The organism is Streptomonospora nanhaiensis (assembly GCF_026642255.1).
GTDB lineage: Bacteria > Actinomycetota > Actinomycetes > Streptosporangiales > Streptosporangiaceae > Nocardiopsis > Nocardiopsis tropica.
This window is the reverse complement of sequence record NZ_CP113264.1, coordinates 4,105,226-4,162,518: the sequence shown is the minus strand read 5'-3', so window position 1 is coordinate 4,162,518 and position 57,293 is coordinate 4,105,226. Positions and strand designations below refer to the sequence as shown.

The 57,293-nt window shown below is 73.0% G+C and carries 46 protein-coding genes and 1 pseudogene (1 of these 47 cut by a window edge); 27 read left to right on the top strand and 20 right to left on the bottom strand.

Annotated features, from left to right (window positions below):
• From OUQ99_RS18155 to OUQ99_RS18145, 3 genes are all read right to left on the bottom strand, one after another.
• Positions 1 to 1,021, bottom strand: the 5' portion of a protein-coding gene (locus OUQ99_RS18155; protein ID WP_267944957.1) for a salicylate synthase. 302 nt of this gene lie to the left of the window's left edge; the window shows 1,021 of its 1,323 coding nt (coding positions 1-1,021); its start codon is at positions 1,019 to 1,021; its stop codon lies off the left edge, out of view.
• Between the two features lie 225 nt (positions 1,022 to 1,246).
• Positions 1,247 to 1,444 carry a ferredoxin gene (locus OUQ99_RS18150; RefSeq protein ID WP_267944956.1) on the bottom strand — a complete coding sequence of 66 codons (198 nt, stop codon included), beginning with the start codon at positions 1,442 to 1,444 and terminating at the stop codon, positions 1,247 to 1,249.
• A gap of 170 nt (positions 1,445 to 1,614) precedes the next feature.
• Positions 1,615 to 3,270: a (2,3-dihydroxybenzoyl)adenylate synthase gene (locus tag OUQ99_RS18145; protein ID WP_267944955.1), complete on the bottom strand. Its 1,656-nt coding sequence runs from the start codon at positions 3,268 to 3,270 to the stop codon at positions 1,615 to 1,617.
• Positions 3,271 to 3,441: 171 nt separating this feature from the next.
• Between OUQ99_RS18145 and OUQ99_RS18140 the strand changes: the two genes are divergently transcribed.
• The 4 genes from OUQ99_RS18140 to OUQ99_RS18125 are packed head-to-tail and all read left to right on the top strand — an operon-like array spanning position 3,442 to position 18,564.
• A complete protein-coding gene (locus OUQ99_RS18140; RefSeq protein WP_267944954.1) occupies positions 3,442 to 9,999 on the top strand; it encodes a non-ribosomal peptide synthetase in 6,558 nt (2,185 codons plus the stop codon).
• Positions 9,996 to 15,458, top strand: a complete 5,463-nt coding sequence (locus OUQ99_RS18135; protein ID WP_267944953.1) for a non-ribosomal peptide synthetase — start codon at positions 9,996 to 9,998, stop codon at positions 15,456 to 15,458. The genes OUQ99_RS18140 and OUQ99_RS18135 overlap by 4 nt, the downstream gene beginning before the upstream one ends.
• Entirely contained in the window at positions 15,455 to 16,600 is a 1,146-nt protein-coding gene (locus OUQ99_RS18130) for an NAD(P)H-binding protein (RefSeq protein WP_267944952.1), read from the top strand. The genes OUQ99_RS18135 and OUQ99_RS18130 overlap by 4 nt, the downstream gene beginning before the upstream one ends.
• A complete protein-coding gene (locus OUQ99_RS18125) occupies positions 16,597 to 18,564 on the top strand; it encodes a Gfo/Idh/MocA family oxidoreductase (RefSeq protein WP_267944951.1) in 1,968 nt (655 codons plus the stop codon). Before OUQ99_RS18130 ends, OUQ99_RS18125 begins: the two co-directional genes overlap by 4 nt.
• On the opposite strand, the gene OUQ99_RS18120 is transcribed toward OUQ99_RS18125, so the two are convergent.
• Positions 18,554 to 19,735, bottom strand: a complete 1,182-nt coding sequence (locus OUQ99_RS18120; RefSeq protein ID WP_267944950.1) for a cytochrome P450 — start codon at positions 19,733 to 19,735, stop codon at positions 18,554 to 18,556. The genes OUQ99_RS18125 and OUQ99_RS18120 overlap by 11 nt on opposite strands.
• A 254-nt stretch (positions 19,736 to 19,989) precedes the next feature.
• Between OUQ99_RS18120 and OUQ99_RS18115 the strand changes: the two genes are divergently transcribed.
• The 3 genes from OUQ99_RS18115 (at position 19,990) to OUQ99_RS18105 (ending at position 22,030) form a co-directional block, all read left to right on the top strand.
• Positions 19,990 to 20,787 carry a thioesterase II family protein gene (locus OUQ99_RS18115; RefSeq protein WP_267944949.1) on the top strand — a complete coding sequence of 266 codons (798 nt, stop codon included), beginning with the start codon at positions 19,990 to 19,992 and terminating at the stop codon, positions 20,785 to 20,787.
• A 25-nt stretch (positions 20,788 to 20,812) separates the two neighbouring features.
• A complete protein-coding gene (locus OUQ99_RS18110; RefSeq protein WP_267944948.1) occupies positions 20,813 to 21,553 on the top strand; it encodes a class I SAM-dependent methyltransferase in 741 nt (246 codons plus the stop codon).
• A 249-nt stretch (positions 21,554 to 21,802) separates the two neighbouring features.
• Complete coding sequence (locus tag OUQ99_RS18105) at positions 21,803 to 22,030, top strand: hypothetical protein (RefSeq protein ID WP_267944947.1); 228 nt, start codon at positions 21,803 to 21,805, stop codon at positions 22,028 to 22,030.
• A gap of 95 nt (positions 22,031 to 22,125) precedes the next feature.
• On the opposite strand, the gene OUQ99_RS18100 is transcribed toward OUQ99_RS18105, so the two are convergent.
• From OUQ99_RS18100 to OUQ99_RS18085, 4 genes are all read right to left on the bottom strand, one after another.
• Positions 22,126 to 25,980: a tetratricopeptide repeat protein gene (locus OUQ99_RS18100; RefSeq protein WP_267944946.1), complete on the bottom strand. Its 3,855-nt coding sequence runs from the start codon at positions 25,978 to 25,980 to the stop codon at positions 22,126 to 22,128.
• Positions 25,981 to 26,029: 49 nt separating this feature from the next.
• On the bottom strand, positions 26,030 to 26,368 hold the full coding sequence (locus OUQ99_RS18095; protein ID WP_267944945.1) for a trypco2 family protein: 339 nt from the start codon (positions 26,366 to 26,368) through the stop codon (positions 26,030 to 26,032).
• Between the two features lie 278 nt (positions 26,369 to 26,646).
• The gene (locus tag OUQ99_RS18090; protein ID WP_267944944.1) at positions 26,647 to 27,066 is read right to left on the bottom strand and encodes a nuclear transport factor 2 family protein; all 420 of its coding nucleotides are present in this window, start codon (positions 27,064 to 27,066) and stop codon (positions 26,647 to 26,649) included.
• Between the two features lie 234 nt (positions 27,067 to 27,300).
• Positions 27,301 to 28,104, bottom strand: a complete 804-nt coding sequence (locus tag OUQ99_RS18085) for an SDR family oxidoreductase (RefSeq protein WP_267944943.1) — start codon at positions 28,102 to 28,104, stop codon at positions 27,301 to 27,303.
• Between the two features lie 97 nt (positions 28,105 to 28,201).
• Between OUQ99_RS18085 and OUQ99_RS18080 the strand changes: the two genes are divergently transcribed.
• A complete protein-coding gene (locus OUQ99_RS18080) occupies positions 28,202 to 28,993 on the top strand; it encodes a helix-turn-helix transcriptional regulator (RefSeq protein WP_267944942.1) in 792 nt (263 codons plus the stop codon).
• 417 nt (positions 28,994 to 29,410) lie between these two features.
• Positions 29,411 to 30,199, top strand: coding sequence for a S1 family peptidase (locus tag OUQ99_RS18075; RefSeq protein WP_267944941.1), 789 nt, complete (start codon positions 29,411 to 29,413; stop codon positions 30,197 to 30,199).
• Between the two features lie 613 nt (positions 30,200 to 30,812).
• Here OUQ99_RS18075 and OUQ99_RS18070 read toward each other — a convergent pair.
• From OUQ99_RS18070 to OUQ99_RS18055, 4 genes and pseudogenes are all read right to left on the bottom strand, one after another.
• Positions 30,813 to 31,139 (bottom strand): hypothetical protein, encoded by a 327-nt coding sequence (locus OUQ99_RS18070; RefSeq protein WP_267944940.1) that lies wholly within the window; start codon positions 31,137 to 31,139, stop codon positions 30,813 to 30,815.
• A gap of 140 nt (positions 31,140 to 31,279) precedes the next feature.
• A pseudogene (locus OUQ99_RS18065) lies at positions 31,280 to 31,480 on the bottom strand (BldC family transcriptional regulator); the annotation flags it as partial.
• Between the two features lie 175 nt (positions 31,481 to 31,655).
• Positions 31,656 to 31,883: a hypothetical protein gene (locus tag OUQ99_RS18060; RefSeq protein ID WP_267944939.1), complete on the bottom strand. Its 228-nt coding sequence runs from the start codon at positions 31,881 to 31,883 to the stop codon at positions 31,656 to 31,658.
• The gene (locus OUQ99_RS18055; protein WP_267944938.1) at positions 31,880 to 32,311 is read right to left on the bottom strand and encodes an ATP-binding protein; all 432 of its coding nucleotides are present in this window, start codon (positions 32,309 to 32,311) and stop codon (positions 31,880 to 31,882) included. The genes OUQ99_RS18060 and OUQ99_RS18055 overlap by 4 nt, the downstream gene beginning before the upstream one ends.
• A 328-nt stretch (positions 32,312 to 32,639) precedes the next feature.
• Here OUQ99_RS18055 and OUQ99_RS18050 point away from each other — a divergent pair, with 328 nt between their 5' ends.
• The 3 genes from OUQ99_RS18050 to OUQ99_RS18040 all read left to right on the top strand — a co-directional run bounded on the left by OUQ99_RS18050 (position 32,640) and on the right by OUQ99_RS18040 (position 34,187).
• Positions 32,640 to 33,461 carry a helix-turn-helix domain-containing protein gene (locus OUQ99_RS18050; RefSeq protein ID WP_267944937.1) on the top strand — a complete coding sequence of 274 codons (822 nt, stop codon included), beginning with the start codon at positions 32,640 to 32,642 and terminating at the stop codon, positions 33,459 to 33,461.
• A complete protein-coding gene (locus tag OUQ99_RS18045) occupies positions 33,445 to 33,627 on the top strand; it encodes a DUF397 domain-containing protein (RefSeq protein WP_267944936.1) in 183 nt (60 codons plus the stop codon). The genes OUQ99_RS18050 and OUQ99_RS18045 overlap by 17 nt, the downstream gene beginning before the upstream one ends.
• A 344-nt stretch (positions 33,628 to 33,971) precedes the next feature.
• The gene (locus OUQ99_RS18040; protein ID WP_267944935.1) at positions 33,972 to 34,187 is read left to right on the top strand and encodes a DUF397 domain-containing protein; all 216 of its coding nucleotides are present in this window, start codon (positions 33,972 to 33,974) and stop codon (positions 34,185 to 34,187) included.
• Between the two features lie 194 nt (positions 34,188 to 34,381).
• Here the strand turns inward: OUQ99_RS18040 and OUQ99_RS18035 are convergent, their stop codons facing one another.
• A complete protein-coding gene (locus tag OUQ99_RS18035) occupies positions 34,382 to 35,356 on the bottom strand; it encodes a helix-turn-helix transcriptional regulator (protein WP_267944934.1) in 975 nt (324 codons plus the stop codon).
• An 84-nt stretch (positions 35,357 to 35,440) separates the two neighbouring features.
• On the opposite strand from OUQ99_RS18035, the gene OUQ99_RS18030 reads away from it, so the two are divergent.
• Positions 35,441 to 35,842 (top strand): RidA family protein, encoded by a 402-nt coding sequence (locus OUQ99_RS18030; RefSeq protein WP_267944933.1) that lies wholly within the window; start codon positions 35,441 to 35,443, stop codon positions 35,840 to 35,842.
• Positions 35,843 to 36,041: 199 nt separating this feature from the next.
• On the opposite strand, the gene OUQ99_RS18025 is transcribed toward OUQ99_RS18030, so the two are convergent.
• Both OUQ99_RS18025 and OUQ99_RS18020 read right to left on the bottom strand, forming a co-directional pair.
• Positions 36,042 to 36,374 (bottom strand): hypothetical protein, encoded by a 333-nt coding sequence (locus OUQ99_RS18025; RefSeq protein ID WP_346660214.1) that lies wholly within the window; start codon positions 36,372 to 36,374, stop codon positions 36,042 to 36,044.
• A gap of 1,171 nt (positions 36,375 to 37,545) precedes the next feature.
• On the bottom strand, positions 37,546 to 37,908 hold the full coding sequence (locus tag OUQ99_RS18020; RefSeq protein ID WP_267944932.1) for a hypothetical protein: 363 nt from the start codon (positions 37,906 to 37,908) through the stop codon (positions 37,546 to 37,548).
• Positions 37,909 to 38,594: 686 nt separating this feature from the next.
• Between OUQ99_RS18020 and OUQ99_RS18015 the strand changes: the two genes are divergently transcribed.
• The gene (locus OUQ99_RS18015) at positions 38,595 to 39,713 is read left to right on the top strand and encodes a sensor histidine kinase (protein ID WP_267944931.1); all 1,119 of its coding nucleotides are present in this window, start codon (positions 38,595 to 38,597) and stop codon (positions 39,711 to 39,713) included.
• Between the two features lie 87 nt (positions 39,714 to 39,800).
• Here the strand turns inward: OUQ99_RS18015 and OUQ99_RS18010 are convergent, their stop codons facing one another.
• Positions 39,801 to 40,136: a hypothetical protein gene (locus tag OUQ99_RS18010; protein ID WP_267944930.1), complete on the bottom strand. Its 336-nt coding sequence runs from the start codon at positions 40,134 to 40,136 to the stop codon at positions 39,801 to 39,803.
• A 209-nt stretch (positions 40,137 to 40,345) separates the two neighbouring features.
• Here OUQ99_RS18010 and OUQ99_RS18005 point away from each other — a divergent pair, with 209 nt between their 5' ends.
• The 8 genes from OUQ99_RS18005 to OUQ99_RS17970 all read left to right on the top strand — a co-directional run bounded on the left by OUQ99_RS18005 (position 40,346) and on the right by OUQ99_RS17970 (position 49,008).
• Positions 40,346 to 40,948, top strand: coding sequence for a TetR/AcrR family transcriptional regulator (locus tag OUQ99_RS18005; protein ID WP_267944929.1), 603 nt, complete (start codon positions 40,346 to 40,348; stop codon positions 40,946 to 40,948).
• On the top strand, positions 40,945 to 41,805 hold the full coding sequence (locus tag OUQ99_RS18000; protein WP_267944928.1) for an ABC transporter ATP-binding protein: 861 nt from the start codon (positions 40,945 to 40,947) through the stop codon (positions 41,803 to 41,805). Before OUQ99_RS18005 ends, OUQ99_RS18000 begins: the two co-directional genes overlap by 4 nt.
• Entirely contained in the window at positions 41,802 to 43,391 is a 1,590-nt protein-coding gene (locus OUQ99_RS17995; protein ID WP_267944927.1) for a hypothetical protein, read from the top strand. The genes OUQ99_RS18000 and OUQ99_RS17995 overlap by 4 nt, the downstream gene beginning before the upstream one ends.
• A 238-nt stretch (positions 43,392 to 43,629) precedes the next feature.
• Complete coding sequence (locus OUQ99_RS17990; protein WP_267944926.1) at positions 43,630 to 44,352, top strand: FadR/GntR family transcriptional regulator; 723 nt, start codon at positions 43,630 to 43,632, stop codon at positions 44,350 to 44,352.
• Between the two features lie 131 nt (positions 44,353 to 44,483).
• Complete coding sequence (locus OUQ99_RS17985) at positions 44,484 to 45,380, top strand: NAD(P)-dependent oxidoreductase (protein ID WP_267944925.1); 897 nt, start codon at positions 44,484 to 44,486, stop codon at positions 45,378 to 45,380.
• Positions 45,381 to 45,561: 181 nt separating this feature from the next.
• A complete protein-coding gene (locus OUQ99_RS17980; protein ID WP_267944924.1) occupies positions 45,562 to 47,040 on the top strand; it encodes an SLC13 family permease in 1,479 nt (492 codons plus the stop codon).
• 115 nt (positions 47,041 to 47,155) lie between these two features.
• Entirely contained in the window at positions 47,156 to 48,022 is an 867-nt protein-coding gene (locus OUQ99_RS17975) for a transketolase (protein WP_267944923.1), read from the top strand.
• The gene (locus tag OUQ99_RS17970; RefSeq protein WP_267944922.1) at positions 48,019 to 49,008 is read left to right on the top strand and encodes a transketolase family protein; all 990 of its coding nucleotides are present in this window, start codon (positions 48,019 to 48,021) and stop codon (positions 49,006 to 49,008) included. The genes OUQ99_RS17975 and OUQ99_RS17970 overlap by 4 nt, the downstream gene beginning before the upstream one ends.
• 191 nt (positions 49,009 to 49,199) lie before the next feature.
• On the opposite strand, the gene OUQ99_RS17965 is transcribed toward OUQ99_RS17970, so the two are convergent.
• Positions 49,200 to 50,798 (bottom strand): alpha/beta hydrolase, encoded by a 1,599-nt coding sequence (locus tag OUQ99_RS17965; protein WP_267944921.1) that lies wholly within the window; start codon positions 50,796 to 50,798, stop codon positions 49,200 to 49,202.
• A gap of 305 nt (positions 50,799 to 51,103) precedes the next feature.
• Between OUQ99_RS17965 and OUQ99_RS17960 the strand changes: the two genes are divergently transcribed.
• The 4 genes from OUQ99_RS17960 (at position 51,104) to OUQ99_RS17945 (ending at position 54,340) form a co-directional block, all read left to right on the top strand.
• Entirely contained in the window at positions 51,104 to 51,637 is a 534-nt protein-coding gene (locus OUQ99_RS17960) for a dihydrofolate reductase family protein (protein WP_267944920.1), read from the top strand.
• 472 nt (positions 51,638 to 52,109) lie between these two features.
• Positions 52,110 to 53,309 carry a PP2C family protein-serine/threonine phosphatase gene (locus OUQ99_RS17955; protein WP_267944919.1) on the top strand — a complete coding sequence of 400 codons (1,200 nt, stop codon included), beginning with the start codon at positions 52,110 to 52,112 and terminating at the stop codon, positions 53,307 to 53,309.
• Between the two features lie 285 nt (positions 53,310 to 53,594).
• Entirely contained in the window at positions 53,595 to 54,092 is a 498-nt protein-coding gene (locus OUQ99_RS17950; RefSeq protein WP_267944918.1) for a DUF2975 domain-containing protein, read from the top strand.
• Entirely contained in the window at positions 54,092 to 54,340 is a 249-nt protein-coding gene (locus OUQ99_RS17945; protein WP_267944917.1) for a helix-turn-helix domain-containing protein, read from the top strand. Before OUQ99_RS17950 ends, OUQ99_RS17945 begins: the two co-directional genes overlap by 1 nt.
• An 89-nt stretch (positions 54,341 to 54,429) precedes the next feature.
• Here OUQ99_RS17945 and OUQ99_RS17940 read toward each other — a convergent pair whose 3' ends face one another.
• Both OUQ99_RS17940 and OUQ99_RS17935 read right to left on the bottom strand, forming a co-directional pair.
• Positions 54,430 to 55,071 (bottom strand): GOLPH3/VPS74 family protein, encoded by a 642-nt coding sequence (locus tag OUQ99_RS17940; RefSeq protein ID WP_267944916.1) that lies wholly within the window; start codon positions 55,069 to 55,071, stop codon positions 54,430 to 54,432.
• 271 nt (positions 55,072 to 55,342) lie between these two features.
• Complete coding sequence (locus tag OUQ99_RS17935; RefSeq protein WP_267944915.1) at positions 55,343 to 56,005, bottom strand: LysE family translocator; 663 nt, start codon at positions 56,003 to 56,005, stop codon at positions 55,343 to 55,345.
• 233 nt (positions 56,006 to 56,238) lie between these two features.
• Here OUQ99_RS17935 and OUQ99_RS17930 point away from each other — a divergent pair, with 233 nt between their 5' ends.
• Positions 56,239 to 56,646: an MmcQ/YjbR family DNA-binding protein gene (locus tag OUQ99_RS17930; protein ID WP_267944914.1), complete on the top strand. Its 408-nt coding sequence runs from the start codon at positions 56,239 to 56,241 to the stop codon at positions 56,644 to 56,646.
• 136 nt (positions 56,647 to 56,782) lie between these two features.
• Here OUQ99_RS17930 and OUQ99_RS17925 read toward each other — a convergent pair whose 3' ends face one another.
• Positions 56,783 to 57,238 (bottom strand): VOC family protein, encoded by a 456-nt coding sequence (locus OUQ99_RS17925; RefSeq protein WP_267944913.1) that lies wholly within the window; start codon positions 57,236 to 57,238, stop codon positions 56,783 to 56,785.
• Positions 57,239 to 57,293: the final 55 nt, after the last annotated feature.

The window sequence follows — 57,293 nt, the reverse complement described above, 5'->3', positions numbered from 1 at the left end:
CGTGCCACGGGGTGGCCCCCTCCTCCAGGCGCCCCCTCACGGTGGAGGCCAGGTGCTGGACGCTGCCGCGGACCGAGACGCTCATGAAGTCGGACACCGCGACGGAGTCCGGGGCGCACACCGACCGCATCTCCGTGACGGCTTCGCGGACCGAGATGGCGTGCTCGTGGATCTCCTTGGGGTCGGCCTCCAGCTCGGCGCGTGCGGCGGTGTCCGCCGCCGTGCCGCGCCCCGCCGCCCGGGTGCCCGCGAGCGGGTTGGTCGAGACCTCGCGGTCGGGTCCGACCGTGACGACCAGTTCGGGGCTGAAGCCCGCGCTGCGGAGCCCGTCGAGGTCCAGCAGGAAGGACCGGGCCGGGGTGTTGGCCCTGCGGCCGACCGCGTAGGTGGCGGGGATGTCGACGGGGAAGGGCAGGTCGACCTTCCGGGAGAGGATCACCTTGTGGTAGTCGCCGCGGTCGATCTCGGCGAGGGCCTCGCCCACGAGCGCGCGGTAGCCGTGGGGGTCGGCCTGCGGGTCGAGGGTGGCGCGGGGCCGTGCGGGGGAGGCGACCGGTTCGAGGAGCAGGGAGCGCACCTTCTGGCGCAGCTGCGCCTCGCCCCCGCTGATCCGGGCCCCGTCGGCGGTGATGCGGACCTCGGTCCGGGGCACGATGAGGCGGGCCAGCCGCGCGGCTCCGCCGCCGGCGGCCGGGGCCGCCCCGCGGGAGCGGAGCGCGAAGTCGAACCCCACCCAGCCGTAGGCCCGCCAGGACGGGTCGGGCAGTCCGGCCAGGGCCTCCGCCAGAGCGTCGGCGGGGCTGCCGGTGTAGGCGCGGGAGTCCGAGGTCCCGTCGGCGGCGCGGACCGTGACCCGGTCGCTGTCGAGGTCGACGCCCCACCGCTCGCCGCCGCCGAAGCGCCAGACCCCCTCGCGTTCGTAGAGGACGTATTCGGGGAAGAGCCCCGAGCCCGCGAGCCGGGCGGCGGCCTCGACGGGGTCGAGCGGCCCTTCGACCTGTTCGGTTTCGCTACGGCTCACGGTCGGCTCCTTGCCCCGGACGGCCCGCAGGCCGCCTCCGGTGTACCCGTGGTCAACATGTTTCTCCGGTCTTGTTTCGAGGGCGGCGAGGACGGCCGCCCCTGCGGCGGACGTGCGCGCCGGACGCGGCCCGCTCCACGGCCGCGGCCCGCCGCGAGAGGGTGTCGGCCCGGGGCGGACGCGGGCCCAGGGAGGGCGGGGGACGGGGAGCGGGGGAGTGCGACGTCAGCCCGAGGTGAGCTCGATCGCGCCGGAGGGGCAGCGGTCGACCGCGTTGCGCACGTGCGCGGCGTCGGCGGGGCCGGGGCGGTCGGTGCGCAGGCGCACGAGCCCGTCCTCCTCGCCCTGGTCGAACACGCGGTCGGCGGCGACGACGCACTGGCCGGCGCCGATGCAGACCTCGGGGTGGACGGTGATGCGCACGCGGGGACGTCCTCTTCACTGTGGAGCGGCCCGGTCAGGGCCGCCGGGCGCCCGGGGGCGCCACCGAACCGATCGTAAATGATTATCGTTTTCAAGCGAAGCGCGCGCCCGTGTGGCCGGGGTCGCAGCGCTGTGCGTGCCGCTCCGGTCGCACAGGGTGGTGCCGCCACTCAGCGGCTCCGCTCGCGCAGCGCGTTCTTGTCGACCTTGCCGACCGCGGTCAGGGGGAACGCGTCGACGGCCTCGATCCGGTCGGGGGACTTGTAGCCGGCCAGGCCCCTGCCGCGCAGGAAGGCGGCGAGTTCGCGGACGGTGGGCGGGGCGCCCGCGCAGACCAGGAAGGCGACCGAGCGCTCGCCGAGGTCGGGGTCGGGGGCGGCCACCAGTGCGGCCGCGGACACGCCCGGGTAGGCGAGCAGCTGGCCCTCGACCTCGGTGGCGTCGATCTTCTCCCCGCCGCGGTTGATCTGGTCCTTCACCCGGCCGACGACGTCGATGTGGCCGCTCGGGCGGAGCCGGACGAGATCGCCGGTCCGGTAGAACCCGTCGGGCGTGAAGTGCGTGGTGGCGAGTTCGGGGGAGCGGTAGTAGCCGCGCAGCGTGTAGGGGCCCCGGGTCAGCAGCTCGCCCACGGCGCCGACGGGCACCGGGGCGCCGGCCCCGTCGACCACCCGCACCTCGTCGCCGGGCGAGATGGGCCGCCCCTGGGTGGTGCACACCAGCTCCTCGGGGTCGTCGAGCCGGGTGACGTTGATCAGGCCCTCGGCCATGCCGAACACCTGCTGGAGGCCGCACCCCAGGGTGGGGCGGACGCGGCGCGCCAGGTCGTCGGCCAACCGCGCTCCCCCCACCTGCAGGACCGAGAGGCTCTCGAGCTCGGCCGTGCCCGGAGCCCGGTCGGCGTAGGCCTCCAACCACACGGGCACCATCGGGGGGCTGAGCGCCGTCACGGTCACGCCCTCGCGGGCGATCAGGGGGAACGCCGTCTCGGGGGCGGGGCTGGGCGCCATGACCACCGTGCCGCCCGCGGTCAGCGTGCCGAGGATCCCCGGACAGCACATCGTGAAGTTGAAGGCGGCGGGCAGCGCGGCGAGGTAGACGCTGTCCGCGGTGAGGCCGCAGGCGGCCGCGGCGGCGCGGGCGTTGTAGCCGTAGTCCTGGTGCGTGCGCGCAATGAGCTTGGGCGTCCCCGTCGTCCCCCCGGAGAGCAGCAGGAGCGCGATGTCCCCGGGGTCGGGCCGGTCCGGGGCGGGGGCGCTGTTCGCGGGGGCGTCGGCGCGCAGTTCCCCGAAGCCGACGGCGCCTTCCAGGCCGCCGGTGTCACCGACGACGATCACGTGGCGCAGCTCTTCGTGCTCCTCGAGCACGGACGCGGCCAGGGTCCGGTAGTCGAAGCGCGCGTGGCGGTCGGCCACGGCGTAGCCGACCGCCCCGGTGGTCCGCAGCAGGTGGGAGATCTCGTGGCCGCGGTGGCCGGGCATGGCGTGGACCGGAACGGCGCCGAGGTACTGCAGTCCGAACCAGAGCAGCAGGAACTCCGCCCGGTTGGGCAGCTGCACCACCACCCGGTCGCCCCGGCGCACCCCCCGGCGGTGGAGCCCCGCCGCCACCGCTCCCGCCTCCGAGGCCAGTTCGGCGTAGGTCCACCGGCGGTCGCCGTCGACGAGCGCGACGGCGTCGGGGCGTCGCTGCGCCTGCCGCGCCAGCACGTCGGCCAGGACCTCCTCGCGCCAGAAGCCGGCCGCCCGGTAGCGCTCGCGCGCCTCCTCCGGCCACCCCGGCCAGTCCGGTGCCGACGCCTCGGGCGGGTTCGCACTCTTCGTCATCTCTGCTCCTTTTGCGTTCTTCGCCACACAAGTGGGGGATCGCGCTCGATGCCGCGCTTAGGATAAAAAAGATAACGGTTTTCGTTTTCATCTGTACCATCGGCCCCCCGACCCCCGCCGGAACCGGGCCGGAACCCCCGAGCCCGCCGCCAGCCAAGGAGACGATCACGCGTGTCGCTGCCAGCCGGTCCGCCAACGGTGCCCACGACGGAGGGGGAGCTGCGCGACGCCGTCGCCGCGCTGTTGAGCATCCCCCCGGAGGAGATCGGCCCTGATGACGACCTGTTCGAGCTCGGTCTGGACTCCATCGCCCTGATGCGCCTGGCCGCGAGGTGGCGGCGCTCCGGCGTCGGGGCCGGCTTCGACGAACTCGCGGAAGCGGCGACCCTGCGCGGTTGGCAGCGGCTCCTGGCGCCGGCCGCCCCCGCCCAGGAAGCCCGCACCGACGCGGAGGGCCCCGGCACACCCTTCCCGCTCGCCGCCATGCAGCACGCCTACTGGATCGGCCGCCAGGAGGGCCAGCCCCTCGGCGGGGTCGGAGCGCACTTCTACGCCGAGCTCGACGGCTCGGCCGTCGACCCGGTGCGCCTGGAGACCGCCGTGACGGCACTGCGCCGCCGCCACGGCATGCTGCGGGTCACCGTGCTCGACGACGGCCGCCAGCGCGTCCTGGACCACCCGCCCGGCCCCGCGCTGACCGTGCGGGACCTGAGCGCGGAGACGGCCGAGCGGGTCGAGCGGCAGCTGGCCGAACTGCGCGAGCACTACACCCACCGGCGGATGGACGTCGAGCGCGGCGAGGTGTTCGACCTCGCGCTGACGCTCCTGCCCGGCGGGGCCACCCGGTTGCACATCGACCTCGACATGCTGGCGGCCGACGCCGCGAGCATGCGGGTCCTGCTGCGCGACCTCCAGCTGCTCTACACCGACCCCGGCGCCGGCCTTCCGGAGCTCCCCCTGGACTACCGCGCCTACCTGGACGCCGTCGGGACCGCGCGGGAGCGGGAACGCGAGGAGGACCGCGCCTGGTGGAGCGGGCGCCTGGAGTCGCTGAGCGCCCCGCCGGCCCTGCCCACCGTCGTGGACCCCCTCGACCCGGACTCGGCCGCACCGCGCTTCCACCCGACCACCCGGCTGCACCACTGGCTCGCCCCCGAGCGCAAGCAGCGGCTGCTGGCCGCCGCGCGCGGCCACGGGGTCACCCCCGCCGCCGCGCTGGCGGGCGCCTTCGCCGAGACCCTCGGGGCCTGGAGCGACTCCCCGAGGTTCCTGCTCAACCTCCCGCTCTTCCACCGCGACCTGGACGTGGAAGGGGCCGAGTCGCTGGTCGGGGACTTCAGCAGCTCGATCCTGCTCGACGTCGACCTCACCGAGGAGCGCACCTTCGCCGAGTCCGCGCGCCACGTGCAGACCCGCCTGCGCACGGCGGCCGCCCACGGCTCCTACTCCGGCGTCGAGGTGCTCCGCGACCTCTCCCGAGCCTCCGACGGCGTTCCGGCCCTGGCCCCCGTCGTCTACACCAGCGCACTGGGGCTGGGCGAGGTCTACGACTCCGAGGTCAGGGCCGCGTTCGGCGAGCCCGTGTGGATCATCTCCCAGGGCCCGCAGGTCTGGCTGGACGCACAGGTGACCGAACTCGACGGCGGGCTCCTCCTGAACTGGGACGTGCGGTACCGCGCGTTCGAGCCCGGCGTCCCCGAGGCGGCGTTCGCGGCCTACCGCGACCTCGTCGACTCCCTCGTCGACGACCCCTCGGCCTGGACCGGGCCCGTGCGCCTGCCGCTCCCCGAGGACCAGGCGCGCGTGCGCGCCGCGGCCAACGCCACCGACGCGCCCGCCGTGACCGAGCGGCTGCACGAGGGCTTCTTCCGCGCCGCCCGCGAACACCCCGACGCCCTCGCCCTGATCCCCGACGCCGGCGAACCGGTGACCTACGGCGCGCTCGCAGACCGCGCGGGCCGTGTCAGCGCGCTGCTGGCCGGGGCCGGGGTGGCGCCGGGCGACGCCGTGGCGGTCAGCCTGCCCCGGGGCGCGGCACAGGTCGCCGCGGTGCTCGGGGTCCTGGGCGCCGGCGCCGCCTACGTCCCCGTCGGGGTGGAACAGCCCGCCGAGCGCACGGCGCGCATCCTGGCCGCGGCCGACGCCGCGGCCCTGCTCACCGACGCCGCGCACGCCGACCGGCCCACCGGCCCGGCGCGGGGCCGCACCGGACCGCCGGTCGTGCTGGTCGAGGACGCGGACGGGTGCGCACCCGCGCCGCCGGACCTCGCACAGCCCCTCGACGCGACCGCCTACGTCATCTTCACCTCGGGATCCACCGGGGTCCCGAAGGGCGTGGAGGTCTCCCACGGGGCGGCCGTCAACACGATCGCCGCGCTGAACGACCGCTTCGACGTGGGACCGCGGGACCGCGGGCTGGCCCTCGCGGACCTGGACTTCGACATGTCCGTCTACGACCTCTTCGCCCCCCTGTCCGCGGGAGGGTCGGTGGTCCTCGTCTCGGACGAGGCCCGCCGCGACGCCCACCACTGGGTCGCGCTGATGCGCGAGCACGGCGTCACGCTCCTGAACTGCGTGCCCGCCCTGCTCGACATGGTGCTGACCGCCGCCGAGTCGCGCCCCGGCGGCTTCGGCGACCGGCTGCGGTTCGTCCTGCTCGGCGGCGACTGGGTCGGCCTCGACCAGCCCGGGCGCCTGCGCGCCCTGGCCCCGAAGGCGCGGTTCACCGCCCTGGGCGGGATGACCGAGGCCGCCGTGCACTCCACGGTGTTCGAGGTCGACCGGGTCGACCCCTCGTGGACGTCGATCCCGTGGGGCCTCCCGCTGCCCAACATGCGCACCCGGGTCGTGGACCACCACGGCCGCGACCGCCCCGACTGGGTCCCGGGCGAGCTCTGGGTCAGCGGCGCGGGACTGGCGACCGCCTACCGCGGCGACCCCGGGCGCACCGCCGAGAAGTTCGTCACCGACCAGGGCCGCAGGTGGTACCGCACCGGCGACCGGGCACGCTACCGCTCCGACGGCGTCCTGGAGTTCCTCGGCCGCGCCGACCACCAGGTGAAACTGCGCGGACACCGCATCGAGCTCGGCGAGGTCGAAGCCGCCGCCGCCTCGTGTCCGGGCGTCCCGGCCGCGGTGGCGCTCGTCACCGGCACACCGCGCAGGCTCGCCCTGGTGGCCGCCGCGGCGGCGGGGCCGGCGGCCGAGGCGGAGCTCCGCGCCACCCTGGAGCGCAACCTCCCCTCCTACATGGTCCCCACCCAGATCGTGCTGGTGGACGCCCTCCCCCTGACCGCCAACGGCAAGCCCGACCGCCGGCGCGCCGAGGTCCTGGCCGCGGCCGCGACCGGCCGCGCCCCCGAGGACGACGGCGACGGGGACGGGTCCCCGCGCGGGTGGGCCGAGACCGTGGTGGCCGAGGTCTGGGGCGAGCTCCTGGACGTCAAGGGCATCCGGCGCGACGACGGGTTCTTCGCCCTGGGCGGCGACTCGCTCCTGGCCACCCGGATGATCGGCGCCCTGCGCGAGCGCGGCGCGGGTGGCGCACGGGTCGCTGGCCTGTTCGCCTCCCCCGCGCTGGCCGACTTCGCCGCCACCCTCACCCGGCAGGAACCGCCGACCGGCACCGTCCTGGGCGAGGGCGACACCGCCAACCGCCACCTGCCCTTCCCGATGACCGACGTCCAGCGGGCGTTCTGGATCGGACGCGACAGCAGGCTCTCCCTCGGCGGCGTGGGCACCTACCACTACAGCGAGTTCGACGGCGCCGACGTCGACCTCGACCGGTTCACACGCGCCTGGACGGCCCTGGTGGACCGGCACGAGATGCTGCGCGCCGTCTTCGACGAGGACGGACGCCAGCGCATCCTGCCGCAGACGCCGCCGGTCACGGTGGCCGTCACGGAGGCGGCCACCGAGGAGGAGGCCGCGCAGGCCCTGGCCGCGCTGCGCGAGGAGGCCTCCCACCTGAGCATCGACCTGACCCGGTGGCCCCTGTTCGAGCTGCGGGCCGTGCGCTATCCCAGCGGAGGCGCCACGCGCACGCGCCTGGCGATCGGGCTCGACTACATCGTCCTCGACGCCGCCTCGATCATCGCCCTGTACGGAGAGCTCGACCGGCTCTACAGCGACCCCGGGGCGGAGCTGGAGCCGATCGACGTCTCCTTCCGCGACTACGTCCTGCAGTCCGAACCCGACCCCGACGCGGTCGAGCACGCGCGCCGGCACTGGACGCGCCGGCTCCGGACACTGCCGCCCGCACCCGCGCTCCCGCTGGTCGCCGACCCCTCCACCGTGGAGCACCCCCGTTTCACCCGCCGCCGGCGCCCCCTCCGCGCGCAGGCCTGGGAGGCGATCACCGACAAGGCCCGCGCCCACGGCCTGACACCGTCGGTCGTCCTGCTGACCTGCTACGCGGAGGTCCTGTCGGCCTGGAGCGACCACCCGGAGGTGGCGGTCAACCTCACCCTGTTCAACCGGCAGCCGGTCCACCCCCACATCGACCTGATCATGGGCGACTTCACCTCGGTGTCCCTGCTCGGCTACGAGCCGCGCCCCGGGGAGCCGTGGCCGGCCGCCGCGCACCGCCTGCAGCGCGTCATGAGCGAGGACCTCGACCACCGCGAGGCCTCCGTGACCTGGCTGCTGCAGGAGCTCGCCAAGCGCACCGGGGCGGTCGACGCGGCCATGCCCGTGGTCTTCAGCAGCTCCGTCGGGGTGGGCGACCGCACCGTCAAGGACCTCTCCGACGGTTTCCCCGAAAATGTGTGGGGCATCTCCCAGACCCCGCAGGTGCTCCTGGACAACCAGGTCACCGAGTCCCAGGGCGGCGTCATGGTCACCTGGGACGCCATCGAGGAACTGTTCCGTCCCGGCGTGCTCGACTCCATGTTCGACGCCTACAACACGATGCTGGCCTGGCTGGCCGGGAACGACTGGGACACGGCCGCCCCGCCGGTGCTCCCGCACGCCCAGGCGGACACGCGCCGTCCCGCCCAGGGAACCCTCCCCGCCGCCGCGGAGGGCACCCTCCACGGCGAGGTCCTGCGCCGGGCCCAGGAGGACCCGGACCGCCCCGCCGTCCTCGGCGCCCTCGGCCGCGAACCCCTCACCTACGGCGGACTCGCCGCGCGGGCCGCCCGGGTCGCGGGCGGCCTGGCCGAGCGGGGCACGGGCCCCGGCGACGTCGTCGCGATCACCCTGCCCCCCGGAGCCGACCGGGTCGTCGCGATCCTGGGGGTGCTCTCCACCGGCGCGGCCTACCTGCTGGGCGACCCGGGGGCGCCCCCCTCGCGACGCGAACACGACCGGCGGGCGGCCGGAGCCCGCGTCTCGATCGTCGGCCCCGGCCGCGCGGACGGACCCGACCAGGCCGAACTCGCCGACCTCGCCGCCGCCGAACCCCTGCGGACCGCGGTCGCCGCCGACCCCGGGGCGAGGGCCTACGTCACCGTCCAGGCGGGCCCGGACGGGGAGGACGCCGCGGTCGAGTCCGTCGACCACCGCTCGGCGGTGGCGACGATCGCCGCGGTGCGCCAGCGGTTCGGGATCGACGCGCGGGACCGGGTGCTCGCGGGCGACCCCCCGGCGGCGGCCGTGGGCGCGTTCAGCGTGTTCGGGCCGCTCGGCGCCGGCGGCGCACTGGTGTGCCCCGCGACCGACGTCGTGACCGACCCCCGCGCCGCGGCCGCGCTGGCCGCCGAGCACGGCGCGACGGTGTGGAACGGCCCGCCGATGCTGCTCGACGAGCTGATCGCGGCGGCCCCTGCCGGCGAGGGGACGCCGCTGCGCGACCTGCGCCTGGCGCTCGTCTCGGGCGACCGGGTGGGCACCGGACTGGCCGGGCGCCTGCGCCGGGCCACCGGCGGCGGCCGGCTCGTCGCGCTGCACGGCGGCCGTGGCAGCGCCGGCTGGGCGAGCGCCGTCGAGCTCGACGCCGACGCGGACCGCTCGACGCCCTCCGGGCGGCCCCTGGCGGGCCACCGGTTGCGCGTGGTGGACTCCGCGGGCCGCGAATGCCCCGACCAGGTGATCGGCGACCTCTGGATCGCAGGCCCCGACGCCGTGCCCGACCCGGCCGGGCGGCTCCGCCCGACCGGGACCCGTGCCCGGTACCTGCCCGGCGGCGCCGTCGAGTTCCTCGGTCCCGACCCGCAGGTCTGGCTCAACGGCCGCCGCGTCGACATCGGCGCGGTCGAGGGCGCCGTCGAGTCGCACCCGGGCGTCGTCCACGCGGCGGTGGTCACCGTGGGGGAGGGACGCGAACGCCGCCTCCACGCCTACACGGTGACCGCCGACGGGGAGGAGCCCGACGGCCTCTCCCGCCACCTGTCCGGCCTGCTGCCCCCCTTCGCGGTCCCGGCCCGGATCACCCGCCTGCCCCGCCTGCCCCTGACCGCCGCGGGCGCCGTGGACCGCGGCGCGCTGGCCGAGGAGGCCGCCGTCCGGGAGCGCGCCGCGTCGGGACCGCCCACGGGCGAGACCGAGATCCGCGTCGCCGCCCTGTGGACCGAGCTCCTGGGCGCCGGGGCCGAGCACCGCCACGCCGACTTCTTCGCCGCCGGCGGCGACAGCCTGAGCGCCCTGCGCCTGGTCACAGCCACGGGCGAGGCGTTCGGCGTCGAGATCTCGGTCCGTTCCTTCCTCACCGCATCCACCCTCGCCGACCTGGCACGACAGGTCGACCACGCGCTCGCCTCCCGCGACGACGAAGAAAGCGGAATCCTATGAACGCCCATCAGCTCGTTTCCGAGATGGAGAAGGACGGCATCCGGCTCTGGGAGGACGACGGCGCCCTGCGGTTCCGCGCCCCCAAGGGCGTGCTGACCGAGGAGCGCAAGGCGCTGCTGCGCGAGAACCGCGCCGAGGTCCTCGCCCACCTGACCGCCCGCCGCCTCGCCACCCGCATCACCCCCGACCCCGAGTCGGCCGGAACCCCCTTCCCGCTGACCGACATCCAGGCGGCCTACCTGATCGGCCGCGGCAGCGCCTACGGGTACGGCGGGGTGGCCTGCCACGTCTACGTCGAACTCTCCTTCCCGGCCGACACCGACCCGGAGCGGCTCCAGGAGAGCTGGTGGTCCGTGGTGCGCCGCCACGGCATGCTGCGCGCGGTGGTCCACCCCGACGGCTTCCAGGAGGTCCTGCCCGAGATCCCGGAGACGCCGGTGCCGACCGCCGACCTGCGCGGCGCCACCCCCGCCGAGGTCGAGGAGCGCGTGGACCTGGTGCGCCGGGAACTCGCCTCCAGGGTTCCGCCCACCGACGTTCCGCCGCTGTTCGAGCTGCGGATGACGCGCTGCGCCGACGAACTCGTCCTGCACCTGTCGATCGACCAGCTCATCGTCGACTACGCCAGCCTGCTGCTGGTCCTGTCCGAACTGGAGGACACCTACCACGGCCGGGAGACCGGGACCCCGGAGATCGGTTTCCGCGACTACGTCCTGGCGCGCCGCAACCAGACGCTCACCGGCGAGTACGACCGCGCCCGCGACTACTGGACCCGGCGGCTGCCCACCCTGCCCCCCGCCCCCGACCTGCCGCTGCCCGCCGACGGCGGCCGGGTCGGCGCCTTCCGGCGCTTCGAGGAGATCCTGGGCGCCGAGCAGCGCGCGTCCTTCGAGGCCAACGCCGCCCGCGCCGGGGTCACCGCCTCGGCCGCCGCGATGGCCGCCTACGCCGAGGTGCTGGGCCGCTGGAGCCGCAGCCCGCAGTTCACGCTCAACGTCCCCACCTTCACCCGCCTGCCCCTGCACGCCGACGTCGACCGCCTCGTGGGGGACTTCACCGCGGTCGAACTCCTCGCCGTCGACCTGCGGCCCGCGCAGACGTTCGCCGAACGCGCGGCCACCCTGCGCGACACCCTGCTGGAGGACCTGGCGCACTCCCTGTACACCGGGAGCCAGGTCCTGGCCGACCTCACCCGGCGCAGCGACAGCGACACCGTGCTCATGCCGGTCGTGTTCACCAGCACGCTCGGCTCGGCGGCGGCCCGCCGGCCCGCCGCGGCCATCCGCCACGCCCAGACCCAGACCCCGCAGGTCTGGCTGGACTGCCAGGTGATGGAGCGCGCCGACGAACTGGCCCTGAGCTGGGACGTGCGCGAAGGGGTCCTGGGCGGTGACACCGCCGCCGACCTCTTCGCCGCCTTCACCGCCCTCATGACCCGTCTCGCCGAGGACCCGGACGCCTGGAACGAGGCGGCCCGCATCGAACTGCCGGAGGGCACCCGCGCCGTCCGCGAGCGGGTCAACGACACCGCCGCCCCGGTGCCGCGCGCCCTGCTGCACGAGGGGGTGCTGGCCGCAGCCGAGCGCGACCCCGGGCGCGTCGCCGTGATCGACCGGGACCGCTCGCTGACCTACGGCGAGCTGGTCGGGCGCGCGACGGCGGTCGCACGGGCGCTGGGCGCCGCCGGCGTCGGCGCGGGCGACCTGGTCGCCGTCACGATGGAGAAGGGGTGGGAGCAGGTCGCCGGCGTCCTGGGCGCCCTGATGGCGGGCGCCGCCTACCTCCCCCTGGACACCACGCAGCCGGCGCGCCGCCGTACGGCGATCCTCACCGACGCCGGGGCCTCGGTCGTGCTGACCCAGTCCTGGCTGGTGGAGGAGGGGGAGTGGCCCCCGGGATGCACCACCGTCGCCGTCGACAGCCTTCCCCTCGCCTCCGGCCCGCCGCCGCGGCCCGACACCGGCCCCGACGACCTGGCCTACGTCATCTACACCTCGGGGTCGACCGGCGCCCCCAAGGGCGTCATGATCAGCCACGCCGCGGCGCTGAACACGGTCACCGACGTCAACCGCAGGTTCGGGGTGACCGCCGACGACCGCGTCCTCGCACTGGCCCAGCTCGGTTTCGACCTCTCCGTCTACGACGTCTTCGGCCCGCTGGCGGTGGGGGCCGCCGTGGTGCTGCCCGACCCCGCGCGCCGCGGAGACCCCTCCGAGTGGATCGAGACCGTCCGGTCCGCGAAGGTCACCTTCTGGAACTCGGTGCCCGGACAGCTGCAGATGGTGCACGACTACTTGCGCGCCGACGACCCGCCCCTGCCCTCCCTGCGCGTCGCGCTGCTGTCGGGCGACTGGATCCCCACCGCGCTGCCCGAGGCCGTGCGGACCTGGGCCCCGAACATGGCGGTGCACAGCCTGGGCGGCGCCACCGAGGCGTCGATCTGGTCCATCCACCACCCGATCGACCGGGTCGCCCCCTCCTGGCGCAGCATCCCCTACGGCAGGCCGATGGACAACCAGACGTTCCACGTCCTCGACACGGCGCTGCGGCCCTGTCCCGACCTGGTCGTGGGCGAGCTGTACATCGGGGGCATCGGGCTGGCCCAGGGCTACTTCGGCGACGAGGAGCGGACGGCGGCCCGGTTCATCCGGCACCCGGAGACCGGTGAGCGCCTCTACCGCACCGGCGACATGGGCCGCTACTGGCCCGACGGGGTGATCGAGTTCCTCGGGCGCGAGGACCAGCAGGTCAAGATCCGCGGCTACCGGATCGAGCTCGGCGAGGTCCAGGCGGCGGTGGAGTCGCTGCCGGAGGTGGGCGCCGCGGCGGTCGTGCTCACCGGCGGGCGCGGATCCGGGCCCACGGGCGCGGGCCAGAGCCTGACGGCCTTCGTCGAACCCGCCCACCGCGACACCCCCCTCCCGCTCCCGCAGACACTGCTCCCCGCCGTCCGCGACGCCGCTCGGCAGGCCGGGCAGCGGGTGGACCTCGACGGACTCGCCGCGTTCCGCGCCGCGCTCGCCGAGGCGGCCGCGGCCTCCATCGCCGACACGCTCGCCCCGGCCTTCGCCGGGGGCGGCGAGCTCTCACCGGAACAGGTGTGCGACGCGCTCGGAGCGGCCCCCGCACACCACCGCCTGGTGCGGCGCTGGATCCAGGGGCTCGTCACGGACGGCCTCCTGGAGCGCACCCCCGGCGGGAAGCTCACCGGCCTGCGCGCCCCCGGCCCGCAGGCCACCGCCCGCGCCTGGGACGAGGCCGCCCGCCTGGAGAAGCAGGCGCGGTGGAGTCCCGAACTGTTCGCCACGGTGCGTGCGGGAGCCGAGCACCTGGGCGACCTGGTCGCCGGACGGGAGGAGGCGGCCCACCCGTTCTCCGGCGCCGACCCGCGGGCGCTGACCGCCGCCTACGCCGCGAACGCCGGATCCTCCGCGCTGCGCTCGGTCCTGGCCGCCGCAGCCGCCGAGATCGCAGGCACCCGTGACACCGCCGAACCGCTGCGGATCATGGAGGTCGGGCTGCGCGGCGGCGGCGTGGCCGGCGACCTGCTGCCCGCCCTGGCCGACCACCGGGTCGACTACCTGGGGACCGACGCGTCGGCGCAGAACCGGTCCGTGTTCGAGCAGGACTTCGCCGACGACCCGCGCGTGCGCTGCGCGGCCTTCGACCCCGCGCAGGACCCCGCCGGGCAGGGGCTGGCCCGCAACTCCGTGGACCTGCTGGTCTGCGTCGGCGTCCTGGACAACCTCCCCGACGTGGAAGAGGCCCTGGAGCGCCTCTCCACCCTGGTGGCGCCGGGCGGGTGGATGCTCCTGCTGGCCAACACCGACGACGACGACCACGCGCTCCGGATCTCCGCGGAGTTCACGGCCGAGCACGCGGGACCGTTCACCGACGTCCGCCAGGAGCAGGAGCAGACGTTCCTGCGCCACGAGCAGTGGCAGGAGCTGTTCCGCGGCCGCGGCCACCAGGTCGCCGCCGCGTTCCCCGAGGACACCGGAACGGCCCGGGCCTTCGGCCAGCACCTCTACCTGGTCCGGGCCAAGCCCCTGCAGGAGCCGGTCGAGGTGGCGTCGCTGACGCGCCGCGGCCACGAACTGCTCCCCGAGTACTCGGTGCCCTCCCAGTGGGAGGTCGTCGACGCCCTGCCGAGGACGGAGAACGGCAAGCTGGACCGCGGCGCGCTGGAGAAGCGTTCGCTCGAACTGGGCGCCGGCCCCGCCGAGGAGGCCGGAGACCAGAACCCCCGCGACGACCTCGAGCGCGCACTGGCGGCCCTGTGGGCAGAGCTCCTCGAGACGGAGCGCATCGGACGCGACGACGACCTCTTCGCGCTGGGCGGCGACTCGCTGCTGGTGGCCCGGATCGTCGGACGGCTGCGCGACGGGCTGGCCGGCCACGAATGGGACCTCGAGTGGGAGGTCGTCCTGCGCCACCTGCTGCGCCGGCCGACCATCGCCGGCCTCGCCGCCTACCTGCGGGAGCTCTCCGCCCCCGAGGCGGAGGCGGACGCCGAGAACTCGCCTCTGGTGGAGCTGATCCGGCCCGAGCCCGGCGCCCCGGTGACCGTGCTCGTGCACGCCGGAACGGGAACCCTGCTGCCGTACCGGCCCCTGGTCACCCGGCTCCGCGCCCGTTCCGGTGAAGGACACGGGCTGGTGGGCCTGGAGCTGCCGGCGCCCGAGAACTTCCGCAACGCCGACCCGAACGGGCTCATCGACCGCACGGCGGCCGAATACGTGCGCGCCCTGCTCGACGCCGGACACACGCGGGTCGACGTCGTCGGCTACTGCGTGGGCGGGGTCATCGCCACCGAGGTGGCCCGGGGGATCGCCGAAGCCGGCGCCACCGTCCGCAGCCTCACGGTCATCAGCAGCCACAGCCCGACCTTCCGCATCGACGACGAGCTGCTCTCGGAGTACTCCTTCTCGCTCATGATGGGCATGGACCCGGCCCACATCGGGTTCCCCGCCGACTCCGAGCGCGTGGGCGAGGCGGTCTCCGCCGTGCTCGACCGCTCTCCCGAGGCCGTCCTGGACGGCGCGATCGCCGACCTGGACGGGGAGTTCGCCGACGTCGCGGCCGCCTTCGAGGCACTGGAGGCGGTGCCGCGCATGGCCCGGGTGACCCGCATGTGCGAGGCGCTGCCGCCCGAGCTCGCCGACACCTACCAGCCCGAGGGCCTGCTGCGGGCCCTGCGCACCTACCAGCAGAGCACCTTCGCGCTGAGCCGGCACCGGGCCGAGCCCTACGCGGGCGACATCACCTTCCTGCGGCACAACGGCGCCTACCCCTTCCCCGGCAGCGCCGACACCATCGCCGACCACTGGGCGAGGATCTGCCTCGGCGAACTGCGCACCCGCGACATCCCGGGCGAGCACTTCACCTGCATGACGGGTGAGAACGTCCCCACGGTCGACGACCACCTGCACGAGATCATCGAAGGGAAGACGTCTTGATCGGCATCATCGGCGCCTCCGGCGCGGTCGGGCGCCACACCGCCGCGGCCCTGGCCGAGGCCGGCGCGGGCCCGCTGCGCCTGGGGGCCCGGCGGCCCTCCGCCGTCCCCCCGGGCCCCTGGCCCGAGGGCAGCGAGACCGTCGGGGTCGACGCCTCCGACCCCGCCTCGCTCGCCCGGTTCAGCGACGGCTGCACCCTGCTGGTCAACTGCGCCGGTCCCAGCTACCTCCTCAAGGACACCGTCGCGCTGGCCGGACTGGCCGCGGGCGCCGACGTCGTCGACGTCATGGGCGACGACCCCGTCCACGAGTCCCTGGCGGAGTCGGGCGCGGTCGGGCCGGACCGCTGCGTCGTCCTGTCGGCCGGGACCGTCCCCGGCCTGGCGGGCCTGGTCCCCCTCTGGCTCGCCGGGGCCGGCCCCGCGAACGGGCCGGCGCTCAGGATGACCGGCTACGCGGGCGGGCTGGAGCACGCGACCGAGAGCGTGGCGGCCGACATCGTGCTCTCCCTGGACACCGGGGGAGCGGGCGGCGAGCGCTTCGGCCACCCCCTCGCGGCCTGGCGGCACGGCCGCCGCGCCCCGGGGGTCCTGCGGGTGGCCGACAGCGCCCAGGCCCCCTACTTCCCCCACCCGGTCGCCCTGCAACCGCTCCTGACCACCGAGGTGGAGCGCCTGGCCGCGCGCATGGACCTGGCCGAGGCCGACTGGTACAACGTCCTCCCCGGAACACAGGTGCGCGAGCTGCTCACCGCGCTGCCGACCCTGCCGATGGACACCGCCGAGCAGCGCGACGCGGTGACCGGGCGCATCCGGCGCGCCGCCGAGGTCGACGCCGCGGGCGGCGTGCCCTACTACCGGCTGGTGTTCAGCCTCTCGGGCCGGGACTGGGCGCGCACCTGCGTGGTCCACTGCGACAGCAGCTACCGGCTCACCGGAGCTGTCGCGGCGCTCGCGGCCCTGGACGTCCTGGCCGGCCGCATCGGCAAGGGGCTGCACTACGCGGCCCAGGCGATGGACCCGCAGGCCACGGTGGAGGCGCTGAGGGCCAACGGGGACGCGGAGTTCGCGGTCCACCACCACGCCGCCGCACCGCCGGTCCCCGGCGACGCGGCCGAGGCCGTCGAGGACGGTGAGCTGTGAACGCGCCGGCACCGCTGCGCACCGTCGTCTGCGGCACGAACTTCGGCCGCCTCTACATCGACGCCGTCCGGCGCCACCCCGGGTTCACCCTCGCGGGGCTCCTCTCCACGGGCAGCAGCCACTCCCGGGAACTGGCCGAACGGCACGGCGTGCCCTGCTACACCTCCCCGGACGGGCTCCCCGCCGACGTCGACGCGGCCGTCGTGGCGGTGCCCGCGGCGGTCATGGGGGGCCAGGGGTCCGAACTCGCGCGCACCCTGCTCGCCAGGGGCGTGCACGTGCTCCAGGAGCACCCGCTGCACCCCGACGAGCTGTCGGAGTCCCTGCGCACTGCGAGGAAGGCCGGCCGGCAGTTCCAGGTCAACACCCACTACCCCCACGTGGCCCCGGTGCGCGAGTTCATCGAGGCGGCGCGCCGACTGCGCCGGCTGCAGCGTGTCCTGTTCGTCGACGCGGCGGCCCCGGTCCACGTCCTGGCCCCCCTGATCGACATCCTGGCGCGCGCCCTGGGCGGCACCCGCCCCTGGAGGCTGGGCGATCCCGTTCCACCGACCGAGGACGTCGTGGCGGCGGCGAAGGGGGAGGCGCCGCTGAGCCTGCTGCACGGGGCCATCGCCGGGGCCCCGCTGACACTGCGGGTGCACAACCAGATCCACCCCGGGGACCGGGACAACCACTCCCTCTTCTGGCACCGCGTGGCGGTGGGGACCGAAGGGGGGGTCCTGACCCTGGCCGACACCCACGGGCCCGTGCTGTGGCACCCGCGGATCCACTCCCCCCGCGACTCCGGGCACCGGTTGGTGTTCACGCCCGGAACCGGGGCCGAGTCGCTGCGGCTGCCCGCGTCGGCGGTCCTGGGCCAGGCGGGACCGCCGCCCCGGATCTCCGACATCTTCTCCGAGCTGTGGCCCGAGGCGATCGGCGAGGCCCTCGACGGGTTCGCCGCGGCCGTCGCCGAGGGCGGGGACCCGCTCCGGTCGGCCCAGCAGGACCTGGCGGTCTTCGCCCTCTGGCGGGAGCTGATGGAACGCCTGGGGCCGCCGGAGCTGATCCGTCCCCCCACCCCCGAGCCCCTGGCGCCGGATGTGCTCGCGGCGCCGGGCGCCGACGCCCTGGCGGAGCCCGCCGCGTCCGGGCCGGGGGCGACCGCGAGGCCGGCCCCGGCCCCTCCCGGTGATCCGGCCCGCCCGCACGCGGCGGACCTGTCGGACTACAACGAGGCGGCGGAGTTCTTCGACCTCGGCGCCCGCGAGCACACCGCGCGCACGGGTCCCGCGGTCGTGGCGTGCCTGAGCGGGATCGACCCCCGGAACGGCCCGCTGGTGGACGTCGGGGCGGGCAGCGGACTGGTCACCCGGCAGGTCGCGGCGGCCTACCCCGACTGCCGGGTGATCGCCGCCGAACCCGCGGCGGGGATGCGCGCCCTGCTCACGGGCAGGGTCGGCGACGACCCCGGGCTCGCGCAGCGGGTGACCGTCCTCCCGCACGCCGCGGAACGCCTGCTGGAACCGGGGGTGCTGCCCGACCGGCTGTGCGGGGTCGTCATCTGCGGGGTGCTGGGCCACCTCGACCCGGACCTGCGGAGGGACCTCCTGCGGGGACTGGCGGAGCGCCTGGCGCCCGGCGCCCCGATCGTCGTCGAGCTGACGGGGATGCGCGAGCCCATGAGGATGGCCCCCACCCTGCTGCGCCACGCCGAACTCGGCGAGCAGCGGTACGAGTGGTGGATGTCCGGCCGACCGGACGGCCCGGACCGGATGCGGCTCGACACCGAGTGGCGCGTCCTCCGCGGGGGCGAGCCCGTCCGTACGGTCCGGGAGCAGTACCGCTGGTACACGCTGGAGCTCGAACAGCTCGCCCGGGAGAGCGGTCTGCGCCTCACGCCGCCGCCCGCGCCCCACGCCGCGGGCGTGCCCTACCTGGGCACGCTCACGGCGCCGGGGGACGGGGCGGTCACCACGTGACGAGTACCCGTTCGGGCCCGAAGGCGATCCCGTCGTGACGGAAGCGGACCGACTCGAACGGCTCCGCCGCCCGGAGCCCCGGCATCCGGTCGACCAGGGTGCCGATGGCGACGCCGAGTTCGAGGCGGGCGACGTTCTGGCCGACGCACTGGTGGATCCCGTAGCTGAACGCCACGTGGGTCCTGCCGGTGCGGTCGAAGTCGATCCGCTCCGGGTCGGGGAAGACGGCGGGGTCGTGGTCGGCGGCCGCCAGCAGCGGGATGATCCCGTCGCCGGCGGGGATCACGGTCCCGCCGACCTCGATGTCCTCGGTGGCGGTGCGCAGGGCGATGGAGTCGCCCACGGACAGGGTCCGCAGGAGCTCCTCGACCGCCTGCGGGAGTACCGCGGGGTCGCGCCGCAGCCGTTCGAGCAGGTCCGGCCGCTGCAGCAGGGCGAGCACGCTCAGGGCGATCTGGTTGGTGGTGGTCTCCCACCCCGCGACGATCAGGATGCTGATGGTGGTCACCAGTTCCTGCCGGGTCAGCTCGCCGGACCGCAACCGCTCGTGGACCAGCCGGCTCAGCAGGTCCTCGCCGGGGTCCTCCTCCTTCGCGCGAACGGCGTCCTCCACCACCGCGCCCAGGGCGCCGATGCCCTCGCTGGCCCCCTCGGCGGTGCTGCCGCCCCCGCCGAAGACCTGCGAGCCCAGGGTCTCCGTGACGCGGCGGAACAGCTTGTCGCCGCGGCGCAGGCCGACCAGCTCGCACATGACGGTGCTGGAGACCACGTGGGCGAAATGGGTCACCAGGTCGGCGGGCGGGCCGTAGTTCAGCAATTCGTCGATCCGGTCGTCGACGATCCGCTGGATGTCGCGGCGCATCCGGCGGGCCTTGCGTACCGTCATCTCGGCGAGCAGCATCCGCCGGAACCGGGAGTGCTCGGGCGGGTCCATGCGGATGAACGGCGTCGTCTTCGTGCCGGCCTCCTGTTCTCCTTCCACCAGCGCCGGAAATCCCGGTCGGCGGATGTCCGCGCTCACGCGGGTGTCGGCGAGCACCGCGCGGACCTCCTCGTAGCCGGTGACCACCCAGGCCGTGCGGCCGGTCGGCAGGGCCACCCGGGCCACGGGCCCCCGCCGGCGCAGGTCGGCGTAGGCGCGCGGAGCCGAGAACGGGCACTCGCGCGGCATGGGGAAAGCCGGAGGGTTCACTCGGTCGGCGTCGGACACGGGGACACCAGCCCTTCTGTTCGGATTGCGGATACCACGAGAAAGCTCGGAGAAATGGAGGGATCAACCGTTCTTCATTCATAACTTTACAGTCCGCGGGTTCGATCTCCAATATGATGGATCGTCCGCAATTCGAGACCAATGTCACCGGGGTCGCCAATGGCGACGCCATTAAAAGCCATTCTTTTTTCACAGGAAAGAATGCGAGGAGAAGAATGACCATGGACCCGCGGCAAGCGCCCCTCAGCCCGTGGCTGCGCCGGCCCCGGCACCGCCCCCGGGCGGACGTGCGCCTCATCTGCCTGCCCCACGCCGGGGGATCGGCGTCCTCGCTGCGACCGTGGCAGTACCTGCTGCCCCCCGGCATCGAGGCGCTGACCGTGCAGTACCCCGGCCGCGAGGACCGCTTCGGCGACCCCATGGTCGACACGATGCCCGAGGTCGTCGACGCGGTCGTGGACGCGCTCGACCCCCTCCTGGACCGCCCCTACGCACTCCTGGGGCACAGCATGGGCAGCGCCGTCGCCTACGAGGTGGCCGTGGAGGCGCGCCGCAGGTCGCTGCCGCCGCCGGTCCGGCTGTTCGCCTCGGGGCGGCCCGCACCCCATGACGTCGAGCCCGGCGACGTCCACCTGCGCGACGACGACCACCTGGCGGCCGACCTCACCCGGCTGGGCGGCACCCCGCCGGAGGTCCTGGCCGACGAGGAGCTGCGGACCGCGGTCCTGGGCTACGTGCGCAACGACTACCGGCTGATCGAGACCTACCGGCCGACGCAGGCGGAACCGCTCGACACGCCCGTGCACGTGTTCGTCGGCGCACAGGACCCGGAGTGCTCCGAGGAGGCCGCCGCGACCTGGAAGAACACGACGACCGGCGACGTCACGACCGAGGTGTTCCCGGGCGGGCACTTCTTCCTCGCGCAACAGCGCCGCGCGGTCGCGGCGACCATCGCCCGGGCCCTGGGCCACGAGCCCACCGAGACCGCCCCCACCTGGCCCAGCACACCCTGAGACCGTCACGACAAGGAAGATCACCATGGTCGCGGACTACTACACAGCCTCCGCCGAGTTCTACGAGATGGTCGCCGCACGCCACGTGCTCACCAGCGCCGGACCGCTGCGCACGGCGCTGGCCGGCGTCGACCCCGCCCACGGCCCCGTCGTCGAGATCGGGGCGGGCACGGGCCGCATCACGGAAGTGATCGCCGCGGCCCTGCCGCATTCCCCGATCCTCGCCGCGGAGCCGTCCACGCCCATGCGGGCGATGCTCACCAGCCGCGTCGTCGGCAAGGAGGACCTCCGCCGCCGCGTGACCATCAGCGCCGAGCCCGCCCAACACCTGCGGCTGCCCGACAGCGTCGGCGCGGTGGTCGTCTTCGGCGTGCTGGGCCACCTGACCCAGGACGAGCGGATCGCGCTCTGGCGCAAGCTGGGCGAACACGTCCCACCCGGCGCCCCGATCGTCGTGGAACTCATGGGCACGGGCACCGCCAAGGCCATCCCCCCCTTCCGCATGCTGCGCGAACGCATCGGCGAGCAGACCTACGAATGGTGGACGCAGGCCGAACCCGTCGAGGGCGACCTGCTGCGATGGGAGACGACCTGGAAGGTCCTCCGCGACGGCGAGGTGGTGCGCAGCACCCGCGACACCTACATGTGGGAGAACCTCAGCGTCGCCCGCCTCGCAGAGGAGGCGGGCATGGACGGACGCCTGGTCGGCGATCCCGGCCTCCCCGGAGCGCCGGAGATCGGCGTCCTCACCGTCCGGGGCGCCTAGGAGCCGTCCTCCTCATCCCCGTGGCCTTCGAGCGGGGTGCCGGGTACGGTCGTCGGGTGATGCCGACGACGCGACGCGAGTGCCCGCTGCACGGAGCGGGGGTGGACCCGGCGCGTCTGGTCGGGCGCCGCGTGCGGCAGGTCACGGCCACGTGGCACGTGCGCGCCGACCAGGCCGGTCGAGGTCTGGCTCGTCGACGACCTCGGCGACGCCGTTCACCTGACGACCGGCTCCGACTGGTGCCTGGTCGTGGACGACGCCGCGCCCCGCTCCGGTGACGACATGGGCGAGCACGGCACTGTGGAGGTCGCACCGTGGACGCACGGGTCGCCGTTCGTCCGTCATGCGGGGGAGCCTGTCGTCGCGGTGCACGAGAGGTTCGACTCCTACACCGGCCGTGTCGGCCTGGAGATCGTCTTCCCGACCGGCAGCGTCGAGTACGAGAGCTGGTGCGGGGACTTGCGCCCAGTGGGCTGACCGCCAAGGGGACGCCCTCGGTCATGGCCGGTGCGGGTCACGGGACGGAGCTCATTCACAGGACGGTCCTCGGTCCCGGGGGCGGCCGGTCGTGCCTACCTCCGGCCGGTTCCGGAACCCCTGAGGTCCTCGAGCAGCCGGAGGGAGTGCTCCAACGCGCGTTGGTACAGGGCAGGACGCTTCTCTGCGAGAGCTGTCCTGATCCGGACGTCCTCGGTAATGCTCGCGAGTGCCTGTTCGGTCTGTCCCAGCTTGCTCAGGAGGCGGGCCTGGGTGTTCAGGGACGCGGCGAGGTCCGGCAGGTAGGCGTCGGGCAGTTGTCGGGCCAGGGTGCGGCGGACGCCGACGGCTTCGGTGACCGCTCGGAGCGCTTGCTCGGATTGTCCCAACGCGCTCAGACTGCGGGCTTGGTTGTTGAGGGCTCTGGCGAGGTCGGGCAGGTGTACGTCGGGGCGTTGCCGGGCCAGGCGGCGGCTGATGTCCACGGCTTCGGTGATCGCCTTCAGGGCTTCTTCGGTCCTGCCCAGGTCGGCTAGGCGAAGCGCTTGGTTGTTCAGGGATGCGGCGAGGTCGGGCAGGTAGGCGTCAGGGAGCTGTCGGGCCAGGTTACGGCGGATGTCCACGGCTTCGTCGATCGCTTCGAGTGCTTCCTTGGTTCGCTTCAGAGCACCCAGGCGGACGGATTGGTTGTTGAGGACCATGGCGAGCTCGGGCAGGTGGGTGTCCGGTAGTTGCCGGGCCAGGGTGCGGCGGATGTCGACGGCTTCGGTGATGCTTGCGAGTGCCTGTTCGGTCTGGCCCAGCGTGCTCAGTCGGAGTGCTTGGTTGTTCAGGGACGAGGCGAGGTCGGGCAGGTAGGCGTCGGGGAGCTGTCGGGCCAGGGTGCGGCGGATGTCGACGGCTTCGTCGATCGCCTGGAGTGCTTGTTCGGGTCGTCCCAGTTCTGCCAGGCGGGTGGACTGGTTGTTCAGAGCCATGGCAAGGGCGGGCAGGTGTGCTTCGGTACGCTGCTGGACCAGGAGCCGGTAGTGCTGGACGGCTTCGGTGATGGCTTCGAGCGCTTGCTCGGCCTGTCCCATGTCGGACATGTGGAGGGCCTGGTTGTTCAGGGATCCTGCGAGGTCGGGCAGGTGGGTGTCCGGTAGTTGCCGGGCCAGGGTGCGGCGGATGTCGACGGCTTCGTCGATCGCCTGGAGTGCTTGTTCGGGTCGTCCCAGTTGAGCCAGGCGGGTGGCCCGGTTGTTGAGGGCCATGGCGAGGTCGGGTAGGTGGGCGTCGGGCAGTTGCCGGGCGAGGGTCCGGTAGTGCTGGAGGGCTTCGTCGATCGCCTGGAGTGCTTGTTCGGGTCGTCCCAGTTGAGCCAGGCGGGTGGCCCGGTTGTTGAGGGCCATGGCGAGGTCGGGTAGGTGGGCGTCGGGGAGCTGCCGGGCGAGGGTCCGGTAGTGCTGGAGGGCTTCGTCGATCGCCTGGAGTGCCTGCTCGGCCTGTCCCATGTCGGACATGCGGAGGGCCTGGTTGTTGAGGGCCATGGCGAGGTCGGGCAGGTGGGCGTCGGGGAGCTGCCGGGCGAGGGTCCGGTAGTGCTGGACGGCTTCGGTGATGGCTTCGAGCGCCTGCTCGATCCGGCCCATGCCGGACAGGTAGATGGATTGGTTGTTCAGGGCGAGGGCAAGGTGGGGCAGGTGGGTATCGGGGTGTTGTCGGGCGAGGGTTCGGTAGTGCTGGAGGGCTTCGTCGTTCGCTTCGAGTGCTTGCTCAGGGCGTCCCAGCTCACCCAGGCGGAGGGCCCGGTTCTGCAGAGCCATGGCGAGGCCGTCCAGGTGGGCGTCGGGGTCCTGTTCGGCTTGTTCTCGACGCGCTTGGACCAGGCGCGCGGTCAGACGCTCGGCCCAGACCGCCAGCCGCTGGCTGGACAGGGGCAGGGCATTGAGGAGATCGCGGAGGACCTCGGGCGAGGTGTCGGGATCGTCTGTCGCCTCTTCCAGCGCTCGGAGGAGCGGGCCGGGGTGTTCCACCTGGGTGGCCACGTCGATGACCGCCGGGCCCAGCGTGCGGATGTGGCGGGTGCAGAACCCGGTCAGTAGCCCTCCGACGGAGGGTAGGGCGGGGTGGGCGGCCGCGCGGGCGTACAGGGTCACCAGGCGTTCGGCGTCCGCGGTGGCGACGGTGTCCAGGTGGGGGTCGAACAGGGCGGGGGTGCGCTGCAAGCGCTGTCCTAGGAAGTACTCCAGCAGCCGGTCCGGTTGCAGGTGTCCCCACATCCGCTCCCCGTCCGGGGGGTACAGGCCGCCGGCCCACAGGCGAATCTGGTGCCTGCGGGCGGTGGTCTGCCCCTTCAGTACCGCCGCGCTTCCCAGGAGTTCGTCCGCCTCCTCGACGCCGGCGGGGGCCAGGGCGAAGACCAGGGCCAGCACGTCGCGCAGCGGTTGCGCCAGGTCGGCGTCGCCCAGGCCGTAGGCGGCGGCGCTGTGGTCCCAGTACCGGAACTCGTGGGCCAGCACCCGTCCCTCCACCGCGGTGTCGGCGGTGACGGCCGTGGGGTCCTGGGTGGCGTCCAGCAGGTCGGCCAGGGCGCGCATGTGCACGCTCAGCACGGTCTCCCACTCGGGGCCCGACAGGTCCGGATCGGCCAGGTGCGCCGCGACCCGGGCCCAGTCGGCCGGGCGCGGCGTGCGGGCCGTCGGCAGGGCCTCGGCGAGGTGGCCCAGGGCGGTGCGGTACTCCCGGGCGCGCTCGGTGGCGCGGGGCGCCAGCGGCGGTAGCGGGAGCTGCACGGCCAGGTCGGCCAGCAGGTGGCCGGTGGCGGTGTTGACCTGGTCCCACCACTCGCCCAGCGTGCGCACCAGCAACAGCAGCCGGACGGGGGCGTGCCCCGGCGGGCGGTCGCACAGCTGGAGCAGGCGCACGAGCTGCGCGGTGCGGGTCTCGGCGTAGTCCACCACCACCAGCAGCGGGGCCGTGGCCTCCTTGACCGGGCCCAGCTCCTCGACGGTGGCGTCCTGCCTGAGCCACACGGTGGCCCACCGCCTCCCCTTCGGGTCGGGCGCGGCCAGGCGTGCGGTGAGCTCGTGGGCCAGGCGGGTCTTGCCCTGCCCGCCGGGCCCGTGCACCACCGCCGCCGTGAGCGGTTCCTCGCCCTGGCACCACTCCAGCAGGGTCCGCATGGTCTCCTCACGGCCGTGGAAGCCCACCACCTGCCGGTGGGCCTCCAACAGCGCGGCGGGCGAGGGACGGTGGTGGGCGCGCGGGGTGTGGGCCAGGTGGGCGAACTCGACCGGCTCCAGCGCCAGGGGGACGCCGTGCTCGGCCAGGACCGCCCGGAAGGCGGGGTCGTGGTGGAGCACGTAGGCGGGCACGACCTCCAGGGCGGCGTGGTCGCGGTGTTCGGGGTCGGCGGCCACCACGCCCACCACCAGCTCGCCGTCGCCGCAGCGCATCGCGGCCCCCGACAGGCCCGCCCACAGCGAGCGCCGCTGCCCGGATCGTTCCTGTTCCCGGATCTCGTGGGGGAGCCAGCGGGGCGGGTGGGCGCTCAGGTCCATCACGTGCCGGTGGTTGACGTAGTGGCTGCCCGGGGCGACTGTTCCGGTCAGCTGGGCGGTCTCCGCGGCCCGGCCGGTGCGCTGCACCAGGTCCGGGAAGCCCCACACCTGGCAGGGGGTGCCGGGGGTGGTGGTGACCAGCCTTCCCCACCTGGTGGTCACCGGGTGCTCGCTCCAGTCGGGGTCGGTGACCTCCACCAGGGCGGCGTCGTCGTGGCTGTGCGCGGTGCCGCGCCAGACCACCTGCCCGGCGCGGGGCCGGTGGTCGGTGGCGGTGTGCACCTGGACCCGGCCGCCGACATCGGGGACCGTGTGGGCGCTGGTGAGCACCAGGCGCGGGGCGATGAGGTAGCCGGACCCGGTGCTGGTGGGGGTGGTGATGCGGGTGATGCGCTGGGCGGTGTCCAACAGGTACTCCGGTCGCTTCTACGGACCCCGCGCACGGGGGAGTGGGGGCTCAGCGGCTGAAGGCAGGGGGAGGGGTGTGCTCACCGGAGTCGCGGCGGGTGCTGCTGATGGACACGTCGCCGCCGGGGGTCTTCCTGGGGTGGGGGGTCAGGGTGAAGGACACGCGGTGGGTGCGGGTCCGGCTCGCCCCGGCCTCGACCTCGCCGGAGGCGATCCACGCGGAGAGCTTGCCCTTGGCCTTGCCGTCGACGCGGAACTGGACCTCGAAGTCCATCTGGATGGGGCCGACCTTGAAGGCGATGTCGGGGCTCTGGGCCTCGGCCTCCTCGACCGCCTCGGTCAGGTCCTCGCGCAGGGTGCGGACGGCGTCGGTCAGGCGGATTTCCACGTGGGCTCCTCGAAGAGCGGGGGAGAAAGGACGATCCCACGATCGCAGAACCCGCTCCGTGGCGCGGGCGCCGGAGGGGCGTTTGACCGTATGCGGCCAGTCCTCCTTCTGGAAGGCCGGTGGCTTCGGCACGTTCCGCGCCCGCGACCGTCGGGCGACCGCTGGTGGAGGCGTCGGCCCAGCTGACACGGGCGAAAGCATCCACAAGCCATTCCGCGGCCGGGGGATGCGGTTGTCCTCGAAGGGTTCCGGAGGCGGGGCCGGTGCGCGCGGTGGTGTCAGCCCTGCGCGCCGGCCTTCTGCTCCTCTTCTTCCCGCGCCTCTCGGGCGATCTGGTCGAACTCGGCGCCCATGGCCTCGGCGAGGGCGGTGGCCGCGGACAGCGGGCGGACCATGACGACGAAGTCGTCGATCCTGCCGTCCTCGTCCGTGTGGAGGAAGTCGCAGCCGTGGATCCGCCGCTCACCGACCCTGGCCTCGAAAATCAGGGCGTGGTCGCGGCGGTCGGCTCCGGTGATCTCGCGAACGTAGCGGAAGTCGGTGAAGACCCTGCTGACGCCCCTGATGATCGCGGCGGTCACGGCCCGGCCGGTGTAGGGCTTGAAGGCGACCGGGCTGGTGAACACCACGTCCTCGGCGAGCAGGGCGTGGATCGCATCGTGGTCGTCCGCCTCGACGGCCTCGCGGAAGGCGTGCACGATTCTCCTCTTATGCAACTTGTTGAATAGGTGCTTTGGAGGGTATCAACGGGGTCCGCGGCCGTCCAGGGGCTGCACACCTGTCTGCGGCGCCACGTCGGCGACCCGGAGGCGCTCGCCTAGCAGTGGGGCGAGCGCGTCCGGGTGCACGTCGGGAAAGGTCTGCGCCGGGGAGGCCGTCCTCCGGTCACCGTGGGATGCTCCTCGGCCCGGTGAGCCCTTCCCGCCACGGCGTCAGATGATCTGCTCGGTCGGGAGGATGGTGATCTCGGTCAGGTTGACGTGCTTGGGGACCGCGCTCATGAAGGCGACCGTCTCCGCGACGTCCGCGGACGACAGGACGTCGATCTGGTCGATCAGGTCGGCCATGAGCTTGCTCGCCGCCGGGTCGGTGACGTGGTCGGGCAGTTCGGTGTCGACCATGCCCGGCTCGATCGTCGCCACGCGGATCTTCTTGCGGCCCAGCTCGGTGCGGAGCAGTTTGGAGAGCTGGGTGACGTAGGCCTTGGTCGCCGAGTAGACATGGAAGCCCTCCAGGATCCGGACGGCGGCGATCGACGAGGTCATGATGAGGTCGGCGCTGCGGCCGTCGGACGCGGCCGACTCCAGGGACGGCACGAAGGCCTGGACGGTGTTCATGACGCCCTTGATGTTGAGGTCGATCTGGGCGTCCCAGTCTTCTGTGGCCAGGTCGGTGATGCCGGAGATGAGCTGCACGCCGGCGTTGGCGAAGACGAGGTCGACCCGGCCGAGTTCGTCGGCGATCCGGTCGGCCGCCGCGAGGACGGCGGAGCGGTCGGTGACGTCGGTCGGCAGGGCCAGGGCGGTTCCGCCGCCGGCGCGGATGCGGTCCTCGACCTGGTCGAGCCGGTCGCCGCGGCGGGCCACCAGCGCCACCTTCGCGCCGAGTTCTGCGAAGCGCAGGGCGGTCGCCTCGCCGATGCCGCTGGAGGCGCCGGTCACGACGGCGACACGTCCGGCGAGCGGGGTTCCGGAGACGAGCTGGGCGGAGGGCTGGGTGTTCTGCGCTGTGTTCATGTCGGCCAGCATGCGACCGGTTCCGCCGGATCGGGGGGTAGCGATACGGCCCCCCAGCGGTCCGGGGGCGTCCCGTGCCCGTCGGTAGGCTCGGGGCATGCCACGCAGCGAGTTGGGCGAGTTCCTCATGACACGCCGGGCCAAGGTGACGCCCGAGGCCGTCGGAATGCCCGCGGCGGGCGAGCGCCGCGTCCCGGGCCTGCGCCGCGACGAGGTCGCCGCTCTCGCCGAGGTGAGCGTCGACTACTACCGCCGCCTGGAACAGGGCAAGGAGACCCGCCCCTCGGAGGTGGTCCTGGCCGGCCTCTCCAGGGCGCTGCGGTTGACCGGGGCCGAGGAACGGCACCTGTACGCACTGGCCGGTACGGCGCGCAGGCTCGACGAAGAGGCCACGGTCCAGCCGGTGCCGACCGAGCTGCTGGGCCTGATGGACTCCTGGAGCGACTCCGGGGCCATCGTGCTGGACCCGGTGCTCGATGTCCTGGCGCTGAACGCCCGGGCGCAGGAGCTGTTCTCCGGTTTCGAGGAGACCGCGAACCTGTTGGAGATGGTCCTGCTGGACCCCGAGGGCCGCCGGTTCTTCGTCGACTGGGAGGCCTCCGCCGAGGCGACGGTGGCCAACCTGCGTGCCAGCGCCGACTTCGCCGTCGCCCCCGCCCGGCTCCGTGAACTGCTCGACCGGCTGGAGGCCGAGAGCCCGGAGTTCCCCGGCCTGTGGGCGCGCCACGACGTGCGGCCCAAGACCCACGAGACGAAGGTGTTGCGCCACCCCGCCCGGGGTCTGCTGAGCATCGACTTCCACGCCTTCGACGTCGCCAGCGTGCCCGGGTACCAGCTCCTGGTCTACCGGGAGAAAGAGGCCGAGGCGGGGGCCGGTACCACCCCCTGAGAGCACGCCCGGATCCTGGCGCCCCCGCGCGACCAGGGGTGAATGCCAGGGATCGCCGCGATACGTGAGGTCGGTTCGTTGCGGCGGGCAGCTCGACGAGGCGGCCGTCAGGGGTCTTTCATCCGGGGGCCTCGCGGGGCCGGGAGTCCGACTCGGCGTCACCGCTCCCAGGTCCTCACGGGAGTCGGCCGACAGGTCGGCGCCCGTGGGGAAGCCCTTCCTTCGTCGGTCCTCCCGGGCTCTTCGGGGGCGACTTTCGTCGGGGCGGGTTGGCTCTCGCGGTCGATGTCCCGACGGGATCGGCCTTCTAGGTTCGTGTGTGACGGCAGGCAACGGCGTGGTCACACGCGCAACCGGAGGGACGGGGCGAACATGGGCGGCATCCGCAGGGACCGGAACGGGCGAAGCCGGGGACGAGTGGTAGCGGTCGCGGGGGCGGTGGGAGCCGCGTCGCTGCTCGGCCCGATGGCGCTGGCCGCTCCCGCGTCCGCTGTCATCGGCGGGGTGGACGCCACGGAGGAGTACCCGTTCGTGACCGCCCTGTTCGACGACAAGGGCGTGCACTACTGCGGGGGTTCGCTGATCGATGAGCAGTGGGTGCTCACCGCCGCCCACTGCTCCGACTTCGACCTTCTCCCGACGGAGAGCATCTCCGTGCGGGTGGGCAGCAATAACCGGGAGGAGGGCGGCAGTGAACGCCGGGTCACCGAGGTGGTCCAGCACCCGGACTACGAGGCGGAGGACGTCAGCGACGACCCCGACTACCCCCACTCGTTTCTGCTGGTGCGCAAGGACATCTCCCTGTTGAAGCTCGATTCCCCGGTCGAGCAGACCCCCGTTCGCATCGCCGAGGACAGGCCGGAACCGGGCACGGCGGTGCGCGCCCTCGGCTGGGGCGTGGTCGACGAGCTCGGCCAGGAGCCCAAGCCGGAGATCCTGCAGCAGATCGACACCGGGATCGTGCCCGACGACCGCTGCGCGGAGCTCGACGGCGACCTGTGCTCCGAACACCCCACCGATGAGGCGCAGGTCTGCTCGACCGACTCCGGCAGCCCCCTGATCCGCGGCAGGGAGGGCGACTGGGAGCTGGTCGGCCTGACCAGCCGCGACGGCGACTACGACGAGAGCGTGGCCTGCGTGGGCCCGTGGGTCTTCACCGAAGCCGCGAAGTACGGCGACTGGGCCGTCGACACGGTGGGGAACTAGCCCGCCCTTCGGCCCCGGCAGCGCCCCGGTGCGCGGGTGCCGGTAGGGGCCCTCGTCGCGCAGCACGAAGAGTTCTGCCTGGGGCCTTCTCGGTCAGCCACTTCGGCAGGACGCTCGCCGACCGTCACCATGGGCGCGGTGAACCGCGGTCGGCGCGCGTGGGCCTGCCGGTGCCTGCCGATGGGGGTGCGCCCTCGGGTCCTCTGAACGAAGGGCCGGGGGCAGTTCTCCACGCAGTTCCCCCGGCCCTTGACGTAGAGGGCCTGGTGACTCGTCTCGGCCTACGCTCTGCGTGCGCTCACGGTGTCCTCGCGGAAGCAGCCGCACTGCGCACACCGATGAGTGCCTGATAGCTGCGCAGCACCGTGGCCAGGGCTTCGGTCGCGTGCGCGCCTCGGCCAGTCGCCGCCGTGCGGCGGCGTACTCCAGGTCGGCGGCTCTGTGGCGCTGTTCGGCCGCGAGGAGTTCGAGGCGGGCGATCCCCGCCGCGGCGTCGGCGGCGCGCTGTCTGTGCCCGGCCATGATCCGGGGTGCGACGGCTTCGGCGCGGTCCAGGTAGCGGGGGACGGTGGGAGTTCCGTCGCTCGCCCTCGTGCTCATCGGGGTCCGTCCTTCACAGGCCGTGTCGGGCGCGGGCGTCGGTGATGCGCCGGATCAGGTCGGGCGGGGTCTCGGCGTGGACCACGGTCACGCTGGGGTACTGCGCCCAGAGCCCGTCCAGGTGTGACACCGGGGTGGTGCGGATGAGGAAGCCCACGTACCAGCCGGGGTGGGTGCGGTCGATCTCCTCCAGGGCGCGCAGGTCGGCGGTGACCCGGTCGGGGTCGGTGGCGCTCAGGACGGTGGGGGTGTCCTCCCAGGGGCGGCGGAAGCTCACCGCGGGGCGGTCGTTCACCGTTGCTGTCTCGATGTGCCAGCCGGGTGCGGGGTCCTCGCGCATCAGTGCCTGTCTTCCTGGGTGCGCAGGGTGGTGATGAGGTCGTTGATGCGGGCGGCGGCGGTGGGGTCGCCGCGGGCGGTGGCCAGGTCGCGGACCTCTTCCAGGGCCAGCAGGACGGCTCCGCCGTCGCGCGGGGTGGTGAGCAGGGCGTTGATCTGGGTCTGGGGGTAGCGGCGGTGTCCGCCGAGGGTTTTGACCGAGGCCAGGCGGCCGTCCTTTTCCCAGCGGGTGACGGTCTTGGGGTCGACGCGGAACAGGCGGGCGACCTCTGCGGGGGTGAGCAGGGCGTCGGCGTTCTCGACCAGGTCGGGCAGGGGCGCGGTGGGCACGGGGTTCTCCATCGGTGTCGTTCGTGTCGAGGGGCGGGGGCCGGGTCCGGTCCGGGGAAGTGCGACCGGACCCGGGTCTGAGGGGCGGGGCCGCCGGCCCCCTGATGGCGGCGGCCCCGCAGCCCGGTGGTGGTGTTTCACCGGGCGGGGAACCCCCGGGCGGACCGGTGCCGCCCGGAGGGGGTTCTCAGGGGGAGCGGCCCGCCGCGACGGTGCGCACCACGTGCCGCATCTGCCGGGAGAGCCGGTCGGGGTCCGCGTACCTCAGCGGGGCTACCCGCGCGGGGCCGGTGTAGAACGCCACCCACACGCGCAGGGAGTAGGACCACATCACCACCCAGTACGGGGCGTGATGCCGGGCCAGCGCGGCGGCCAGGTCACGCTCCTCGCGGTCGTGCCCGGGATGCCACCTCACGGGTTCTCGACCACCGCACGCACCGTCAGCGGCCCCGCCCCGGCGCCCTTCCACGCCCAGCTCCATTCCCAGTACACGGCCAGGTGGTCCACCAGGTGCAGGCCCGGAAGCGGGGCCTGGCGGGGATCACCCAGACGCGGATAGGGGATGACGGTGTCGCCCCGGGGCCCGTTGTCGGTCACGGCGACGCCGACCAGGAACGGGTTGACGTCGACGACCACCCGCACGGTCCCGCCGGGGTCCCCCGAACGGGTGTGCTTGCGAGCGTTCGACACGAGCGCTTCGGCCACCAGGAAGACCGGTTTCCTCGCCCGGCGGGGAACCACGGTGGGCACCCACGCGGCCAGGGCGGTACAGCCGCGCTCGTGGCCCAGAAGAATGCCGTGCCGGTGGGGCTCGGAGAACCCGACCCGGTGCGGGTAGGGCACTTTGGGCTCGGCGTTTACGTCTGGTTTCGGTGTGGTGATGCCGGTAGGCTGCATTCGTCTCACCTCGGTGGTTCGGGGTGGGGCATTGAGCCTCGGAGACCGGTTGCGACGGTCGCCGGGGCTTTTGGCTTGCAACGGACTTTCAGCCGGACGCCTCCGCTTTCATCGGCATCCGCTGCTTCTCCGTGGCTCTACCTTGAACACCCGGCCGGTCCGAGCGCTAGAGACATCACTGACCTGTCAAGATCTTGTGGTTTCGGTGAAGTTGGGAAGACCCTTCGCCTTGAATGAGTCGACCCGGTAGATCCCTCGGTGTACATGGAGAGTCATGGACCGTCCCCCGAAGCCCGAACTGATACGTCTTGGCCTCGTCATCCAGAAGACGCGCAAGAAGGCGAAGATCACGCAAGTCCAGCTGGCCAAGGCTCTGTCGGTCGTGCCCTCGACCGTCTCGGCGTGGGAGTGCGGTACCCGCAGGCTCAGCGAGCAGAGCGCGCGAGATATCGACCGAGAGCTCGGTAGCTCTGGTGTAGTTCACCGGGCTTGGAAAGCCGCAAATGACGCAACTGGGGTTCCGGAATGGTACGAGGAGGTAGAGCAGCTCGAACGGAAGATCTCGGAGCTGCGTGAGTACCAGAACCAGATGATCCCTGGCCTCATCCAGACCGAGGCGTATGCCCACGCAGCGAACCGGGACACCTCTCCCGGCGCCAGTGAGGCCGAGCTGGAGGAGATGGTCAAGTCGCGGATGAGGCGACAGGCGATCTTGGAGACAGATCCGCCGCTGATTTACATGGTGCTGGAGGCGAACGCGGTGACGAGGGTCATCGGGAGCCGGAAGATTCTCTCTGATCAGCTCGGTGAAGTGCTGTCATTGATGGAGAAACGGGTAGTACGTCTACAGGTCGTACCGCCCAACCCCGGGTGCCACCCCGGAGGAGCAGGCCCCTTCCGGGTGTACTCGTTTCCGGACAAACCCATGGTGGCGTCGGCGGAGTATCAGCAAGGTGAGATTCTGATGGATGACAGTGGCAAGGTGCAGGCCTGTCTGTCGATTTTCAGCTCTGTGCAGGCAGAGGCGTGGTCGCCGGGCCAGACAGCCGACTTCATCAGGAAGGTCAAGGAAGAACTCGATGAGTACACAGCGTGAGCCCGAGTGGCACAAGAGCAGCTACAGCGCGGCCAACGGAAGCTGTGTCGAGGTCGCTGAGGGGAAGAGCGTCCTCGTGCGTGACACGCAGAACCGGGAGTCGGGCCACTTGTCGGCTGGGGCTTCCGAGTGGACCGCCCTGCTGGCGGCGGTCCGAGGCCGGTAGGGGAACAGCACGAACCGGTCCCGCCCAGGAGTAGTGGGCGGGACCGGTTTTGTGTTCAGCGGGTTCAAGCTACCCCGGGGCAGGATGCATCTCCAGGAGCAAAGCCCCGCTTTATCGGAAGCCGTGGACGTGAACCTGCCCCTGTAGCCTCCCATCGGACGATGCCCGAAGTCTGGATGAGGCCGACCTGATGGTTGACCCGAGAGGCAAGAGGCACGGCGGGGCCGCATGCACTCATCGGTTCCTGTGGACCGTGCTCTCGGTGCGGTCGATGGACCGCCTACGACGCTTCATGGGCCGGTAGCCTCGCCTCCATGTGCTGTCAGAAGCCTGAGGAGGCCGATATGACGGTAGTCCCCGGAGGCGGAGCCCCGACCGTCCCCACCCCCGGCGACAAGTGGCACAAGAGCAGCTACAGCGCTAACGGAGGAAACTGCGTCGAAGCTCGGGAGCACACCGGCGGCGCTGACGTCCGCGACACCCAGAACCGCGCCGCGGGGTACCTGGAGTTCACCGGCGGCGAGTGGGCAGCCCTGGTGAACGCGGTTCGCGGCCTGTAGCGCCCCCTCGCACGCGAAGAACAGCGCCCCGTCATAGCTGGTGACGGGGCGCTGTTCTCGTGTTCAGCGGGTTCAGGCCACCCCGGCGCGCGACACACCGCCGGGGCCGAAGCCCTGGCACCTCCTGCGCTCCTCGGGAGCCGTGTCCTTCCGCGCCGCACACCTGCCGGGCAGCGTCGGGAGGGCGACAGCCCTCAGGGAAACTCCCCGTAGCAGGCGGCGATCGCGGCGGCGCGGTCCCGCAGAGAGGTGCGCAACCACTGCGGTGCCAGGGCCTCCGCGTCCGTCGCGAGCTGCCACAGCGCCCATTCGGCGTGCCTCGCATCCTGGAAGGCGACCTCCAGCCGCAGCCGGTCGTCCGCGTCGGCTTCTTCGGAGAGGACGGCCAGCGCGGTGCCCACCAGCTCCTCCCGTCGCGCCGGGTCCACCCGCACCAGCACGGTGACCTGGTCGCCCCCGGTGCGGAGCCGCGTGCTGCGCTCCTGCCAGGCCAGGTCCAGGTCGACCCGCTCCGGTCGCCGCGCCGGTTCGTCGAGCTCCTCGGCGGCCAGGACCCGGGAGAGCCGGTAGGTGCGGTCGGCTCCGGACCTCGTGGCCAGCAGATAGCCCTGGTCGCGTACGGTGACCAGGCCGATCGGGTCCACCGTCCGCCACGCCGGCTCCCGGTCCGCAGCCGCGTAGTGGATGCGCAGCCTGTGCCCGGCGAACACCGCGCGCCGGATCTCGGACACCACGGTGTCGGGCACCTCCTCGGTCTCCAGGCGCCGCGCGAGGAGGTCGGTGCCCGGGTCGACGAGCAGGCGCCGGGCCGCGTCGGCCGCGGTGGTCCGATCCTTCTCGGGCAGCGCGTCGACCACCTTGAGCACGGCCGAGGCGAGTGCCGAGCCGAGGCCGAAGGCCTGCGCGCCGCGCCGCGATCCGGCGATCAGCAGGGCGAGCGCCTCGTCGTGGCTCAGGCCGGTGAGCTCGGTCCGGAAACCCGGTAGCAGCGCGAAGCCGCCGTGCCGACCGCGTTCGGCGTACACCGGGACGCCGGCCGCGGAGAGCGCGTCGATGTCGCGCAGCACGGTGCGGGTGGACACCTCCAGCTCGCGGGCCAGCGCGGTCGCGGACAGCCGACCGTGCCGGCGCAGCAGCAGGACGAGCGATACCAGTCTGTCGGCGCGCATACGAAAACCCTACGGGAATACATGACACAGGATGTCGTGATTTGTTGCGAGGCTTTCCCCATCGCCATACGAGAGGGGATTCCCATGGCACACGCCATCGTCAACCCGGACGGCCTGCACGACCCGGTCCCGTTCGGCTACAGCCACACCGCCACCGTTCCCGCGGGCACGGAACTGGTGCTCGTCGCGGGCCAGTACGGGGCGGGCCCGGACGGCGCGGTCGTCTCGGCCGACTTCGCCGACCAGGTGAAGCAGACGTTCCACAACATCGGCGTCGCGCTCGCCGCCCACGGGCTCGGCCTCCGCCACGTCGTCCAGCTCAGGACGTACGTGGTGGACCACGACGTCAGCAAGCTCGGACCGATCACCGCGGCTGTGCGGGAGGGCTGGGGCACGGAGCCGCCCGCGCAGACCCTCATCGGCGTTGCGGGCCTGGCCGCCCCCGACGTGCTGTTCGAGGTCGAGGCCGTCGCCGCCCGGCCCTGACCCGCCACCCGCGTCCGGGCCGCCCACCCGGACGCGGGGGCGGTGCCGGGGCAGGGGGATGGGTGACACCTCGCTCCGGTGAGGAACCGCCTCGTGGGCGAGTGCACACGGCTCGTCTGCGAGGCGTCGCCTGTTCGCGTCGGCCCCACGCCTCGCAGTACGGGGGCGGTGAGGGGAAATGCCGGGCCAGGCGCGGCTTTTACTTCTCCGGTTCGGCCTTCGACCCGTGCCGGGTGCTGCGCCGCACCCCCAGTAGCAGGGCCGCCCCGACCACGACCAACGCGATCGCCCACGACCCCACCGGGGCCATGGCCGTCCCGCACACGGTGGTCCCCATCCCCATGCTGGGCGCGTCCCCGTAACCGATCCACCCGAAGGAGGCGTTCACACTGACCAGGGGCCACCAGCCCGCGCCGCACGGTCCGCCGGGAACCAACCCGAGAGCCGCGCCCCCGGCGATCAGGGCGAAGGCCACTGTGCGGATGATCTGGACAGGGGACACGGAACTCTCCTCGACGCGGGGGGCTTTCACGTCAGTCATTCTGGGGCACCCCCTGGTTGACGTCCCCAGCGGGGACGCCTTTTCTTCACCACACGCAATGCACGGGCCGTCGGCCTCGCCGCGGTCCCGTTCCGCCACACCGCTGACTTCCTTACTACGGCAGGGGAGAGTCCACCAGAGGAGAATGGCACGAAAATGGATCTGCTGTCGGTCTGGCGATTTCTCTAGTGGACTGGACGAAAACGTTGCCGGTGTGACGCGAGGGGTCCAGACCTCGATGATCTTGTACTTATAGCGAGGTTGGACGGCGAGACTCGCTATAAGTACAAGATCACGGCAGATAGCACGGGGTCTGTGAACCTTCCGGTCATCGCACTAGTGGTAGGGGGAGCGGGAACCCTCACACACGCCCCGACTGGTGTTCGGCCTGGTCGGGGCTTTTCCTGTTCTTGGAAGGTTCGTCGGGTGGTTTCGTGTGGACGGCGACGGTGCGGCCACTTGCTTTCCCGAGCTTCCCGGAGCCCCCGTGCAGCGGCAGAGTATCCGAGGATCGGCCCTCCGGGAAAACCCGCGGGTATTCCCGAGGTGGCGTGGAAAGGCTGTATCAGCGAAGGAATAGCCTTCAGGTCGACCCCGGGTCGATCAGATGCCACAGCGAGGACGTCGGGCTCACCCCCGAGGGCGCACGAAAAGCTCTTCACCCCTCCACCTGTCCTGTGCGGACAGTTGTCGGTGGTGCGCTTCGGAGCACCTGAGACAGGTCACCGGCAAGCCGTGTTCCACGCCACCCCGTGAAAAGTGATCCTTCATGCCGCCCGTCGGCCCGAGACCTCGCATGCGCGTGCCCGAGGGGCTGCGGTTCAGGAGGAACGCGCCTCTGACCCGGAAACGGGGTCCGTCGTACAAGAACGCGGACCTGAGCCGCCCATGTCGCCCAGGGCCGGGTCCCGTACGTGTACCACGGCCAGGAGGAGCGGATCCCGGTCGCCTCGCCCGGGGGCGATCCGACCTGGCATTCGGTGGCCGCCCTGCCGCGGCGACATGTGTTGACGAGTACGAACATGCCGGTGGGCGCGGCCACGGAGATGCCGGCGGCCCAGCTCGGGCCGTTCCGAGACAGGCTGAACCAGCGCGTTCGGAACACGAGCCGGCCCCCGCGACGGTCGGCGAATTCCAGCGGTCGCCGCGGGGGCCGCTCCGGTCACGGCCCGAAGACCTCCAGGAGCCAGCCCACCGGGGCGTCCTCGACGGAGTCGGCGGCCGACTTCTTGACCCGGCCCAGACTGATCTTCTGGGCGCCGGGGCGAAGCTTCTGGGCGACGCGGCCCCCGCCGGCGGGGACGTCGACGTTCGTGACGCTCCAGTTCGTGCCGTCGTGGACGGCCAGCCGGACCCTGACGTCGGCGAAGTCCGAGGCGAAGGAGACCCAGACGTCGCCCCACGCCCCCGCCTGGTTGGCGCTGGGGGAGGCAAGCACGATGACGTGCCGGTAGTGGATGAGGGAGCCGTTCTCGTTGAACGCGAAGCCGTGGGGGATGCCGCCGAGCTGGAAGTTGTTGCTCACCATCGCTCCTTCGGTCCGGCCGCCGGCGCCGCTCAGCGAGCGGCATCACACCGGGGGCCGGTAGAACCCTGTGACCCAGGGTCATCGCCCATCGTGGCCTTGTGGGTGTGCCCGGCGGAAGCTTTCGCCGCGAAGCTGTCCTGACCTGGCCAACTGTCTCGAATCCCTCGCCGGATGCCTTGTTGGCGTGTAACGCAGCGTGCAAATCAGGGCAGACAGCCACAGAACGGTCGGGGTGCAGTACTTGACGGAGAACCGGGCGCCAGCGGCCACGCGCATGCGGCCCGGCCGTGCAGATGCTTCGCCTGCGGCGTCCCGGGCTGCGAGGGCGAAGCCGTCCTGACCGCGCGCCCTACCGGGGGCCGCCGTCAGCGGTGTCCGGCGCATGGACTTGATCTACGACGTACAGGTACGCATTTTGGAATCACCACACCACCTCACCCCGTCCCTGTCACCGCTCGTTCTCCGAGCAGTCCTGGCTGCGGCATTGCCGGCGCCGCAGCGCGCGCGGACCGGGTCGCCGCCACCGTCGTGAGGACGGCTCCGACCGGGAGGAGAAGGCCGGTCGGCGGGGCAGTGCCCCGTGACCGGCTCCGGGCGAAGGCATGACGCAGTGTCACTGGCGGCGCCGCGGAGCCGGAAGAATACTGGGACGGACTCCACCGTCCGATCCCGGAAGGGCTCATATGAGGTCCGAGCGCACCGAGGCGACGCAGGGTCAGCTGCGCATGCTCAATCTCAACATCGTGTTCGCGTCGCTCTGCGCCATCGGGGCGCTCCTGATCTCGATCAACGCCGAGAACCCGGTGCACGCCGTCGTCCTGGGCGTGGGGGTGGCGGCTGCCGTGCTGGGGTCCCGGGGGTGGAGCGGGGGCCGTTCCTTCCGTGTCCCGCTCCTCTGCCTGGTCGCGGCCTCGGCCGTGTGGCTCGTCGGTGTGCTGGTCCTGGACGACGCGTCCGCGTCCTTCGGCATCTCCGTCGTGGGCACCGTCGTCCTCTTCCAGCTGCCGCGCCCGCGCCGGGTCGCGGCGGCAGTGGCGCTGGGCGCCTTCGTCGTCGCGGTGGTCGTGGCGCGGATGGTGACGTCACCCGGTGGCGCCCTCAACGTTCTTCTCGACCACGTCGTCCACTCCACCAGCGTCGCCGTGGTGGGGGTCACCCTCGTGTTCCTCAACCACCTGGTCTCCGGTCTGATCACGGAGCTGGAGGAGTCGAGGGAGCGCGAGGCCGAGCTGGCCGTGGCCCGGGAGCGGATGCGCTTCGCCAGCGACCTGCACGACATCCAGGGCCACACGCTGCACGTGGTCAAGCTCAAGACCGCGCTGGCCCGCCGGCTGGTGCGCACCGACACCGACCGCGCGGAGGAGGAGCTCGGCGAGATCCACGCCCTGGTCGGCGACACCATCGCCCAGACCAAGGCGCTCGCCCACGCGCAGCGGCGGCTCAACCTGTCGGCGGAGCTGGAGAACGCCAAGAACCTCTTCGAGGCCGCCGGCATCCGCGTCCAGGTGCGCCGCGAGGGCCAGGTCGAGGCCCGCGCGGGCGAGATGCTGGGCCAGGTCCTGCGGGAGACGACCACCAACATCCTGCGGCACGCCCAGGCCGGGCAGGTGTGGATCACCCTCTCCGGGACCGGTATCTCCATCGTCAACGACGGCGCGCAGGAGGGCCCGGTCATCGGGCTCGGCGGGCTCGCGACCCTGCGCGAGCGCGTGGCCGGCGAGGGCGGCGAGCTCACGGTGGAGCGCAAGGACGGACGGTTCCTGACCGCCGCCAGCTTCCCGCACCTGGGCCCCACCCGGTGAGAGACGAGGGGGCGCCGTGAGCTCCCGGGCCTGCGTGCCGCGACCGGCCCCGAGGAGCGCGACCTCCGCCGGCCGGTCGCGACCACCTCATGACGGGGTCGCATCGGGCGGCTGGTGGCCGCTCTCCTCCGGCTCGCCCTGCGGCCCGTAGGGGGTGTTGATCCACGCCCCCAGCAGCAGGGTCGCCCCGACCACGATCAGCGCGATCGCCCACGACCCCACCGGGGCCATGGTCGTTCCGCACAGGCCGGCCCCTATCGCGGGGCGGGACACCTCCTCGTAGGCGAACCAGCCGAAGGAGGCGTCCATGTCGACCAGGGGCCACCAGCCCGCGCCGCACGGTCCGCCGGGAACCAGCCCGAGAGCCACGCCCCCGGCGATCAGGGCGAAGGCCGCCGTGCGGATGATCTGGACAGGGGACACGGAACTCTCCTCGGCGCGGGGGGTTTCCACGTTGGACGCCCCTGTGCACCCTCCGGTTGCCGCCGTCCCGGGAAGGACACCGCGCACAGCCCGGCGCCACACCGCCTTGCCAGGACGTCGAGACCTGGCCGGGGAGGCCGGCGCCGGCGCCCGCGCCCACGGGTTCGGCGGCAGGTTGCCGTTAGTAAATAACATGTTAGTTTGTCACTATGGGAAAGAGCGCGAACCACGACAGGGGAGTGCGCACACGCGACTCCCTCAGGGCCGCGGCCTACCGGCTGTTCCTGGAACACGGGTACGAGAGGACCACCGTGGCCCGGATCGCGGCCGAGGCGGGGGTCTCGCACATGACGTTCTTCCGGCACTTCCCGACCAAGGAGGACGTGGTCCTGCGGGACGAGTACGACCCGCTGCTGGAACAGCTCGTGCGGGACCGTCCTGCAAGCGAGCCTCCGATCACCCGCATTCGGAACGCCTTCACGGGCGCCGCCGCCCACGTGCACGGGGCGGAGAGGGACGGCCTGCTGCTGCGCACCCGCCTCATCCTGGACACGCCCGCGCTGCGGCACCGGATGGCCGACAGCATGCGCGCCTCGCAGACCGCCTTCGAGCGGGGACTGCTCTCCCCGGACGACGACGCCGACGACCCGCCCCTGCCCGTCCGTGTCGCCGCCGCGGCCTGCACCGCCGCGCTCGCGACCGCCGTGACCGCGTGGGCGGAGGGCGACGGCACAGCAGACCTCCCCGCCCTCATCGACGAGGCCCTGGGAACCCTGGACAGTGCAGGCGTCCGGCGGGAGGGCAGGCCGTGACCGGCGATGCCGTCCAGGTCACGGACCTGACCGTGCGCTACCGAGGCGCGAGGACGGAGGCTGTCGCCGGGATGGACTTCACCGTGTCCGCCGGCGAGGTGTTCGGGTTCCTCGGCCCCTCGGGCGCGGGCAAGTCCACCGTGCAGAACGTGCTGACCGGCCTGTTGCGCCGCTACCGGGGCAGCGTCCGCGTCCTGGGCCGCCCGCCGGGGGACTGGGGGCGCGACTACCACGAGCGGATCGGCGTGGGCTTCGAGCTGCCCGCCGCGTTCGGCCGGATGACGGCACGGGAGAACCTGGCCGCGTTCGCCTCGTTCTACCAGGGGCCGACCGCCGATCCCGGCCGCCTTCTCGACCGGCTCGACCTCTCCGACGCCGCGGACCAGCGGGTCACCACCCTCTCCAAGGGCATGCGGATGCGTCTGAACCTGGCCCGCGCGCTGATCAACCGCCCCGAGATCCTCTTCCTCGACGAACCCACCTCCGGGCAGGACCCCGTACGCGCCGCCCGCATGCGCGACGTCATCCGCGCCGAAGCCGCCCGCGGCGCCGCGGTCTTCCTCACCACCCACGACATGCCCACCGCGGAGGAGCTGTGCGACAGGCTCGCGTTCGTGGTCGGGGGTCGGATCGTCGCGGTGGACACGCCGACGGCGTTCAAACACCGCCACGGGAGGTCCGGCCTGGTCGCGGAGTACCGCCGGGACGGCCATGTCCGGCGACGCGTGTTCGACGGTTCCGGTGACGATGTGGAGGAGCTGGTGGAACTGCTCCGGGCGGGCGCCCTGGCCACCCTCCACAGCCGCGAAGCCACCCTGGGCGAGGTCTTCACGCAGGTCACCAAGGTCCGGCTGTGACCGCCCCGCGGGCGCGGGCGGCGTCGAACCGCCACGGGAGCCCCACGGCGCGCCGTCTGCTGGCCGCGACACGGGCAGAGATCAGGACCGCGTGGCGGTACGGCGTCGTCGGGCTCGCGGTCGGGCTCGCGCTCCTGTGGTCCCTCGCCCTTCTCGCGCTTCCCCCGTCGGGGGCCCAGAGGCTGCTCCCGCTGCTCCTCGTCGTGGACACGGCAGGCTTCGGCGCCCTCATCGCGGTGGCCCTGGCGCTGTTCGAGCGCGTCGAGAGGACGGACGCGGCCCGAGGGGTGACGCCGCTCCGCCCGTGGGAGACGGTCGCGGCGCGCGTCACGGTGCTGACCGTCCTGGCTGTGGCGATGGCGGTCCCCATGACCCTGGCCTCCGGCGTCCCGGTCGGCCCCGGCGCGTTCGCGGCGATCGCCGGCGGCGTCGCGATGACGTCGGTACTCCTGGTGGGGACGTGCCTGGCCCTGGGGAGCGGGGCCGCGACCCTCCCCGGGGCCTTCCTCCGCGTCGTTCCCGGGGTCGTGCCGCTGATCGTGGCGCCGGTCCTGCACCTGTCGGAGGCGGTTCGCACCCCGGCGCTCTTCCTGGTGCCCAGTACGGCCGCGGCGGAGCTGCTCCGCGTGGGTGCGACGGGCGGGGCGCCCGCGTACCCCTCGGCGCCGTGGGCGCTGGTGTGGGGCACGGCGGGGGCGGTCGGGGCCTGTGCGTGGGCCGCCCGGGGGATGAACCCGCCGATCGGGGCGCCCCGGGGGCGCCCGGTGTTCCGGCGCGGTCCCGAACCCGGTGCGCGGACCGGTCCCGGCGCCGCCGGGGTGGGCGCCGCGTTTTCCGGACGGGCCCGGAGGCGCTCGCAGCTGCTCTCCTGTGTGCGCTTCGACCTGTCGGCCGGGCGGGGCGACCCCCTCCTCCCCGTCGTCCTGTTCGCACCGGCGCTCCTGGCGCTGCTCATCCGTGTGGGCCACCCGCCGGTGTCGGCCTTCGTGCGCGACTCCTACGGGTTCGACCTCGCGTCGGTCGCGCCGGTGGTGTTCGCCGCTCTGATCCTGTTGCACGTCCCCCTGATCGCGGGGTCGGTCGTCGCCCTCCGGCTCATGGAGGACGTCGACGACCGCACACTGCTGGTGCTGCGCGCGTCCCCCCTGCCGCTGTACTGGTACGTCGGCTACCGTTCGGGTCTCGCATGGCTGCTGTCCCTGGTCGGGCTCGCGGCCGCGGTCCCCCTCTCCGGGCTCGCCCCGCCCCTGTCGGCGGGGCTCGCGGTCTCGGTCGCCGTCGCGGCCGCTGCCGCGCCCCTCCTCGTGCTGACCGTCACGTCGACGGCGTCGAACAAGGTGGAGGCGCTGGTCGTCGTCAAGGCCGTCGCCGCGCTGTCGGTGCTCCTGCCCGTCCTCGCCTGGACCCTGCCCGCCCCGGTGACGTGGGTGCTTCTGGCGGTTCCGCCGGGGTGGGGGCTGTTCGCGCTCCCGGGCCTCCCCGTCCCCGAGCTGCCGCCCGTCGCCGTCCTGCTCGGCGGACTGCTCTGGACCCTGGCCCTGTGCGTCGCCGCTGCCCGCCGCACCGGGGCGAGGCTGCAGCTGTGAGCCAGGGGGCGCCGGGGGAGCCCGTCCGGCCCCGGCGGGCCGGACGGGTCGCATCGGCTCCCTCGCCGTCCTCGCCGCACCCCGGGCCGAGCGCGCGGTCGGCGGTCGGGGCGGCGGTCGGCCCCGTCCTGGGAACCCAGGGGCAACACGGACGAAATATTGGCCTGACCAATCCCTTGACCTCCTCGATCGCCTCCTTGTAGCCTCAGTCACATTGGTCAGGCCAATGGAAGGTGTCATGGACAGCAACTTCGACGCGCTCGTCGACGCCCTCGCCCAAGAGGCGCGGGTCCTGGGTCCGGAGTCACGGATCATGACCGAGCGCGCGCTCGCCGAGCGCCTCGGGAACAGCCGCGCCACCGTGCGGGAGAACCTGGGGAGCCTGGAGGTGCTCGGCATGGTCCGGCGCACCCAGGGGGCGGGGACCTACGTCACCAAGCCCGACGCCTCGTTCGTGCGGCTGCTCTTCGACCTGATGTCGAAGTTCGGCCACGTGGACCACGCCAGCGTCGAACGGGCCCGGGAGATGATGGAGATCTCCGTGGTCCAGGAGGCGGCGGACCGGGCCGACCACCACGACGTCGCCGCCCTGCGCGGACACATCGACGACATGGTCCGCGCGACCGCCGCGGGGGACGCCCAGGCCGGGCACGAGGCAGACTACGCCTTCCACAAACGGCTGTTCACCATCGCGGACAACCCGGTCATCGAACTCTTCGTGGACGGCATCAGCCTCGCCCTCCAGGACGTCCTGGCCAAGAAGCGGGCCCGGGCGCTGAGCGTCGAGGCAGCAGCGCTGCCGGAGGGCTCCGACGAGCCCCGCAGGACCGACACCATCCACACGCCCATCGTCGACGCGATCGAAGCGCACGACCGCAGCGCCGCCGCGGCCGCCATGGTCGAGCACTTCAGCCTGTGGCGCCGGATCACCGAGAGCCCCGCCATGACGGACGAGCACTAGACCCCACCAGACCCACCGCAATCCCACCCACCGGGACCCCGCGTACCCGGACCCCGATCCGTGCCCCGCCGGGGGCGGTCCCGAGCTCCGGGACCGCGCGATCCCCACCCCGAGGGGGAGAAGGAAGACATATGAACGCGACACAGGCTCCACAGCCATGCCCGAAATCGACTGTCATGTTCGTCGGTATCGGCGCCATCGGCCTCCCCATGGCCGAGCGGATCGCCCGCGCGGGCCACACCGTGCTCGGGGTGGACCCCTCGCCCCGCCGGCGTGAGGCCGCCGCCGAACTCGGCGTACCCGCCCGGGCCGACCTCACCGGGATCGAGGAGGCCGACACCGTCCTCGTCATGGTCGCCACCCCCGAACAGCTGCACCAGGCGGTGTCCGCACCCGGCGCCGCGCTCGACTCCATGCGCCCCGGAGCCGTGCTCGCGGTGATGAGCACCGTCGGCCCGGGCCCGGTCCGCGAGGCCGCGCGTAGGGCCCAGGAGGTCGGGGTCCGCCTGGTGGACGTGCCGGTGACCGGCGGCGTGGCCGGCGCCAGACGCGGCGCCCTGACCCTCTTCGCCTCCGGCGACCCGGCCGCGCTCGCCGACTGCTCCGACGTCCTCTCCGCCATGGGCACCGTGCGCGACTGCGGCGCCGAGGTGGGCAGGGGACAGTCCTACAAGGTGGTCAACCAGCTCCTGTGCTCGGTGCACATCGTGGCCGCCGCCGAGGCGCTCGCGCTGGCCGAGAAGCTGGACCTGGACCCCGCGGAGGTCCTGGAGGCCGTGGGCGGCGGCGCAGGGGCGTCCTGGATGCTGGGGGACCGCGGACCGCGCATGCTCCCGGAGGCCGCCGAGGAGGTCACCAGCACCATCGGGATCTTCGTCAAGGACTCCACTCTCGTCACCGACACCGCCGACGCCGTCGGCTTCTCCGCGCCCCTGGCCCGTGCCGCGCGCGCCGCCTACGAGCAGGCCGCCGCCACCGGGCTCCTCGACCGGGACGACTCCCAGGTCATCCAGGTCTACCGCGACTGACACCGCGCACCGCGCACGCGAGCCGGACCGCCGCCGCGTCGCGCCCCTGCCGCACCACGGCTCCGAGGCCCGAGGAAGCCGGTCGGCGGAACCACCAAGCCCGTAGGGGTCACTCGTCATGCCCGGAAACACCCGGCCGTGAACGTGCGGGCCCCACCGATACACGAGAGGGGATCCACCTATGGATGCTCTTGTGCTGACACTGATCGCTCTCGGGTCGATCGCCCTCCTGCTCCTGCTCATCATCCGGTTCCAGGTGCCGGCCTTCGTCGCCCTGATCCTGGTCAGCGTCGGAACCGCCCTGGCCACCGGCATGCCCTTCGCCGAGATCATCCCCACCATCGTCGAGGGCCTGGGCGGAACGCTCGGCAGCGTCGCCCTCCTGGTCGGCCTCGGGGCGATGCTGGGGGCGATCATCGAGCACTCCGGGGGCGCGGACGCCCTCTCCAGGCGCTTCGCCCGGATCCTGGGGCCCGCGCGGGTGGGGGCCGCCCTGCTGATCGCCTCGTCGGTGATCGCGACGCCCATCTTCTTCGACGTCGCCTTCATCATCCTGGTACCGATCATCTACGCCTTCTCGCGAGCGGCCAGGCTGCCCTCTCCCATGTCCATCGGCCTGCCGATCGCCGGCCTGATGCTCTTCATCCACGTGGTGGTGCCCCCTCACCCGGGGATCGTCGGCAGCTCGGCGATCCTGGAGGCCGACATGGGCCTGGTCACGCTCCTGGGCTGTGCGCTGGTGGTGCCGGTGGGCTTCGTGGCCCACCACACCGCCCGGCTGCTGAACCGGCGCGTCTACACGGTGCTCCCGGAGACGCTCGCCCGGTACTCCGAGGGTCCGGCCGCGGACCCGGGAGACGGGACCGGACCGCAAGGCCCCGACGACTCCGGCCCCTCCGGGCAGGGCGGAACCGAGCCCTCCGGGACCCGGCCCGCCGACCAGGGCGGCGGCTCGGTGAAGGCCCCGGCCAGGACGGAACCGCAGGCGCCCCCGGGCACGGGCAGCGTGCTGACGATCATCCTCGTCCCGATCGCCATGATCGGGCTCCAGACCGTCGGCAGCGCCTTCCTCGCCGAGGGCTCGGCCGCACTGGGCCTGCTGACGATGCTCGGAGCCCCGCCGTTCGCCCTGCTCACCGGCTGTCTGCTGGCGGTGTACCTGCTGGGGGTGCGGCGCGGGTGGTCGATGCGCTCCGTGGGCCGGGTCATGGAGGGGGCCCTGGCCCCGGCGGCCATCGTCGTCTTCGTCACGGGGGCGGGCGGAGCCTTCGCCAAGGTCCTCAGCGAGAGCGGCATCGGCGACGCCCTCTCCGGCGGCCTGCTCGGACTGGGCATCCCCCTGCTGCTCCTGGCCTTCGTCCTGGCCGCCCTGCTCAGAGCGGCCCAGGGATCGGCGACGGTGTCGGCCATCACCACCGCCGGGCTGCTGGCGAGCACGGTCTCCGAAGGCGGTTACAGCTCTGTGGAGATCGCCCTGATCAACCTCGCCATCGGCTGCGGGGCGATCTGCCTCTCCCACGTGAACGACTCGGGGTTCTGGATCGTCTCGCGCTACCTCGGGCTACAGGTCGCGGACGCGCTGCGCACATGGACCGTGCTGGTCACGGTACTGGGCACGACCGGTTTCGGCCTGGTCTGCCTCGTCTGGGCGCTGGCGTGAGCCCTCATCGCGGACCGGCCCCGCGACGCGACCGCCAACCCGGACGAAGCTCCGGACAGGCCGCCGGATCGCCCCCCGCAACCACCACCCGAACCACCCAACCAGGAGGACTGAGATGAACCAGACCGCCACGGCGCCCGGAAGCGGTGTCGACACCGCCCGGACCGACCGGGTGAGGGCCGCCGCGTACCGGATCAGGCTGAACGCCCTGACCCAGGGGGAGGTACAGGGGCAGGGCTACATCGGCCAGGCCCTCGGGATCGCCGACGTCCTCGCCGCCCTCTACGCCGACCAGCTCGACCTCCGTCCCGAGGACCCCGAGTGGGAGGGGCGCGACCGCTTCCTCCTCTCCATCGGCCACTACGCGATCGCCCTGTACGCGGCCCTGGCCGAGGCGGGCGTGATCCCCGTCGAGGAACTGGACACCTACGCCACCGACGACTCGCGCCTGCCCATGTCGGGCATGTCCACCTACACGCCCGGCATGGAGGTCTCCGGCGGCTCCCTGGGCCACGGGCTCGGCGTCGCCGTGGGGATCGCCTTGGGACTGCGCCGCAAGGACAACCCGGCGCACGTGTACAACCTGCTCTCCGACGGTGAGCTCAGCGAGGGTTCCACCTGGGAGGCCGTGCAGGCCTGCGCCCACCACGGCCTGGACAACGTCATCGCGATCGTGGACATGAACCGCCAGGTCGCCGACGGCCCGGCGCAGGAGGTCATGGGCACCGAGCCCGCCGACGACAAGTTCAGGGTCAACGGCTGGCACGTCCTGCGGGTCGACGGCAACGACGTCGCCGCGCTGCTCGCGGCACTGGACGAGCTCAAGGCCCACCGCGGCCGACCCAAGGCCCTGATCTGCGACACCACCATGGGCAAGGGCGTGCCGATGCTGGAGTCCAGGGAGAAGCTGCACTTCATGCGGGTGGCCCCGGACGAGTGGCAGACGGCCCGCGAACAGCTCAAGGAAGGGAACGACGCATGAGCGCCACCACCGCCAAGCGGCTCACCTCGGACGCGATGATCGCCTCGATCGCCGACGACGGCGCGCGCACCGCCCAGGCCCCGCTGGGGCACGCGCTGCTCGCCGCGGCGCGGGAGGACCCCCGCATCGTGGGCCTGTCCGCGGACCTGGCCAAGTACACCGACATGCACGTGTTCCGCGACGCCATGCCCGACCGCTTCTACCAGATGGGCATGGCCGAGCAGGTCATGATGGGCGCCGCGGCCGGCCTGGCCCAGGAGGGGTTCGTGCCCTTCGCGTCGACCTACTCGGTCTTCGCCACCCGCCGCGCCTACGACTTCCTGTGCCTGGACATCGCCGAACCGCGCCTGAACGTCAACATCGTCGCGGCCCTGCCCGGGCTGACGACCGGTTACGGCCCCAGCCACCAGGCCACGGAGGACGTCGCCCTGCTCCGCGGGATCCCGGGGATGACCGTCGTCGACCCCTGCGACTCCGTCGACATCGCCCAGGCCGTCCCCCAGCTCGTCGCGCACGAGGGGCCCACCTACACCCGCATCCTGCGCGGCGCGGTGCCCACGGTGCTCGACGAGTACGACTACGAGTTCCGCCTCGGCAAGGCCGCACTGCTCCGCGGCGGCTCGGACGTCCTGTTCATCTCCTCGGGGCTGATGACCGAGCGCGCCCTGCGCGTGGCCGCCGCGCTGGAGAAGGACCGCATCGGCGTCGCTGTCCTGCACACGCCGACCATCAAGCCGCTGGACGTGGACACCGTCCTGGCCGAGGTCGCGGCCGACCGGAAGGTCTTCGTGCTGGAGAACCACTCCGTGGTGGGCGGCCTCTTCGAGTCGGTCGCCTCCGCGCTGGTCCAGCGGGGCGTGACCCGGCAGGTGACCCCCATCGGCCTGCCGGACGAGTTCCTCGACGCGGGCGCGCTGCCCACGCTCCACGACCGCTACGGGGTCTCGGTCGGACGCATCGGCGAACGCGTGCGGGCCGCGCTGTGACCGCGGGTTCCGGGGCGCGCCGCACGGGGCGCACCGGAACCCCGGGCCCGGGCGGGCCGGAAGGCCCGCTCCCTCGGTCCCGGCCGCCCCGCGGATCGGCCGCGGGGCGGCCGGGGCCGAAGGAGCGCCGGGGGCGGATCGGATCCGACCCGCCCCCGGCGCCCGGGGGCGACCACGCCCCTCGACCCGGGTCAGGCGGCGCCGAGCCGGTCGAGGGTTTCGGTCCGCAGCCGCTCCGCCCCGCTGCCGGGTCCCGGACCGGCGTTCGCGGACGCCCCGCAGGAGACGTCCCGCTCCGGGAACTCGCCGTCGACGAGGAAGCCCGTGGTGACGTTCCAGGCGCAGGCGTTGTCACCGTAGAGGTAGACGCCGTGCCCGTTCCCGTCGACGCTCACCAGCCGCGACCGCTGCCCGAACTTGTCGTCCAGCCTCACGCCTCCGGCGTACGGTGTGGCCGCGTCACGCAGGTTCTGCACGATCAGGACGTTGTCCGGGCCCTCCCCGGTGATCTCCACCGGGGCCTCGGCCGGCTCGTGGTGCCAGTAGGCGCACGGCATGACGTTGGCAGGGGCCGCGCCGTACATCGGGTACCGCTCCCGGTCCTCGGCGACACCGCTCCGGTAGGTGTCGAGGTCCTCCGGCCACTCGGAGTCGTTGCAGGCCACCGCGAGGAACGCCGACCAGGCGTTGTCCGCTGCCACGGGCTCGGCCGTCTCCTCACCGCCACCGGCCGGGCCGTCCAGGTACCGCTGGACCGCGCTCTCGTCGCGGTCGTCCAGCGCCTGCCACAGCTGCGCCGTCCGGGCGTAGTTCGGCTCGCCGTACAGGCCGATGAAGGAGGCGAATCGGAAGGCGGGGCCGTCGACGCCCGCCACCGGCTCTTCGTCGAGCCGCCCCGCGATCTCGAAGTAGGTCTCCCGCACCTGCTCCGGAGAGTTCCCCAGGCCGTAGCTGCCGTCGCGTCGCGCCAGCCAGGCGGCGAAGTCGGGGAAGGCCTCCTCGAAGCCCGCGCCGAACTGGCGGAGACCGTCGTAGCCGAGGAAGGTGTCGCCGATGTTGCTGTCGAGCACGATCCGGTCCGTGCGCTCGGGGAACAGGGAGGCGTAGGCGGCGCCCAGCGCCGACCCGTAGGACACCCCGAAGTAGCCGGTCTTCTCCTCGCCGAGCGCTGCCCTGATCCGGTCCATGTCGCGGGCCGTGTTCGCCGTCGAGATGTGGGGCAGCAGCCCGTCGGTGTCGTTGGCCGCGCACCGGTCGGCGACCGCCTCGGCGGTCACCGCCTGGTCGGTGATGGCCGCGTCGTCGACGGCGTACGGCGGAATGTTGCCGTAGTACGCCTGGTCGGTGGTGAAACCGCAGCTCACCGGTGCGGAGTGCCCGACCCCGCGGGGGTCCATGCCGATCAGGTCATAGGTGTTCGAGAGGCTCGCGGGCGCGCCCAGGGCGGCCAGGTCGGCGGGCATCGACAGCCCGGAGCCGCCCGGGCCGCCCGGGTTGAGCATCAGGATGCCGCGCCGCTCACCCGGTACCTCGCTGGCAAGGCGGGAGACCATGATGTCGATCCCGGCGCCCTCGGGGTCGCCGTAGTCCACCGGTACCGGCACGGTCCCGCACTCCAGCGGGTACGGCCCGGTCGGGACGTCGGCGGGGCACGCGCCCCACTCCACCTCCGGCACCGGCCTCCCGTCGCGATCGTCGGCCGCGGCGGGCGCCGCCGCGACCAGCGAACCGGCGAGGAGGACCACCGCCGTCAGCGGCGCACTCCGGCCCGTGCTCCATTTTCGTTCCACGTGTGCAGCCTCCTGGGTAGCGGATTCCCGCCTCCCGGCAGCCCGTCGCCCCCGCTGTGAGGGGCGGCCGTCGCCGCCGGGAAGCACCCCCTCAGACTGCTGTCACCCCGCCGCGCCCACCAGTGACGCGGCGTCATCGGTTCACCCCCTCAAACGTCATGGGAGCCCCCGTGGCACCGGTCGACCGGTACCGGGGAGCGGCGGGGCCGACGAAGGGGCCGGGCCGAGAGCCAGCTCCGGGGCACGGCCCGAACAGCGCAAGATCGGTCAGGCCGCCGCCCCGGGGGCGCCGCTACGGTTCGGACATGACCACATTTCACGCCTTCCTCGGCTGCAGCCTCGACGGGTACATCGCGGGGCCCGACGGTGAGCTGGACTGGCTGACCGTCTTCGACAACACCGGCTCCGAGGAGTTCTTCGCCTCCGTCGACGCCCTGGCGATGGGGCGCGCGAGTTACGACACCGTGCGGGAACTCGCACCGGACCTCTACCGGGGCATGCCCATCCACGTGCTCTCCACGACGCTGCCCGCCGGACCGCGACCGGACCTGGGAAGTTCGCCGGTGACCGTTCATCCGGACCTCCCCGCGCTGCGGACGGCCCTCGCCGAGGCCGGGGTGAAGCGCGCCTACGCCGACGGAGGCCGCACCGTCCAGGCGTTCCTGGCCGAGGGTCTCCTCTCGGACCTCACCGTGACCCGCGTTCCGGTGCTCCTAGGGAAGGGCATCCCCCTCTTCGGACCCGACCCCGGCCCCCTGCGCCCGCACCTGGTCTCCTCGTTCGCGACGGACCAGGGGGCGGTCCAGTCCTTCTACCGCTTCTCGGCGGACGGGAGCTGACCGAGCGGGTACCGGCAGCCGTCCACGGGGATCCCGGCGGTCGGCGCCTCTGACGCCCACTGCTCGGCAGACGGCGGGGCCCCTCCGTCTACTTCCCGGCCCCGCCGGACGAGGCGGACTCCGTGACGCTGCGCGCCGCCGACTTCGGAACCTTCGAGGTGCCCGTGGAGCAGGGGAGGGGCCGCCGACCCCGCCCCCCGGCGCCGGGGGGCGGCGCGCATCGCACGAACGCGGCACCGCTCCGGGGGGAGGGCCGGCCGGGGACCTCTCCGCCCGCACCTGCCTCGCCCGCACCTGCTTCCCGCTCTCCTGACCGCCGCACTGCGGGCCGGCTCCGCTCCCGGCGGCCTTCGACGGCGGCAATACGCGCTGGTCGGGGCCGCCTGTTGCCCGAGGTGTAGCCGGTGTGGGCGGGGGAAGGTGGTACGCACGGTCAGTGTGAGGCGGGTGCGCGAAAACGCTGGGGGAGACGATGGCTGGTGACCGGATCGGGCTGGCGGAGATGCTCGCCGAGGCGGAGGACGCCGCGCCGATGGAGTCCCTCAACGTGGTGGCGTGCAATCTGCGCGACCGGTTCGACGCGCACGCGGTCTCGTTCCTGTTCGCCGACATGGTCGGCCGGCAGGTGGTGCGGGTCGGCGAGGAGACCGTCACGCGGAAGGACCGCCAGCCCGAGCAGATTCCGCTGGACGGCAGCGTCTACGACCGGGTGCTGCGCACCCAGGAACTGGTGCAGGGACCCGGGGACGGGCACGGGCAGCAGGTGCTCGCTCCGGTGACCAACCGCGGCGACGTCATCGGCATCCTGGAGCTGACCCTGCCCCACGTCACGGGGGAGGTCCTGGACGAGGTCCGCGGGGCCGCGCACGCGCTGGCGTACATCATCGTCACCGACCGCCGTTTCACCGACCTCTACCACTGGGGCCGGCGCACCACCCCGATCAGCCTGGCCAGCGAGATCCAACGCCACCTCCTGCCCAGCGCGTCCTCCTGCGAAGCCGCCCAGTTCGTCCTCGCCACGGCCCTGGTGCCCGCCGACTCCGTCGCCGGGGATACCTACGACTACTCCCTGGACCGCAACACCCTGAACCTGTCCATCACCGACGCCATGGGCCACGACGTCAACGCCGCCCTCATGGCCACCCTGCTGGTCAACGCCTCCCGCAGCGCCCGCCGAGCCGGCGCCGACCTGGCCGATCAGGCGTATCAGGCCCACCGGGCCCTCCTGGACCACGGAGACCACTCGTTCGCCACAGGCCAGCTGGTGCGCATCGCCCTGGACGGCACCGGCGCGCAGATCGTCAACGCCGGGCACCCCTGGCCGCTGCTCCTGCGCGAAGGCACGGTGAACGAGGTCGGCCTGGACGTCGACCTGCCCTTCGGTATGCACGTACCGGTCGCCTATCACGTGCAGCACCTCGACCTGCGCCCCGGTGACCGCCTCGTCTTCCACACCGACGGCATGCAGGACCGCCGGGCGGCATCCGTCGACCTGCCCCGGCTGATCGGTGACACCGCCGACGACCACCCCCGTGAGGTCGTACGGACCCTGACCGCCGCGGTCACCGACGCCTCCGAAAGGCGCCCGGAGGACGACGCCACCGTCGTGTGCCTGGACTGGCGCGGCTCCCACCACGAGGGCCGCCGTACCCGGGCCGGAGCCGACAGGTGAGCACCGGGCGGCGCCGCCGCCCCCGCGATCCGGGGCAGGGCCCCCGTGGACGTGGGTCCCGGAGCGGTCCCGGTGCGGTCTCCACGCCCCGGGATGCTTCTGTCACCGCTCTGTGAACGCGGCGCGGGCGCGTTAGAGGGGCAGGCCGACCGACTCCGAGAGGGCCGGGTCCCTGGGGCGCCGGCGGGGGAGTCGGGGGACGAGGGCTCAGGGACATGGGCACTCCATTGCCGCTGCTATCGTTTTTCGATAGATTCTTATTGAGAAACGATCCAGGGAGATGCGATGGGGAAGTTGACGGTGCTGGCGCTGCGCGTCGTGCTCGTGATGTTGCTCGGAGGGTCGGTGTTCGTGCAGGCGGTCATGGTGCCGCTGCTGGCCGCGGACCTGCGCGAGGCCGGCGCCGACCCGCTGCTCGTGCGCGCCCCCGTGATCGCGATCGTGTTCCTGGGCATCGTTGCGGTCCAGGCAGTTCTGGTCTGTGTGTGGCTCCTGGTGACGAAGGTGCGGCGCGGGACCGTGTTCTCCAGCACCGCCTTCCGGTACGTCGACGTGATGATCGGCGCGATCGTGGCGGCCGCCCTCCTGGTGTTCGGGCTCGGGTTCGTCATGGCCCCGGGCGAGGCCGTGCCGCCGGGTGTGGTCCTGCTGGTGGGCGGCGTGGGCACGGCGCTCCTGGGGGTCGCGCTCATCGTGGTCGTGCTGAGGACGCTGCTGGCCCAGGCGATCGAGAGCAAGGCCGAGGCGTCCCGGCTGCGGGGCGAGCTCGACGAGGTCATCTGATGCCGATCGTCGTCGACATCGACGTGATGCTGGCCAAGCGCAAGATGTCCGTCGGGGAACTCGCGGACCGCGTCGGGATCACGCCCGCCAACCTGGCGGTGCTCAAGAACGGCCGCGCCAAGGCGGTGCGCTTCACGACCCTGTCCGCCCTGTGCACGGTGCTCGACTGCCAGCCGGGGGACCTGCTGCGCTGGGAGCCCGAGCCGGCCGATGCCCCCGAGCCCGCCACCACGCAGCCGGGGCGGTGAACAGCGGGGCGGACCAGGCCGACCGGCAGGGGGCGGCCGACGGGCCGGGGCCGGTCACCACGCGTCGCCCTCCGCGCCGACACCGCCTGCTAGGCGGTCCCCGCCCGCCGGTTCACGACGGCAGCCAGGATCGCGGTGCGCATCCCGGGCACCTCGACGCCGAAGCGCTCGTGGACCGCCTTGAACCCGGCCCTGTACTCGTGCCGCTCCTGCGGGGTGAACACCGTCCAGACATCGCCGTCGGCCGCGATCGCGGCCAGGGCCACGTCCTCGGCGGGGGCGGTCGCCACGGTGTGCTCGGTGCGGACCGCCTCGTGCACGCGCTCGCGCAGCCGGCGGACCTCTCCGGGGTGTTCGAGGGTGACGTCGAGGGTCGGGAAGAGCCCCAGTACCCGGCCGCGGTCGACCGTGATCGACCCGTTCGCGACGAGCTGCTCGCGCACGGCCCTCTCGGCCTTCCACTCACGGTCCGGGACGGCGTTGATCCAGTGGCCCGGTTCGTGCGGCGACAGGCCGTCCAGCACCTCGGCCAGGAACGGGTCCTCCGGAGTGCGGGCGGTGTCGCGCTCGGCCCTACCGTCCCGGGCACGGAGCAGGCCGCCGAGGATCAGCTCGGTCAGCGCCGCGGCGCGCAGCAGGTGGCCGCGGTAGGCGGTGCTGACGGGGTCGAACCGGTTCTTGTCGGTGTCGTAGCTGAGCAGGTAGAGCCGTTGCGGCAGTGTCGGTTCCATCGTCTTCTCCTCGGCGTCCGTCCCGCCCGGGGCGCCCGGCCTGCCGGGCGCGGAACCGTCTCTTCCCGGCGCCGGAGCTCCCGAACCCCGTGCCGGCGTGTCCGCGACCCCGCCCCGGGGGGCCGGACCAGTATTCGTCCTGCTCCGCCGCGACACCAGTGACACGGTGTCATGTCCTCACCGGTACAGGCATCACGGCCCGGACGCGGTACGGCTGTCGGACGGCGGCTGCGGGCCCGGGGGCGCCGACGCCGCATGCGGCTCCCCGGGTCTACCGGCGTGACAGGTCCGCCAGCGCCAGCCCTCCGCCGAACGCGATCAATGCTCCCCCGGACGCCTGGTCCAGGCGGCGCAGCGTCACCGGCCGCAGGCGGCGCCCCGCCAGCACGCGCCCCGCGGTCGCCCAGACCAGGGCGGTGGCCGCCTCGCAGACGATGTAGAGCCCGCCCAGCGCGACCAGCTGCACTCCGGCCGCGACGCCGGACCCGGAAGAGACGAACGGTGGTAGGAACGCCGTGAACAGCAGGAGAGCCTTGGGGTTGGCGGCGGCGGTGACGAACTCCTGCCCCGCCAGCTTCCACGGCGCCGTATCACGGGCGCCCCCGTCCTCCCGGTCGGGTGCGGACCCGTTCGGCGCGGAGGCGGCGCGCGCCGACCACACCACCCACGCCCCCAGTCCGACCATGACGGCCGCCCCGGCGACGCGGAGGATCTCGAAGGCCGTCCGGGAGGCGTGCAGGAGCGCCCCCAGGCCGGTGGTCACCGCACCGAGCATGAGGGCGAACGCGGCGAAGCGTCCGAGGAGTGCGACGGCGGCCGGACGCAGGCCCTGCCGCAGCCCGTTGCGGAAGGCGAGCAGGTTGTTGGCTCCGGGCGCGGCGGCCACCGCCAACGCCGCGGGTACGAAGACAGCCAGCTGCGCCGAAGAGAGCATGAACCCAACCTAAGCGGCGACCGGCCCCCGTCCGGGGTACCGTTCCACACGCGTCGGTTCCCCGGCAGGGGAGGAGCCTGCTCCCGGCAGCCGGGCCGAGGCCGGAGCCCGTAGCGCGTCCACGCAGTTCGACGACCTGTGTGGGCCGGTCGGACCGGGTAGGAGAGACACAGGGCGACGGCACGCGGGCGCCGAGCGCCCACGGCCGCAGCACGCGAGGACGGAGAGTGGCGATGGACGGCGAAACCTTGCAGGACACGGCCCAGGAACACGCCGAGACCCTGGTGGGTGCCGGGTTGGAGCACCCGTTCGGACCCGACTGGGAGGTCTTCAAGGTCCGGGGCAAGGTGTTCATGCTGATGACCGAGGTCCCCGGCAAACCGGTCGTGATCCTCAAGTCCGACCCCGGTGAGGCCGAAGCCCTGCGCGAGACCCACGCCGACATCACACCGGGCTACCACATGAACAAGAGGCACTGGATCACGCTCGCTCCCGGCGACTCGATCGACGAGGACCTGGTCAGGGAGCTGGTGGCCGAGTCCTACCGGCTCGTGGTGGGCAACCTGCCCCGGTCCCACCGCCCCGTCGGGACGCCGTCGAGAAAGCCGGCCACGCGCCCGGACGTTCGCGCGGCGGGCTGACCACCGGGCTGCGCCCGGCCGTCGAGCGGCAACGGAAGCCCCTGTCCACCGTGTTCACGGCCGGGCAGCGCGGCGCCGAGGTCGTCCTCGCCGCGGCGGTCGACGAGCGGCCGTGAGCAGCACGGCCGAACGATTCCTAGACGACGTCGAATTCGTTGCCTTCCGGGTCCTGCATCAGGACCGCGTAATGGTCCATGTCCGGTTCATCCGTGGTCCGGAGCACGCGGGCGCCGGCCTCGACCAGCCTCTCCACCGTGGCGGTGACCCGCTGCGTGCGCACCGCCAACGGGACGTCGCGACCGCCGCCGACCTTCAGATCGAGGTGTATCCGGTTCTTGGCGGCCTTGGGTTCCGGAACCCGCTGGAACCACACCCGGGGCCCTTGCCCTGCGGGATCGACGATCGACTCCGGGGTGTCGCCCGTGCCCGCGGGCAACTCCTCCTCCGGCACCCCCATGGCTGCCCAGTACTCCCGCCACGTGGTGTGTCCGCCCGGTGGGGGTTCGGGTATGTATCCCAGAGCCTCGCTCCAGAACGCCACCAGTCTCCGCGGGTCGGAACAGTCGATCGTCAGTTGCAGCGTCATCTCCATGACCGGAGTCTGGCGGACACGTCCGACATTCGTGCCGGACCGGTCCCGCGGACGG

What these genes read in the sequence shown, in the direction of transcription:
- OUQ99_RS18045 (WP_267944936.1), top strand. Translation starts at nt 33,445, where the DNA reads ATGAGTACACAGCGTGAGCCCGAGTGGCACAAGAGCAGCTACAGCGCG.
- OUQ99_RS18005 (WP_267944929.1), top strand. Translation starts at nt 40,346, where the DNA reads ATGGGAAAGAGCGCGAACCACGACAGGGGAGTGCGCACACGCGACTCC.
- OUQ99_RS17975 (WP_267944923.1), top strand. Translation starts at nt 47,156, where the DNA reads ATGAACCAGACCGCCACGGCGCCCGGAAGCGGTGTCGACACCGCCCGG.
- OUQ99_RS18040 (WP_267944935.1), top strand. Translation starts at nt 33,972, where the DNA reads ATGACGGTAGTCCCCGGAGGCGGAGCCCCGACCGTCCCCACCCCCGGC.
- OUQ99_RS18015 (WP_267944931.1), top strand. Translation starts at nt 38,595, where the DNA reads ATGAGGTCCGAGCGCACCGAGGCGACGCAGGGTCAGCTGCGCATGCTC.
- OUQ99_RS17950 (WP_267944918.1), top strand. Translation starts at nt 53,595, where the DNA reads ATGGGGAAGTTGACGGTGCTGGCGCTGCGCGTCGTGCTCGTGATGTTG.
- OUQ99_RS17970 (WP_267944922.1), top strand. Translation starts at nt 48,019, where the DNA reads ATGAGCGCCACCACCGCCAAGCGGCTCACCTCGGACGCGATGATCGCC.
- OUQ99_RS17945 (WP_267944917.1), top strand. Translation starts at nt 54,092, where the DNA reads ATGCCGATCGTCGTCGACATCGACGTGATGCTGGCCAAGCGCAAGATG.
- OUQ99_RS18115 (WP_267944949.1), top strand. Translation starts at nt 19,990, where the DNA reads ATGACCATGGACCCGCGGCAAGCGCCCCTCAGCCCGTGGCTGCGCCGG.
- OUQ99_RS18035 (WP_267944934.1), bottom strand. Translation starts at nt 35,356, where the DNA reads ATGCGCGCCGACAGACTGGTATCGCTCGTCCTGCTGCTGCGCCGGCAC.
- OUQ99_RS17985 (WP_267944925.1), top strand. Translation starts at nt 44,484, where the DNA reads ATGAACGCGACACAGGCTCCACAGCCATGCCCGAAATCGACTGTCATG.
- OUQ99_RS17940 (WP_267944916.1), bottom strand. Translation starts at nt 55,071, where the DNA reads ATGGAACCGACACTGCCGCAACGGCTCTACCTGCTCAGCTACGACACC.
- OUQ99_RS18120 (WP_267944950.1), bottom strand. Translation starts at nt 19,735, where the DNA reads ATGCCGCGCGAGTGCCCGTTCTCGGCTCCGCGCGCCTACGCCGACCTG.
- OUQ99_RS18135 (WP_267944953.1), top strand. Translation starts at nt 9,996, where the DNA reads ATGAACGCCCATCAGCTCGTTTCCGAGATGGAGAAGGACGGCATCCGG.
- OUQ99_RS18080 (WP_267944942.1), top strand. Translation starts at nt 28,202, where the DNA reads ATGCCACGCAGCGAGTTGGGCGAGTTCCTCATGACACGCCGGGCCAAG.
- OUQ99_RS17955 (WP_267944919.1), top strand. Translation starts at nt 52,110, where the DNA reads ATGGCTGGTGACCGGATCGGGCTGGCGGAGATGCTCGCCGAGGCGGAG.
- OUQ99_RS18070 (WP_267944940.1), bottom strand. Translation starts at nt 31,139, where the DNA reads ATGCGCGAGGACCCCGCACCCGGCTGGCACATCGAGACAGCAACGGTG.
- OUQ99_RS18030 (WP_267944933.1), top strand. Translation starts at nt 35,441, where the DNA reads ATGGCACACGCCATCGTCAACCCGGACGGCCTGCACGACCCGGTCCCG.
- OUQ99_RS17930 (WP_267944914.1), top strand. Translation starts at nt 56,239, where the DNA reads ATGGACGGCGAAACCTTGCAGGACACGGCCCAGGAACACGCCGAGACC.
- OUQ99_RS18085 (WP_267944943.1), bottom strand. Translation starts at nt 28,104, where the DNA reads ATGAACACAGCGCAGAACACCCAGCCCTCCGCCCAGCTCGTCTCCGGA.
- OUQ99_RS17935 (WP_267944915.1), bottom strand. Translation starts at nt 56,005, where the DNA reads ATGCTCTCTTCGGCGCAGCTGGCTGTCTTCGTACCCGCGGCGTTGGCG.
- OUQ99_RS17980 (WP_267944924.1), top strand. Translation starts at nt 45,562, where the DNA reads ATGGATGCTCTTGTGCTGACACTGATCGCTCTCGGGTCGATCGCCCTC.
- OUQ99_RS17990 (WP_267944926.1), top strand. Translation starts at nt 43,630, where the DNA reads ATGGACAGCAACTTCGACGCGCTCGTCGACGCCCTCGCCCAAGAGGCG.
- OUQ99_RS17925 (WP_267944913.1), bottom strand. Translation starts at nt 57,238, where the DNA reads ATGGAGATGACGCTGCAACTGACGATCGACTGTTCCGACCCGCGGAGA.
- OUQ99_RS18110 (WP_267944948.1), top strand. Translation starts at nt 20,813, where the DNA reads ATGGTCGCGGACTACTACACAGCCTCCGCCGAGTTCTACGAGATGGTC.
- OUQ99_RS18050 (WP_267944937.1), top strand. Translation starts at nt 32,640, where the DNA reads ATGGACCGTCCCCCGAAGCCCGAACTGATACGTCTTGGCCTCGTCATC.
- OUQ99_RS18145 (WP_267944955.1), bottom strand. Translation starts at nt 3,270, where the DNA reads ATGACGAAGAGTGCGAACCCGCCCGAGGCGTCGGCACCGGACTGGCCG.
- OUQ99_RS17960 (WP_267944920.1), top strand. Translation starts at nt 51,104, where the DNA reads ATGACCACATTTCACGCCTTCCTCGGCTGCAGCCTCGACGGGTACATC.